General features: G+C 42.3%; 50 protein-coding genes and 1 other RNA gene (1 of these 51 only partly in view). 23 read left to right on the top strand and 28 right to left on the bottom strand.

Translation table 11 applies throughout. The features are described from left to right. Positions 1-173 precede the first annotated feature (173 nt). Complete coding sequence (ybbA, locus tag Xedl_RS05980; protein WP_074022908.1) at positions 174-860, bottom strand: putative ABC transporter ATP-binding protein YbbA; 687 nt, start codon at positions 858-860, stop codon at positions 174-176. Here ybbA and tesA point away from each other — a divergent pair. From tesA to Xedl_RS05955, 5 genes are all read left to right on the top strand, one after another. Next, positions 831-1,463, top strand: a complete 633-nt coding sequence (gene tesA / locus Xedl_RS05975) for a multifunctional acyl-CoA thioesterase I/protease I/lysophospholipase L1 (protein WP_208605030.1) — start codon at positions 831-833, stop codon at positions 1,461-1,463. The two genes, ybbA and tesA, sit on opposite strands and share 30 nt — an antisense overlap. 66 nt (positions 1,464-1,529) lie before the next feature. Continuing rightward, a complete protein-coding gene (locus Xedl_RS05970; RefSeq protein ID WP_074022907.1) occupies positions 1,530-2,309 on the top strand; it encodes an SDR family oxidoreductase in 780 nt (259 codons plus the stop codon). A 71-nt stretch (positions 2,310-2,380) separates the two neighbouring features. Continuing rightward, positions 2,381-3,259 (top strand): co-chaperone YbbN, encoded by an 879-nt coding sequence (locus Xedl_RS05965; RefSeq protein ID WP_074022906.1) that lies wholly within the window; start codon positions 2,381-2,383, stop codon positions 3,257-3,259. Positions 3,260-3,308: 49 nt separating this feature from the next. Then, complete coding sequence (locus tag Xedl_RS05960; RefSeq protein ID WP_074022905.1) at positions 3,309-4,238, top strand: SPFH domain-containing protein; 930 nt, start codon at positions 3,309-3,311, stop codon at positions 4,236-4,238. 19 nt (positions 4,239-4,257) lie between these two features. Next, a complete protein-coding gene (locus tag Xedl_RS05955) occupies positions 4,258-4,719 on the top strand; it encodes an NfeD family protein (protein WP_074022904.1) in 462 nt (153 codons plus the stop codon). Here Xedl_RS05955 and cueR read toward each other — a convergent pair. After that, positions 4,710-5,114, bottom strand: coding sequence for a Cu(I)-responsive transcriptional regulator (gene cueR / locus Xedl_RS05950; protein ID WP_074022903.1), 405 nt, complete (start codon positions 5,112-5,114; stop codon positions 4,710-4,712). The two genes, Xedl_RS05955 and cueR, sit on opposite strands and share 10 nt — an antisense overlap. Positions 5,115-5,192: 78 nt before the next feature. On the opposite strand from cueR, the gene copA reads away from it, so the two are divergent. From copA to Xedl_RS05930, 5 genes are all read left to right on the top strand, one after another. After that, complete coding sequence (copA, locus tag Xedl_RS05945; protein ID WP_074022902.1) at positions 5,193-7,973, top strand: copper-exporting P-type ATPase CopA; 2,781 nt, start codon at positions 5,193-5,195, stop codon at positions 7,971-7,973. Between the two features lie 145 nt (positions 7,974-8,118). After that, positions 8,119-8,931, top strand: a complete 813-nt coding sequence (locus tag Xedl_RS05940; protein WP_074022901.1) for a TraB/GumN family protein — start codon at positions 8,119-8,121, stop codon at positions 8,929-8,931. A gap of 84 nt (positions 8,932-9,015) precedes the next feature. Then, a complete protein-coding gene (gene ybaK, locus Xedl_RS05935; RefSeq protein WP_074022900.1) occupies positions 9,016-9,492 on the top strand; it encodes a Cys-tRNA(Pro)/Cys-tRNA(Cys) deacylase YbaK in 477 nt (158 codons plus the stop codon). Between the two features lie 161 nt (positions 9,493-9,653). Next, a complete protein-coding gene (locus tag Xedl_RS29195) occupies positions 9,654-9,821 on the top strand; it encodes a hypothetical protein (protein WP_167366716.1) in 168 nt (55 codons plus the stop codon). Between the two features lie 140 nt (positions 9,822-9,961). Further along, positions 9,962-10,345, top strand: coding sequence for an acetyltransferase (locus Xedl_RS05930; protein WP_244149672.1), 384 nt, complete (start codon positions 9,962-9,964; stop codon positions 10,343-10,345). A 121-nt stretch (positions 10,346-10,466) separates the two neighbouring features. On the opposite strand, the gene ushA is transcribed toward Xedl_RS05930, so the two are convergent. Then, the gene (gene ushA, locus Xedl_RS05925; protein WP_074022898.1) at positions 10,467-12,134 is read right to left on the bottom strand and encodes a bifunctional UDP-sugar hydrolase/5'-nucleotidase UshA; all 1,668 of its coding nucleotides are present in this window, start codon (positions 12,132-12,134) and stop codon (positions 10,467-10,469) included. Between the two features lie 241 nt (positions 12,135-12,375). Here ushA and Xedl_RS05920 point away from each other — a divergent pair, with 241 nt between their 5' ends. After that, the gene (locus Xedl_RS05920; RefSeq protein WP_074022897.1) at positions 12,376-13,593 is read left to right on the top strand and encodes an MFS transporter; all 1,218 of its coding nucleotides are present in this window, start codon (positions 12,376-12,378) and stop codon (positions 13,591-13,593) included. Between the two features lie 232 nt (positions 13,594-13,825). Continuing rightward, positions 13,826-15,541: a YbaL family putative K(+) efflux transporter gene (ybaL, locus tag Xedl_RS05915; RefSeq protein WP_074022896.1), complete on the top strand. Its 1,716-nt coding sequence runs from the start codon at positions 13,826-13,828 to the stop codon at positions 15,539-15,541. Between the two features lie 78 nt (positions 15,542-15,619). Here the strand turns inward: ybaL and Xedl_RS05910 are convergent, their stop codons facing one another. From Xedl_RS05910 to apt, 9 genes are all read right to left on the bottom strand, one after another. Beyond that, entirely contained in the window at positions 15,620-16,930 is a 1,311-nt protein-coding gene (locus tag Xedl_RS05910; RefSeq protein WP_074022895.1) for an inosine/guanosine kinase, read from the bottom strand. A 183-nt stretch (positions 16,931-17,113) separates the two neighbouring features. Then, on the bottom strand, positions 17,114-18,226 hold the full coding sequence (wzz(fepE), locus tag Xedl_RS05905; RefSeq protein WP_074022894.1) for an LPS O-antigen length regulator Wzz(fepE): 1,113 nt from the start codon (positions 18,224-18,226) through the stop codon (positions 17,114-17,116). Positions 18,227-18,389: 163 nt separating this feature from the next. Further along, positions 18,390-19,355, bottom strand: a complete 966-nt coding sequence (hemH, locus tag Xedl_RS05900; protein WP_074022893.1) for a ferrochelatase — start codon at positions 19,353-19,355, stop codon at positions 18,390-18,392. Between the two features lie 160 nt (positions 19,356-19,515). After that, positions 19,516-20,163, bottom strand: coding sequence for an adenylate kinase (adk, locus tag Xedl_RS05895; RefSeq protein WP_074022892.1), 648 nt, complete (start codon positions 20,161-20,163; stop codon positions 19,516-19,518). A gap of 171 nt (positions 20,164-20,334) precedes the next feature. Continuing rightward, positions 20,335-22,224: a molecular chaperone HtpG gene (gene htpG / locus Xedl_RS05890; protein WP_074022891.1), complete on the bottom strand. Its 1,890-nt coding sequence runs from the start codon at positions 22,222-22,224 to the stop codon at positions 20,335-20,337. Between the two features lie 202 nt (positions 22,225-22,426). Continuing rightward, complete coding sequence (recR, locus tag Xedl_RS05885; protein WP_074022890.1) at positions 22,427-23,035, bottom strand: recombination mediator RecR; 609 nt, start codon at positions 23,033-23,035, stop codon at positions 22,427-22,429. Then, complete coding sequence (locus Xedl_RS05880) at positions 23,035-23,364, bottom strand: YbaB/EbfC family nucleoid-associated protein (RefSeq protein WP_074022889.1); 330 nt, start codon at positions 23,362-23,364, stop codon at positions 23,035-23,037. Before Xedl_RS05880 ends, recR begins: the two co-directional genes overlap by 1 nt. A gap of 48 nt (positions 23,365-23,412) precedes the next feature. Next, the gene (gene dnaX, locus Xedl_RS05875) at positions 23,413-25,353 is read right to left on the bottom strand and encodes a DNA polymerase III subunit gamma/tau (RefSeq protein WP_074022888.1); all 1,941 of its coding nucleotides are present in this window, start codon (positions 25,351-25,353) and stop codon (positions 23,413-23,415) included. Between the two features lie 107 nt (positions 25,354-25,460). Continuing rightward, on the bottom strand, positions 25,461-26,012 hold the full coding sequence (apt, locus tag Xedl_RS05870; protein ID WP_074022887.1) for an adenine phosphoribosyltransferase: 552 nt from the start codon (positions 26,010-26,012) through the stop codon (positions 25,461-25,463). 203 nt (positions 26,013-26,215) lie between these two features. Here apt and priC point away from each other — a divergent pair, with 203 nt between their 5' ends. Both priC and rsmS read left to right on the top strand, forming a co-directional pair. Continuing rightward, a complete protein-coding gene (priC, locus tag Xedl_RS05865; RefSeq protein WP_074022919.1) occupies positions 26,216-26,758 on the top strand; it encodes a primosomal replication protein PriC in 543 nt (180 codons plus the stop codon). A 20-nt stretch (positions 26,759-26,778) separates the two neighbouring features. Beyond that, a complete protein-coding gene (gene rsmS / locus Xedl_RS05860; RefSeq protein ID WP_074022886.1) occupies positions 26,779-26,943 on the top strand; it encodes a pleiotropic regulatory protein RsmS in 165 nt (54 codons plus the stop codon). Positions 26,944-26,975: 32 nt separating this feature from the next. Here the strand turns inward: rsmS and acrR are convergent, their stop codons facing one another. Next, the gene (acrR, locus tag Xedl_RS05855) at positions 26,976-27,626 is read right to left on the bottom strand and encodes a multidrug efflux transporter transcriptional repressor AcrR (protein WP_143187387.1); all 651 of its coding nucleotides are present in this window, start codon (positions 27,624-27,626) and stop codon (positions 26,976-26,978) included. 142 nt (positions 27,627-27,768) lie between these two features. Here acrR and Xedl_RS05850 point away from each other — a divergent pair, with 142 nt between their 5' ends. The 4 genes from Xedl_RS05850 to Xedl_RS05835 all read left to right on the top strand — a co-directional run bounded on the left by Xedl_RS05850 (position 27,769) and on the right by Xedl_RS05835 (position 33,392). After that, positions 27,769-28,968, top strand: a complete 1,200-nt coding sequence (locus tag Xedl_RS05850; protein ID WP_074022885.1) for an efflux RND transporter periplasmic adaptor subunit — start codon at positions 27,769-27,771, stop codon at positions 28,966-28,968. Positions 28,969-28,982: 14 nt separating this feature from the next. Then, positions 28,983-32,132, top strand: coding sequence for an efflux RND transporter permease subunit (locus tag Xedl_RS05845; protein WP_074022884.1), 3,150 nt, complete (start codon positions 28,983-28,985; stop codon positions 32,130-32,132). 640 nt (positions 32,133-32,772) lie between these two features. Further along, positions 32,773-33,141 carry an Hha toxicity modulator TomB gene (gene tomB / locus Xedl_RS05840; RefSeq protein ID WP_074022883.1) on the top strand — a complete coding sequence of 123 codons (369 nt, stop codon included), beginning with the start codon at positions 32,773-32,775 and terminating at the stop codon, positions 33,139-33,141. 47 nt (positions 33,142-33,188) lie between these two features. Further along, positions 33,189-33,392, top strand: coding sequence for an HHA domain-containing protein (locus Xedl_RS05835; RefSeq protein ID WP_047766794.1), 204 nt, complete (start codon positions 33,189-33,191; stop codon positions 33,390-33,392). A 94-nt stretch (positions 33,393-33,486) separates the two neighbouring features. On the opposite strand, the gene ffs is transcribed toward Xedl_RS05835, so the two are convergent. Next, positions 33,487-33,583, bottom strand: an RNA gene (ffs, locus tag Xedl_RS05830) — signal recognition particle sRNA small type. 539 nt (positions 33,584-34,122) lie between these two features. Here ffs and tesB point away from each other — a divergent pair. Beyond that, the gene (tesB, locus tag Xedl_RS05825; protein ID WP_074022882.1) at positions 34,123-34,980 is read left to right on the top strand and encodes an acyl-CoA thioesterase II; all 858 of its coding nucleotides are present in this window, start codon (positions 34,123-34,125) and stop codon (positions 34,978-34,980) included. Between the two features lie 75 nt (positions 34,981-35,055). Here the strand turns inward: tesB and amtB are convergent, their stop codons facing one another. From amtB to Xedl_RS05800, 5 genes are all read right to left on the bottom strand, one after another. Further along, positions 35,056-36,336, bottom strand: coding sequence for an ammonium transporter AmtB (gene amtB / locus Xedl_RS05820; RefSeq protein WP_074022881.1), 1,281 nt, complete (start codon positions 36,334-36,336; stop codon positions 35,056-35,058). Positions 36,337-36,349: 13 nt separating this feature from the next. Then, positions 36,350-36,688 carry a P-II family nitrogen regulator gene (gene glnK, locus Xedl_RS05815; RefSeq protein ID WP_074022880.1) on the bottom strand — a complete coding sequence of 113 codons (339 nt, stop codon included), beginning with the start codon at positions 36,686-36,688 and terminating at the stop codon, positions 36,350-36,352. A gap of 169 nt (positions 36,689-36,857) precedes the next feature. Continuing rightward, positions 36,858-38,627, bottom strand: a complete 1,770-nt coding sequence (locus Xedl_RS05810) for a SmdB family multidrug efflux ABC transporter permease/ATP-binding protein (protein WP_074022879.1) — start codon at positions 38,625-38,627, stop codon at positions 36,858-36,860. Continuing rightward, complete coding sequence (locus tag Xedl_RS05805; RefSeq protein WP_074022878.1) at positions 38,620-40,368, bottom strand: SmdA family multidrug ABC transporter permease/ATP-binding protein; 1,749 nt, start codon at positions 40,366-40,368, stop codon at positions 38,620-38,622. The genes Xedl_RS05810 and Xedl_RS05805 overlap by 8 nt, the downstream gene beginning before the upstream one ends. Before the next feature lie 56 nt (positions 40,369-40,424). Then, entirely contained in the window at positions 40,425-40,898 is a 474-nt protein-coding gene (locus Xedl_RS05800) for an Lrp/AsnC family transcriptional regulator (RefSeq protein WP_074022877.1), read from the bottom strand. Positions 40,899-41,020: 122 nt separating this feature from the next. Between Xedl_RS05800 and Xedl_RS05795 the strand changes: the two genes are divergently transcribed. Together Xedl_RS05795 and queC are read left to right on the top strand one after the other, a co-directional pair. Further along, positions 41,021-42,073 carry a PLP-dependent cysteine synthase family protein gene (locus Xedl_RS05795; protein WP_074022876.1) on the top strand — a complete coding sequence of 351 codons (1,053 nt, stop codon included), beginning with the start codon at positions 41,021-41,023 and terminating at the stop codon, positions 42,071-42,073. 32 nt (positions 42,074-42,105) lie between these two features. Continuing rightward, positions 42,106-42,804, top strand: a complete 699-nt coding sequence (queC, locus tag Xedl_RS05790; RefSeq protein ID WP_074022875.1) for a 7-cyano-7-deazaguanine synthase QueC — start codon at positions 42,106-42,108, stop codon at positions 42,802-42,804. 69 nt (positions 42,805-42,873) lie between these two features. On the opposite strand, the gene Xedl_RS05785 is transcribed toward queC, so the two are convergent. The 9 genes from Xedl_RS05785 to bolA all read right to left on the bottom strand — a co-directional run bounded on the left by Xedl_RS05785 (position 42,874) and on the right by bolA (position 53,437). Then, positions 42,874-43,287 (bottom strand): acyl-CoA thioesterase, encoded by a 414-nt coding sequence (locus tag Xedl_RS05785; protein ID WP_074022874.1) that lies wholly within the window; start codon positions 43,285-43,287, stop codon positions 42,874-42,876. Positions 43,288-43,436: 149 nt separating this feature from the next. Continuing rightward, the gene (locus Xedl_RS05780; protein WP_074022873.1) at positions 43,437-43,820 is read right to left on the bottom strand and encodes a ComEA family DNA-binding protein; all 384 of its coding nucleotides are present in this window, start codon (positions 43,818-43,820) and stop codon (positions 43,437-43,439) included. Between the two features lie 163 nt (positions 43,821-43,983). After that, positions 43,984-45,864: a peptidylprolyl isomerase gene (gene ppiD, locus Xedl_RS05775; protein WP_074022872.1), complete on the bottom strand. Its 1,881-nt coding sequence runs from the start codon at positions 45,862-45,864 to the stop codon at positions 43,984-43,986. Positions 45,865-46,038: 174 nt separating this feature from the next. Further along, positions 46,039-46,314 (bottom strand): nucleoid-associated protein HU-beta, encoded by a 276-nt coding sequence (gene hupB, locus Xedl_RS05770; RefSeq protein WP_167366715.1) that lies wholly within the window; start codon positions 46,312-46,314, stop codon positions 46,039-46,041. 232 nt (positions 46,315-46,546) lie between these two features. Continuing rightward, on the bottom strand, positions 46,547-48,901 hold the full coding sequence (gene lon / locus Xedl_RS05765) for an endopeptidase La (RefSeq protein WP_074022870.1): 2,355 nt from the start codon (positions 48,899-48,901) through the stop codon (positions 46,547-46,549). A 206-nt stretch (positions 48,902-49,107) separates the two neighbouring features. Then, complete coding sequence (gene clpX / locus Xedl_RS05760; RefSeq protein WP_074022869.1) at positions 49,108-50,379, bottom strand: ATP-dependent protease ATP-binding subunit ClpX; 1,272 nt, start codon at positions 50,377-50,379, stop codon at positions 49,108-49,110. A gap of 142 nt (positions 50,380-50,521) precedes the next feature. Then, positions 50,522-51,145 (bottom strand): ATP-dependent Clp endopeptidase proteolytic subunit ClpP, encoded by a 624-nt coding sequence (clpP, locus tag Xedl_RS05755; protein WP_074019295.1) that lies wholly within the window; start codon positions 51,143-51,145, stop codon positions 50,522-50,524. 272 nt (positions 51,146-51,417) lie between these two features. After that, the gene (gene tig / locus Xedl_RS05750) at positions 51,418-52,722 is read right to left on the bottom strand and encodes a trigger factor (RefSeq protein ID WP_074022868.1); all 1,305 of its coding nucleotides are present in this window, start codon (positions 52,720-52,722) and stop codon (positions 51,418-51,420) included. A gap of 391 nt (positions 52,723-53,113) precedes the next feature. After that, positions 53,114-53,437 carry a transcriptional regulator BolA gene (bolA, locus tag Xedl_RS05745; protein WP_074022867.1) on the bottom strand — a complete coding sequence of 108 codons (324 nt, stop codon included), beginning with the start codon at positions 53,435-53,437 and terminating at the stop codon, positions 53,114-53,116. Between the two features lie 249 nt (positions 53,438-53,686). On the opposite strand from bolA, the gene Xedl_RS05740 reads away from it, so the two are divergent. Both Xedl_RS05740 and ampG read left to right on the top strand, forming a co-directional pair. Then, positions 53,687-54,274: a lipoprotein gene (locus tag Xedl_RS05740; protein ID WP_074022866.1), complete on the top strand. Its 588-nt coding sequence runs from the start codon at positions 53,687-53,689 to the stop codon at positions 54,272-54,274. Between the two features lie 71 nt (positions 54,275-54,345). Next, on the top strand, positions 54,346-54,574 hold the start of the coding sequence (gene ampG / locus Xedl_RS05735; RefSeq protein ID WP_074022865.1) for a muropeptide MFS transporter AmpG. Its footprint extends 1,301 nt past the window's final position; the window shows 229 of its 1,530 coding nt (coding positions 1-229); it begins with the start codon at positions 54,346-54,348; the stop codon falls past the right edge of the window.

Below are 54,574 nucleotides of genomic sequence, written 5' to 3'. Positions count from 1 at the left end.
AGGTTTTTCTCATTCCAGCAGGTCACTTATATAGGCACTTATCTTATTTGGGCGGACAGAATACAGGAAAAACAATTACGTTCAAAAAAGATTCCGAATAGGCTCTAAGGTCAGGGATAACCAGACAATCAGGAGAGAGGGTGTACGCCATTCACGCCAAAACCAGCGCCAGATCATGCTTCCTCCCGCAATTTTCCATCCACCAGACGTAAACGGCGCTGGCAACGCGCCGCGAGTTGACTGTCGTGAGTGACCAAAATCAACGTGGTGGCGTAATCATGATTGAGGGAAAAGAGCAAATCAGCGATGCGCTCCCCTGTCTGACGATCAAGATTCCCCGTTGGTTCATCAGCAAACAGGATTTTGGGACGAGTACAGAACGCGCGAGCCAAAGCCACCCGCTGCTGTTCTCCGCCCGAAAGCTGGGCTGGCATATGTTTCAGGCGTTTTCCCAACCCCAATAATTCGAGCAGTTCAATAGCTTGTTCGCGGCTTTGGTTTTCCGATTCACCACGCAATAGTGCCGGAAGCTGGACATTCTCCAATGCATTCAAAGTGGGGATCAACATAAATGACTGAAAAACAAAACCTACATTTTCTGCTCTTAACTGCGCGCGCTGCTCTTCATTCATACGACTGATATTCTGCCCCAACAGATGAACCTCTCCTTCGCTACCATCATCCAAGCCGGCAATAATACCCAAAAGCGTTGATTTACCGGAGCCTGATTCACCAATTAAGGCAATTGTCTGTGCTGGCTCGACAACTAACTCAATACCTTGCAATATATTAATTACCTGTTCCCCTTGACCGACATGTTTAGTGAGATGATGAACTTCAAGAATACTTTCTACAGCCATGTATTTTTCCTTTTATTATTGGTGCTATGCAGTGCCAGAGCAACGGCGGCAGATACCCTGCTAATATTAGGTGATAGCCTCAGTGCCGGATACCGTTTACCCGTTGAGCAATCATGGCCTGCACTGATGGCAAAACAGTGGCAACAAACCGGCAAAAAAACAGTCATTGTTAACGGCAGTATTAGTGGTAATACCGCAGCACAAGGACTTGATCGTTTGCCTGATTTATTGAAACAGCACAGTCCAAAATGGGTTTTGATAGAGCTTGGTGCAAATGATGGACTGCGTGGTTTTCCCATTCAAAACATAGAACAAGATTTGCAACAGGGTATTACTTTGATTAAACAAGCCGGCGCACAACCGTTGTTAATGCAAATCCGAATTTCACCTAATTATGGAAAACGATATACCGAATCCTTTGCCAAAATGTATCCTGCGCTTGCTGAACGCAACCAAATTCCTCTGCTGCCATTTTTCATGGAGCACATTGCTATCAAGCCAGAATGGATGCAAGATGACGGGTTACACCCCAATCAAGCTGCACAACCCTTTATCGCTGATTGGATGTCCAACAAGTTGTCGGTATATATCAACTCTCCTTAAGTAAAAAGATTTCTTAATAGTAAATCATTTATTTCCATAAATTGATGCAAGTGAACAGGTAAAGTTATGCAAAAAGCCATTTTTATTACTGGGTGTTCTAGCGGGATTGGGTTAGCCGCGGCCAAAACTCTCCACCAACGTGGTTACCGCGTACTCGCCGCTTGCCGCAAACCCTCTGATTTGGCCTATATGCGTGAATTGGGGTTCGAACCCATCGAATTGGATTTAGATGATAAAGAAAGCGTAGAGTGCGCCGCCAGAAAAGTCATCGAATTAACCGACGGTCGTTTGTTCGGGCTATTCAATAATGGGGGATTTGGTGTCTACGGTTCATTGGAAAGTATCTCCCGCGAACAGATGGAAAAACAGTTCTCCACCAATTTCTTTGGCACCCATCAACTGACATGCCTGCTATTGCCTGCTATACGTGCTTATGGCGCGGGGCGGATTGTCCAGACCAGTTCCGTTATGGGATTGATCTCAACGCCAGGCCGTGGCGCGTATGCTGCCAGTAAATATGCTCTGGAAGCATGGTCAGACGCCTTACGTGGTGAATTGGCAAAAACAGACATTAAAGTCAGCCTGATAGAGCCTGGTCCAATCCATACCCGTTTTACGCACAATGTCAATCAAACACAGCATGATCATCCGGTGGAGAATCCAGGCCTTGCTCGTCGTTTCACGCTGATGCCTGAAGATGTCGTTTCTAAACTGATTCATGCGCTGGAAAGCCCCAACCCGAAATTACGCTATTCCGTTACCTTATTGACTCACACCGTAAAAGTGATGCGCCGTCTACTCCCTGAGAGGTGGCTCGACAAGATCTTGCGCTGGCAAAGTCAATAAACATTGAAAAACAGACAAACAAGTCTTATTTATTCATGTAATCACCTTACAACGACTCAGAGAAAAATCCCATGGAACCAACCGTGAACACAAACAACAATATTGACCATATCATTGATATTGATGAATTGAATATTGCCCAAGTTGTACAGCACTCACTTAACCAGCTTGTCGTATTCTACTTCTGGTCGCCACAGGATCTACATTGCCATGAATTAGAAACCACGCTTGATAAAATAGCCCATGAATATGCAGGGCAATTTGTTCTGGCTAAAGTCAATTGTGACCAATTTCCCCATCTTGCGGCACAATTTGGAGTGCACGGCTTGCCTACCGTGCTGTTTGTTCAAGAAGCTCGCCCTGTTCAGGGCTTTGAAGGTGTCCAGACAGATGGAGCCATCAGGAAAATTTTTGCTACTCTCCTTCCTCAAATGGAAAAATCACCATTAGAGCAAGTTAACGAGTTACTGGTAGAAGGTAAGGCTCAGGAGGCATTACCTTTATTGAAAGAAATCCATCAAGCAAACCCGCAAGATACCGAAATTACCCTATTGCTAGCCCAAGTGAACCTTTCACTCAATCATCTTGAAGAGGCGCAAAAAATAGTGGATACCATTCCATTAGAAGCACAAGATGAACGTTATCATGAGTTGCTTGAATATCTTAAATCCCAGAAAGAGGCGGCGGATTCACCTGAGATTCGACAATTGCAACAAGAGTTGGCTACTCAGCCAGAGAATGCAGAATTAGCCGTACAACTGGCGTCTAAATTACACGAAGTTGGCCGTAATGAAGAAGCGCTGGAATTGTTATTTAGTTTTCTGAAAAAGGATCTGTCTGCTGCCGATGGGGCAGTGAAAAAAACGATGATGGATATTCTCTCCGCACTGGGCACTGGGGATACTCTGGCATCTAAATACCGTCGTCATGTATACTCCTTACTCTATTAAGTAAATAAAATTTATATATTCTATAAGTAACTTTAATAAGGGAATTGTTATGGATTTACTCTCTTTTGGTGCTGTACCGATTTTAATCGTTATTGCGGTTGCTATCGTCTTTACCTGTGTTAAAACCGTGCCGCAAGGTTATCAATGGACTGTTGAACGTTTTGGGCGCTATACCCGTACATTAACGCCAGGCCTGCATATTATCATGCCATTTGTTGATCGTATCGGTCGTAAAATCAATATGATGGAACAGGTTCTGGATATTCCATCGCAGGAAATCATTTCTCGCGATAATGCCAATGTTACCATTGATGCCGTCTGCTTTATTCAGGTTGTCGATCCTGTACGTGCTGCCTATGAAGTCAGCAATCTGGAACTGTCCATTATCAACCTGACCATGACCAACTTCCGTACGGTGTTGGGTTCAATGGAACTAGATGAAATGCTGTCCCAACGCGATTCCATCAACAGCCGCTTGCTGGCAATCGTCGATGAGGCCACTAACCCGTGGGGTGTGAAGATCACGCGTATTGAGATCCGCGATGTGCGTCCACCTAAAGAGTTGATCTCCGCAATGAACGCCCAGATGAAAGCAGAGCGTACCAAACGTGCCGATATTCTTGAGGCAGAAGGTATTCGTCAGGCAGCCATTTTGAAAGCGGAAGGGGAAAAACAGTCGCAAATCCTGAAAGCAGAGGGTGAGCGCCAATCAGCCTTCCTCCAGGCAGAAGCCCGTGAACGTGCCGCAGAAGCGGAAGCGCGTGCAACCAAAATGGTTTCTGACGCGATTGCGAATGGGGATATGCAGGCAATTAACTATTTCGTTGCCCAAAAATATACCGATGCCCTCACCAATATTGGTGCCTCAAATAACAGCAAAGTTATTATGATGCCACTGGAAGCCAGCAATTTAATGGGCGCTATTGGGGGTATTGCTGAATTAATTTCCGAAAGCAAGAAGGGCAAACAGGATAAATAACCATAGAGGATAAATTGTTATGATTGAACAGATCGCCGCTCAGCCAGCCTGGTTCTGGCTCTGTTTTGGTGGACTGCTTCTGATTGCAGAATTGCTGGGAACGGGAGGATATCTGTTGTGGGCAGGAAGTGCAGCCATCGCTGTTGCCCTGGTCACATGGATTTTCCCTAATATGGGCTGGGAACTGCAAGGTACTCTGTTTGCTGTCTTGACCTTGCTTTCTGTTATTGCATGGCGTAGCTGGCTACGCCATCGCCCACGCCAGGCTAGTGATAAGACGCTCAATCAGAAAAACCACCAGCTAATTGGAATGCGTGCCCGTTTAATCACGGATACCGAAAACAGTTTTGGCCGAATCAAACTGGCTGATGGCAGTTGGCGCGTTTATTGTCACCAAGAGCTTCCTGCCAATACCGAAGTTGAGGTTATCGCCGTTGACGGGATCACATTAAAGGTGAAAGCTATTCCCCATCAACCGTGATGTTTACAGCAACCAGATAAATGCTCAATGATGGGACAATCCGCCCCATCATCTCCCGGACATTCAGCCACCAATGCCAGTAATTTTTCCTTTATTTTTTGCAATTCCAACATCGTTTTTTCTATTTCTGCCACCTTTTGCAAGGTCGCCATTTTTACATCTGCACTATGACGGCCAGGGTTGTGAAATAGTCGCAGCAATTCGCGACACTCCTCCAACGTAAACCCGACTTCTTTCGCTTGACGCAAAAGCATCAGTTCATCCATGTGCCTTTTCTGGTAGTAACGATAGCCATTCTCTCCCCGCTCCGGCGCAGTAATAAGCGCTTTTTCTTCATAGAACCGAATCGCTTTGCTGGTTAAGCCGGTCTTACGGGCAATTTCACTGATATTCATAATTTCCCCTTGACCTTCCCCTTGCAGGAAGGTTTAGCCTTAATGATAAGTATATCACTCTGTATCAGGAGATATTTTATGTCCACAACCACCATTCTCGCCCTTCAAGGCCTAACTTGTATGCATTGTGTCGGCAGGGTTAAAAAAGCGTTGGAAAAAATACCCGGCGTTGAACTGGCAGATGTGAGCCTCAATTATGCCAAAATTATCAGTCATGTTTCATCTGATGAATTGATTGCCGCCATTGTTGCCGAAGATTATCAAGCGACGGTTGCCACCCAACCTGATGTTGTATTACGGTTGTCAGGTTTAAATTGCATGAAATGTGCAAATAAGACACAAAAGGCATTAGAAACAGTAGAAGGGGTTTTCGCCACAGAAGTTGATACCCAAACAGCAAAAATCTATGGCACAGCAGAAAACAATGCCTTAATTCATGCTGTCGAACAAGCCGGATATCACGCTGAATTAGCAACGGCAGCCGATTACCCAAAAACTGAGCCGCTGGCAATACATGTTCCACAGACTCCGGAGTCTTTGGCAGCGGCAACCTCTCCGACTCCGGTAGAAATAGCTCCCATTGATCACAACAACATTGATCACAACAACATTGATCACAACAACAATGATGCGAGTGATAATCATAGTGACAGTATTCAGCTTTTGCTGGATGGCATGAGCTGTGCAAGCTGTGTCAGCAAGGTACAAAAAGCCCTGCAATCCGTTGATGGCGTGGAACATGCCAGAGTCAATCTCGCGGAAAGAAGCGCATTGGTCACCGGTCATGCATCATCAAACACTTTAGTTGAAGCTGTGCTCAAAGCGGGTTACGGCGCCGAGGTTATTCAGGATGAAACTGAGCGTCGTGAACGCCAACAACAAGTGGCACAAGCGAATATGCGCCGTTTTCGCTGGCAATCAACCCTTGCGTTAATGGTTGGAGTGCCTGTCATGGTGTGGGGAATGACAGGCGACAATATGATACTGACACCGGCAAACCACGCCATTTGGCTAACTATTGGTTTGATAACGCTCGGTGTCATGGTATTTGCCGGTGGGCATTTTTATCGCAACGCGTGGCAAAGCCTAAAAAATGGCAGTGCAACAATGGATACCCTTATCGCTCTGGGTACTGGCGTAGCGTGGCTCTATTCGATTAGCGTCAATTTATGGCCAGACATTTTTCCGCCCCAAGCCCGCCATCTTTATTATGAAGCCAGTGCCATGATCATTGGTTTGATCAATCTCGGCCATGCCTTGGAACAACGTGCCCGTCAGCGTTCTTCCAAGGCTCTTGAACGATTATTGGATCTCACCCCACCAACAGCGCGGGTAGTGACCAGTGAAGGTGAAAAAACAGTGCCACTGGCCGATGTGATGCCTAATATGGTACTGCGCCTGACAACAGGAGATCGTGTACCGGTTGATGGTGAAATTATTCAAGGCACAGTTTGGTTGGATGAGGCCATGCTGACAGGTGAACCCATTCCTCAGCAGAAAACAACTGGCGATACCGTCCATGCCGGCACGGTAGTTCAGGATGGTACGGTACTGTTTAACGCGAATGCGGTTGGCAGCCAAACAACCTTGGCACGCATCATCAAATTAGTTCGTCAGGCACAAAGCAGTAAACCTGAAATCGGCCAATTGGCAGATAAAATATCATCAATATTCGTACCTATTGTTGTTGCTATCGCCCTGATTGCTGGCGCGATTTGGTATTTTGTCGGCCCTGCCCCGCAAATTATGTACGCACTGGTCATCATAACAACAGTCTTGATTATCGCCTGTCCTTGCGCGCTTGGGCTGGCAACCCCTATGTCTATCATTTCAGGGGTAGGACGGGCAGCCGAATTAGGTGTATTGGTGCGTGATGCTGACGCCCTGCAACATGCCAGCCAACTGGATACAATTGTCTTTGACAAAACGGGCACCTTAACTGAAGGTATGCCGCAAGTGACAGAGATCCACACCTTTAATGGTTTCACCGAAGAGCAAGTATTGCGATGGGCGGGTGCATTGGAAAATGGTTCTAATCACCCTTTGGCAAAAGCTATTTTACTGAAGGTTGAGGGACAAAAATTACCCGAAGTACAAGCATTCCGTACCTTGGCGGGATTGGGTGTTAAAGGGGAAGTCGGCGATATTATTCTGTTATTGGGTAACCAAAAATTACTTGAGCAGTATCAGATTGAAACAACAGAATTAAAACCACTCGTTGCGGCACAGGCAGAAAAAGGCATTACTCCCGTTATCCTATCAGCCAATGGGAAAATCGCTGCCCTGTTTTCCATCCGTGATCCCTTGCGCCAGGATACCGTTTCTGCCCTGCAACGCTTACATCTTCAAGGCTACCGTTTGGTTATGTTAACGGGGGACAACCCGACCACAGCGAATGCTATCGCCCAGGAAGCAGGCATTGACCAAGTTATTGCTGGTGTTTTACCTGATGGTAAAGCAGCAGCCATTCAGGCACTTCAATCACAAGGCAGGAAAGTGGCAATGGTTGGTGATGGTATAAATGATGCTCCTGCATTGGCGCAAGCGGATGTCGGTATTGCAATGGGAGGTGGCAGTGATATCGCCATAGAAACCGCAACAATTACCCTGATGCGCCACAGCCTGCATGGGGTTGTTGATGCAGTTGAATTATCTCGTGGCACGTTACGTAATATGAAACAAAACCTATTTGGCGCCTTTATCTACAATACCTTGGGCATTCCAATTGCAGCCGGCATTTTATACCCTTTCACAGGTACTTTATTAAATCCTGTCGTTGCAGGTGCCGCCATGGCATTGTCCTCGATTACTGTTGTCAGTAATGCCAATCGCTTATTACGTTTCAAGCCTAAATCCTGACCTAACATCCCGAAAAGTTTATTTTCCCATGAAAAGAAAAGCTAAACATATTCCGTTTAGCTTTTCATCCCGCACTTTTCCCTCTTTCTTGTTGGCTATGAACAGGTTAGCATACCGCCCAATGCCAACTATTGGAGTATGCAATATGGGAAAATTAATGACATATTTCAGTAAAATATTGGGATTCAATTCCCAACGGCATTACCCCTATCCTGCTTTTGATATCAATTTAAATAAAAATAAACAATTACATATTGTTGGCAGCATTCATATGGGCACTAAAAACATGTACCCACTTTCTGAGGTATTGTTGGAACAATTGGAGCAGGCGGATGCGCTGATTGTCGAAGCCGATATCACTCAGGTCAATTCCCCCTTCAAGGAAACGTTTCCTGAACAGCCCGAACTATCACAACGTTTATCTCCCGAACATTTTGCCTGTTTACAACACTATTGCCGAGAAATTCAACATCCTGTCACGTTGCTGGATCCATTACCATCGTGGCAGATTGCATTGATATTACAGGCTGCTCAAGCCCAGTATTTAGGGTTACATTCGCAATATGGTATCGATTGCCAATTACTGAACAGCGCAAAAGCTATCAATAAACCCATTATTGAGTTAGAAGGCACTGATGCACAAGTTAACCTTCTCACCAATTTGCCAAACGGGGGGATCTCTCTATTAGAAGATACCATTATCCATTGGCATACCAATGCCCGCGCTTTACAAGCTATGATTAGTTGGTGGATGAATTACAAACCTGAGAAACAAAATCAGGTAATACCAATGACATTCTGCGAAGAGATTTATCAAACCCTAATGTCTGAACGCAACCGTCAATGGAGTGAGCAATTACATCGCTTGCCGGCAGGAAAATATTTGGTTGCAGTAGGCGCCTTACACCTCCACGGCGAAAACAACTTACGGCAGATGCTGGTAAAACCACAAACATAGTCGCTTCATTTACCTGTTTCATTCTGAAAACCAACCCTTCATTACGGATAAGCCGTTATAAATTGATCGTTATAGGAAAAAAATATGACTCCCGCTATTGTCTTGCTGGAAAAACAAAAAATTAATTTCAAACTTCACTCTTATGTCCACGATGCTAATGAGCATAATTTTGGTGATGAAGTGGTGAAAAAACTCGGTTTAGATGCCAATCAAGTTTTTAAGACATTGTTGGTTTCATTAAATGGCGATCCCAAAAATCTTGCTGTCGCTGTTACGCCCGTCTCTGGGCAACTCGATTTGAAAAAAGTGGCTAAAGTTTTCAAGGCCAAGAAAGCAGATATGGCCGATCCCCAACAGGCACAAAAGGTAACGGGTTATTTAGTGGGTGGCATTAGCCCGTTGGGGCAAAAAAAACGGCTACCTACCGTGATTGACAGTCAGGCACAAACCTTGCCAACCCTATTTATTTCTGGTGGTAAACGTGGTTTAGATATTGAACTATCCCCCACAGATTTATGCCAATTACTTAACTGTTCATTTGCTGATATTGCTAAAATTTGAAAATTAATTGCAATTCCCGCTTAATTTTTTCGAGCTGGCTCTGTTTTCTTCAAAACAGGGCCTTGTGATAAACCATAATGCCGATATACTTTCTTCACAGCGTAAAAATCACTAATTACCATTTCAATTAACTTAGTTTATTTAAATAGAAGAGGAATAAAATGGCCACCTCATCATTTTTTCGACAAATGGTTATCACTGATCCAAAAGCAATTAAAATGCTTAGAAGGGCTAATAGGAAGCCAAGAAAAAACAATTTTGAGGAAATCGATTTTGAAGCACAGCAAAAGGAGGCAATAGAGATATTAAAACGAAAATTCTCACTCTAAGTAAAATTCTTGCAGCCTTTGGTAATGACAGAACAAAAGAATATTTGCTCTCATTCTCCTGTCCATCTAACCATGACGTAGAATCATTTTTACATTTAAAATCAATTAGATTTGAACAAGCAGACGCAACAAGAACCTATTTGATTGTAGATAAAGAAGGATTTTTACTGGCTTATTTTTCTTTAACATTTAAGGAGATATCAACAAGCAATCTTGCCATTTCAAAGACAAAGATAAAAAAACTTAACGGTATTAGTAAGAGCGCAAACTCTCTAAAAGTTTATTTAATTGGTCAAATAGCCAAAAACTTTTTATTACGTGAAAACCCAATAAAACTTAAAGATATTTTATTTCATATCAATATCACCATTGAAAAAGCTCAAGAGTTAATAGGAGGAAGAGTTACTATTTTGGAATGCCAAAACAATTCAAAAATCATCACTTTATATGAAAAAAATGGACTTGAAAAACTACCAACCAAAGGAGAAAACAATTCATTAATTACCATGCTATTTAATAATTAGATTATTATTCAGTCTTAACCGTTCCTATTATAGATTATGCATAACACTCCTTATTGATAATAAAAGGCCATCTGTCTCACAGATGGCCTTTTTATGCAGATAACTAACAACAATTTATTGATTAGTTGTTATTATTTATACGAATTTCACCTTTCGGTTCATAATCAGAGTCTTTTAATGGAGAATGTTTTTCAATATATCCTTTTAATACTTCAGCATCGACAAACCCCGTGTCAACATAACCAGGCAAATTATCAATCCGTGGATAACCATCTCCTCCAATCGCGTTAAAATTCAACGTCGCCATGCGATAAGTTTTATTTGGATCTAATGGTTTACCACCAATTTTTACCTCACTGATATTCTTACCGTTCTTCACAAAGCTCACATTATAAAACTGCCCATAGGCGCCAGAATCCTTTTCCATATTTGCGACAGCCGTCAAATAGGTCAAGACTTCGCTACCTTTGAAGTCCACATAAACCACTTGGTTAGCAAATGGATGAACTTTCATAACATCCTTGTAAGTAATATCCCCTGCTTCAATCGAGTCACGAATTCCACCACCGCTCATCACTGCAAAATCAGCGTTTGTCCGTTCCATCTGAGCAGCCAATACAAGGTGTGCCATATTTGTTTGCACGAAACGTACCTTACTGCGATCACCTTCTAATTTTTTATCTACTGAACCTATTTTTACATTAAGTATCTGGCTGCCCTTATCCTGGTAAGGTGTCAGCAGCTTAAGCATTTCAGGATTTTGTTTAATTTCATGCGTATAGTAAACACGTTCCGTACTGCCATCCTCTTTTGTCACTTTTTTCTTTAAGTTAATCGGGATCAATTGATAATGAACCAGCTTGAATTCACCATTACGGAATTGAAAATCAGCCCGACCTACGTATTTCCCCCATTCATGAGCCTGAACAATCCATGTGCCATTTTGGCGATCGGGAGAACAAGGTGTACCTGGAACATAATCCACTTGTTTATAGTTTTTATTCTCCGCAGACATACACACCGGATCTTGTGAATGCCCACCTACGATCATATCCAAATAACCCGCAGGCAAACTGCGTGCCATTTCAACATCTCCCGGCGCATTCGTACCATGATGACCATCGTCATAGTGCCCCATATGGGTTGCCGCAATAATCACGTCTGGCTTTTCATTCTTTTTCAGCTCTTCAATAACTTTTTTGGCTTCTGCCGCAGGAACGTGGAATTCGACATCCGGAAAATTAATCGGATTACCTATTTTCACAGTATCATCGGTTGTCAGGCCAAGAACGGCTATTTTCACGCCTTGTTTATCAAAAATGACATACGGCTTAAACAAACGCTTACCTGTACTGGTTTGGTAAATATTGGCAGAAAGAAATGGGAAATTTGCCCATTTTTGTTGCTGGTACAGAACATTCAAAGGCTTATCAAATTCATGGTTTCCTAATGCCATTGCATCATATCCCACCAAATTCATGCCCTTAAAATCTGGCTCAGCATCTTGCATATCTGATTCCGGTACGCCAGTGTTAATGTCACCACCTGACAATAACAATACGCTCCCCCCTTTCTTGGCAACCTCCTGACGAATGGAATCTACCACCGTTTTTTGGGCTGCCAAACCATACTCATCATAATCGTTATGCCAGAAGTGACCATGATGATCGTTAGTATGCAAGATGGTAATGTCATAGGTTTTATCTTTTTCCCAGGCGTTTGCAATTAGCGGTGCCAATGATAGAGAAACAGCAAGGGCACATACTGACGCTTTAAATGATAATTTCATGGGATATCTCCATGTACTTTAAATTCTATTGGTTATATGTTAGTGATGATTCATTCCTTTCAAGCCGTTGCTTAAAAGAGTTCACCTTTTTGAAATTGCAGTCAAATTATATAGGTATGAATAAAAGTTTTGTTAATTATCTAACATGCATTATGGTGTAAAAATTAAACAATAACTCAACAAACCTAAAAAATTTACCCCTACACATTTTGTTGATAATGAGATTAATAAGCGAATAAATATGAGTGAAAAAAATAAAACAGCCTCTTTTCCAACATCACCAATAAAAACACATCAGACCGTTTTTTCAATTCTCGGTGCCATCAGCTTATCCCATATGCTGAATGATATGATTCAATCGTTGATTCTGGCTATTTACCCACTGCTGCAATCTGAATTTACCCTCAGTTTTATTCAGGTTGGCATGATAACGCTAACCTATCAGGTAACTGCCTCCCTATTGCAGCCTCTTATCGGTTTGTATACTGATAAACATCCGCAGCCCTATTCATTGCCTATCGGTATGGGATTTACCCTATCTGGTTTGCTTCTATTAGCTTATGCTGAAAGTTTTTCAATTATTTTAATAGCTGCCGCACTAGTCGGTGCAGGATCATCCGTTTTTCATCCAGAATCGTCACGAGTCGCACGCATGGCTTCAGGTGGACGTCATGGTCTGGCACAATCTTTATTTCAAGTAGGGGGTAATTTAGGAAGTTCATTGGGTCCACTGTTAGCCGCTATTTTCATTGCGCCTTACGGCAAAGGAAACGTCGGTTGGTTTTCCCTGGCAGCATTGTTAGCTATCGTCATCCTCTTGCAAGTCAGCCAGTGGTATAAGATGCAGCATCGGGTTATAACCCCACCGTCTTCTCATACCAATTCCCTGCCAAAGCTGCCTAGAAAAACTATCATAAACGCTTTTGCCATTCTGCTGTTGCTGGTTTTCTCCAAGTATTTTTACCTAACCAGTATCAGTAGTTACTATACTTTTTACCTGATACAGAAATTTGGCTTATCAGTGCAAAATGCCCAGATCCACCTATTTATCTTTTTATTTGCCGTAGCGACAGGTACTTTGATTGGAGGACCCGTTGGAGATAAGATAGGTCGGAAATATGTCATTTGGGGTTCAATCCTTGGTGTTGCACCTTTTACCCTGCTGTTACCTTATGCTTCTTTATTCTGGACAAGCATATTGACGGTTATTATTGGTATAATATTGGCCTCTGCATTCTCTGCTATTTTAGTCTATGCTCAAGAGCTTATTCCCGGCAAAACAGGCATGATTGCAGGTTTGTTCTTTGGTCTGGCCTTTGGTATGGGTGGTATTGGGGCTGCCGTACTTGGTTATGTCGCAGATAAAACCAGTATAGAATTGGTTTACAAAATTTGTGCTTTTTTACCACTTCTTGGTATTTTTACGCTTTTCTTGCCAAATATAGAAAAAAACCCTTAAAAAAGACAAGAAAAACCTTGGATAAGCACCATAATTATCACGCTATTTTTCTTTGTAAACTAGCGTAAATAATGACAATATCTACATAAAATTACATTAAGATAGTATTTATGTAGATTATTATCATTTTTACCACTCAATATATTTTTTGTAACCTTTAACTATTCATAAAATATATTATTACCTCACCTAATTACAAAATTTATATACTCGCTACCCAGAAGGAGCCTTGATGGAGCACTCGACACCTCTTATCACGACCATTGTTGGCGGTTTTGTTCTTGCCTATCTGCTTGGCATGCTGGCGCAGCGCCTGAGAATCTCACCTCTGGTAGGATACCTCGTAGCAGGTGTACTAGCGGGTCCCTTTACTCCTGGTTTTGTTGCCGATACATCTTTAGCTCCAGAACTGTCAGAAATTGGTGTGATCTTACTGATGTTTGGTGTCGGTCTACATTTTTCACTTAAAGATTTGTTAGCCGTTAAATCAATTGCCATTCCTGGTGCTATCGCCCAAATTGCAGTTGCAACCTTGTTAGGTACTGGATTATCAATGTTACTCGGTTGGGGATTGCTCAACGGCATTGTATTTGGTCTTTGCCTGTCTACCGCCAGCACAGTAGTATTACTCAGGGCATTAGAAGAACGACAGCTCGTTGATAGTCAGAGAGGGCAAATTGCCATTGGTTGGTTAATTGTTGAAGATCTGGCTATGGTACTGACGTTAGTATTACTTCCTGCAGCAGCCGGAATTATGGACAGCCAAAACGCAAATATAGGTCAATTGCTGTTAAAGATATCTCTCACCGTTGGAAAAGTTGTTGCCTTTATTTTGTTGATGATTTTCGTTGGACGGCGTGTCATTCCCTGGTTACTGGCGAAAACCGCTGGGACAGGCTCCCGTGAACTATTCACACTGGCTGTACTTGCCATTGCGTTAGGTGTTGCTTATGGCGCGGTGACACTATTTGATGCTTCATTTGCCCTCGGTGCCTTCTTCGCGGGGATGGTACTGAATGAGTCAGAATTAAGTCATCGGGCAGCGCAAGATACTTTACCGTTAAGGGATGCTTTCGCGGTCCTTTTCTTTGTTTCCGTTGGCATGCTGTTTGACCCTATGGTCTTACTCCAACAGCCTCTGGCGATTTTAGGAACCCTTGCCATTATTATCATTGGCAAGTCATTAGCTGCCATGCTACTGGTCAGAATGTTTGGGCATTCACGTCGTACAGCCCTAACCATTTCAGCCAGTCTCGCCCAAATTGGTGAATTTGCCTTTATTCTCGCTGGGCTTAGTGTCACGCTGGGATTCCTGGATGGGGAAGCCCGTAACCTCGTACTGGCTGCCGCCATCATTTCAATCATGCTAAATCCTGTTCTATTCAGCTTACTGGATCGCTATTTGGAAAAAACCGAAACCATTGAAGAACAATTACTCGAAGAAACACTGGAAGAAGAAACCCAGATCCCTGTCGATATTTGTGGTCATGCTATTGTGGTGGGTTATGGCCGAGTGGGAAATCAGCTTTGTCAGCGTTTACAAGCAAAAAATTTTCCAGTCGTGGTGATTGAAGATACACGTGCCCGATTTGAAGAGTTAGGCGAAATGGGTATCAGTGCCATAATGGGTAACGCCGCTAATAAAGAGATCATGGCTCTGGCAAGGCTCGATTGTGCGTGTATTTTATTCCTGACAATCCCCAATGGTTATGAAGCGGGTGAGATTGTTGCGAATGCCAGAGAGATCAGGCCAGATATCAATATCATTGTTCGGGCACATTATGATGATGAAGTCACTTACATTGCGGAGCGCGGCACTAACCACATTATCATTGGTGAACATGAAATAGCGCGGGCAATGGCTGATGCATTACCTGAAGAATATGAAGAAGGTTGTCCAATAGAGCCACCATCATTACATTCACCAGCGACCCCATCATCAACATAACTTACAAGCCAAAGGGATATCCCCATAACATGGGGATATCCAATAAAAACAGTTAAAAAATATCTCAGGCTAGCAGAATCAACGTTCCCAGTAAGATTCTTCCAGACTATCTTCTTTCTCCGGCAACCCTCTAGTCAGACGCGGAGAATGCTGGCTCAATACCTGATAACTCACTCTATTAGCATACTTGCATACCTGAGCCAAAGAAGAATAGGTTAAACAAGAGCGCGCATGTTTGCTGGAATTCGGTACATTCATGCGATGATAGCTGTTGGCAGTAATATCATGCAGTAATGCAGATAACGCGCCATCTCCAGCACCATTGGTATTCATGATTTTTTCAGGTCCCCCCATATAAGGTTCAATATGGGAATAGACCCGCATCGGGTTTTGGCAATCCACCTTACGCATCGCCCGACTGAATTCATAGCGATTAAATTCTGCAATCGCACCAGGTAACAAAGGATGCAATGTTTGGCGTTTATGCTCCTCTTCAGTGTAACCTGCCATATATAATCCAGCAGGCCCAGCGGTACATAACACCAGATCCACCCAATTTAGTGCCATATCAGCCGCTAATAAAGGATCGCTGAAACCTGTCAATTCACAAGCTTCATCTTCATTCATTGCAACAACAGAAACATTGTCAGCCAGAAAATCGCGCCACCATTGCGGATCATCTGTAATGACATATTTTGTACCTAACGTTAATACAACAGGTACGTTATGCTTCTTCGCATACTCAATGGCTTTCATCGTCGCTTCCGGCATTGGCTCACCCGATTTACAACGCACCAAATAAGCGGTGATCACCAAAGCTGACGCTTCCGCAATAATATGTTCAGGAATGTTTTCTGGGCGAAGCTGATTCATTAATCCCGGACTAATGGCAAATGTTCTTTCACCATTTTCCGTCACTAAGGTAAAACAGCGGCCAATTGGACCATCAACCCCCTGAAGGTGATTTAAATCCATACGGCTGGATGTATTGCAGAGATAACAATACGCATAACTTCCTATTTGAATGTTATTACACATCGCGCCAAGCAGGACGGATTTATCATCAGCCAGCACAGAATAGTTGTGCAAAGTATTACCAATAGTGCCACCCGCAAATTCATGGCTGATAAGATTTTTTTCTGTCAGCTCCCTGTAAAGCGCCTCGGCTACATCATCTTCAATAACTAACGAATGTCCCTGGCTTAGGTTATAACGTTGGATAAAATCTTCATCAACTTTGGCTTCAATATCAACCAATGTCTGGTCAATACCAACAATGTAAGCTTGATTATTTTCGGTATCCATCATCTCTTTGATGGGTTGGAGCAGAGGATCTCTTAAACTGACAGGAAAATAGTGTTTAGATTTGCGTTTACCAGGGAATTTCATGATTAATTACTGCTGTAAAGCTAAAATATGCAGCATGTTAGCATAATATAGTGTGTCACAATACCGGGGAGAAATAAAAAATACAGCGCCCAAAATAAAGACAGCCAATGCTATTACAACATTGGCTGCCGAAGCGCTAGCTATCAGAATATTATTGATAACATATACGAGTTATAAATAATATTAAGCCTCTTGTTTCTGGCGGCTACGGATCATGTGACGTAACAGAACATACATGATAGATAAAATCAATCCGATAAAGCCTGCTCCAATCAAAATCAGCAAACGCTTGGGTGAGTCTTTTGACGTCGGTTTATAAGGTTCCTGCATGTATTTGAATGGTACAAAATCAACTGTATTAACATTCACTTTTTCCAGATTTTTAATATACAACTGGCGATTACGCAGGTCTGCATCGATTTTAGTTGGATCAGTAATTTCTTCAGTAATCTGTAATTTACGTTGCAGTGCATCAGAACCCAGCGCAATCGAATAATCTGGGTCATCCTTGATCATAGTCCCGCCATTGGATACTGGTTTTTTAATGCCGGCAGAATCTGCAAGAGAAATCGCATACTTCAACCGCTCAATATCTACACTGCGCATATTAGCGATACGTTCCAAATCGAGGGCATACAGCTTTTGTGAGTATTCCAGTTTCTCATGAACCATATCACTCAGCTCTTCTTTCACTTGATCACGAACCACTGAAGAGACGAATTTGATATAGCCACTTAATAGATTATAAGCATCTTCTGCATTGTCAGCACTGAAAGAGAGTTTGACTTCATCGATAATTTCATCATCTTTCTCTTTCTTAGGTAAAACTATCTCAATATTTTTATTGACAATTTTTTCGATTAGTGTTCTTTTTTCCTGCTCAGAACTGTCTTGATTCTTAGCAAGCAAGGTCTTGAAGTAATTGGTATTAACCAAATATTCTTCACGCAATACACGTGAGTTATAGTTTTCAATAAACCGTTTATACAGTGATCCTTCTGTCATTTTAGGATCTATGTTCAGAACATGTAAATCCGTTAACGCATTTTTCAATGGCTGAAACTCCTCCAGCCCTGGTTTCACTACAGCCGCTGTACTGGTCCATTTTTGCGGTAAAAATGATGCCGTACCGAAACCAATAATTGCAAAAACGAAAGATACGGCAATGATCAAATATTTTGATTGGAAGAGTACAGAGAATAGTTCAAACAAATCAATTTCATCCTCCTGTGCTGGAGGATAATAGTTGGCATGTTCTTGGTAAAAATCGGGGTGTTTAATAGGTTTATTACTCATTATCTATATGTCCAATCCAAATAATTTTGCTTTTCATTGATATACAAGATCTTTTTCTTGCTTATCCTACTTATCGGTTAAAAGCCATATCTTTAAAATCATACGACGATCAATGTCTGCTATTCATCATGTGTGATAATGTCCCATAATCAGCAATGGCTGGTTATTTCATGACACTATCTACCAACTGTTCAAGCAAAGAAATGTGGGCTTTATTATCATTAAGTGCAGAGATATATTCAAACTTTTTCCCGCCAGCTTCTAAAAAGATAACTTTATTCTGTTGCTTAATCTCTTCCAACGTTTCCAAACAATCTGCCGCAAACCCCGGACACACCACTTGAACATGTTCCACCCCCTGGCTGGGTAATGATGCTATGGTTTTATCGGTATAAGGAGATAACCACGGTAAGTGACCAAAACGCGACTGGTATGTCATCACCATTTTATCTGCCGGATAATCCAGTACCTGACTCAACAGTTTAGTTGTCGCCTGACAATCTTGTGGATAAATATCACCCATTTTTGCCAGACGTTCTGGAATACCATGATAGGAAATAATTAACCGATCAGGTTGACCATGCTTTTCAAAGCTCTGTTCAATGGTTTCCTTTAGTGCTGCAATATAGGCAGGGTGTGTGGCATAACTACGGACAAAATACAGGGTAGGAATTGTCCGGTATTCTCGCAATATTTTACTGATCCTGTCAAAAACCGCTGCCGAAGTTGTACTGGAATATTGCGGATAAAGTGGCAGTATAATGAGCGCTTCAATACCTTGTTGTAACAAACTCTCGACGGACTGGGATAAAGAAGGAGAACCGTAAGTCATTCCCAAAGCAACAGGGATATCTACCAATTTTTCACTCAGCAATTTCTGCTGACGGCGACTATAAACCAATAAAGGAGAACCTTCTTCCATCCAAATTTCTTGATAAAGTTTAGCAATTCGAGAAGAACGAAAAGGAAGAATAAAACCATTCAGGATAGGTTTCCAAATAAATGGCGGGATATCAACTACCCTTCTGTCACTCAGAAAATTTGCCAGATAACATCTTATTGCTGCTGGTGTTGGCGCATCAGGTGTACCGAGGTTCACTAATAGGACACCATACTTCTTGCTACTCATTCCTCAGAGCTCCATTAAAATGACTGACAATCTAGTATAAAACAGGAATGATAGTTACATGTAACATTTCATGGAGTAAATTTCTCTAGGGGAGCGTGAACGATAAAAAAGTCAGGCGGTATGAAGGCCGCCTGTGATAACAACTCAAAAGAACACGAAATCATTCGCCCAGAATATCAGCCAGCTCTGCGCTAACTTCTGCTACCTGACGAGTACCATCAAGTTTGAAGTATTTTGTGTTACCCGCTTGTGCTTCTTGCTGATAGTAAGAAACCAGAGGTGCAGTTTGGGTGTGGTATTCAACCAGACGTTTACGAACCGTATCTTCCTGATCATCTTTACGGATAGTCAGTTCTTCGCCTGTGACATCATCTTTATTTTCTACTTTTGGTGGATTGAATTTGATGTGGTAAACACGGCCGGACGGCGCATGCACACGACGACCAATGATACGTTCAACGATGATTTCATCAGGAACATCAAATTCCAGCACATAATCAACCTTGATACCCACTTCTTTCATGGCATCTGCTTGAGGAATAGTGCGTGGGAACCCATCCAACAAGAAGCCATTATGACAATCATCTTGTTTGATGCGCTCTTTAACCAAAGCAATGACCAACTCATCAGTTACCAGCTTGCCATTATCCATCAGCGCTTTTGCTTGCAAACCCAATTCGGTGCCAGCTTTTACCGCAGCACGTAGCATGTCACCTGTAGAAATTTGGGGTATCCCATATTTCTCCATGATAAATTGTGCCTGAGTCCCCTTACCGGCGCCTGGCGCGCCCAGTAGAATAATACGCATCGCGTAAATCCCCTTGCTATTTGCTTTTCATATTTTAAAGAAAACGTACCACCATACCATTTGAATGGGGAATGGCTCAAGAAAACAGGTAAACGTTTCCGCATTAACTAAAAAAATAAACCACGCTTCATTTTTCTTTGAAGCGTGGTTTTTGTCATTATCTCAATAAATTTAAGCTTTTTCAGCTAATAATAATTGATTCATACGACGAATAAACTGGTTTGGATCATCCAAGGTGCCACGTTCAGCAAATAGTGCTTGATCCAACAGCAACTCTACCCAATCAGCAAATTGAGCATCATTATCAATATCAGCCGCTTTCTTAACCAGAAGATGTTCCGGATTCAGCTCAAAGTTATAGCTTACTTCGGGTGCAGTCTGACCCGCTGCTGCAAATAGCTTCGCCATTTGAGTGCTCATCGCATTGGCATCAGTGGTTACAATAGCTGGAGTATCTGTCAGACGATGAGTCAGTTTCACATCTTTCACGCGCTCACCCAGCAGAGTCTTCACGCGCTCAATGAATGGCTCCAGTTTTTTGTCTGCTTCTTCTTGCTCCGCTTTGTTTTCATCCGCCAGTTTGTCGAGAGACTCATCAGCCTTGCTGACAGATTGGAATGATTTACCATCGAATTCAGTCAGGTAGCTCATCATCCATTCATCAATACGGTCAGACAGCAACAGAACCTCAATGCCTTTCTTACGGAACAGTTCCAAGTGTGGGCTATTCTTCGCCGCAGCATAACTGTCTGCTGTAATGTAATAAATCTTCTCCTGCCCTTCTGCCATGCGGCCAACATAATCTTCCAGAGAAACAGTTTGGGCGGAGCTATCATTATGAGTTGTAGCAAAGCGCAGTAACTTAGCAATAGCTTCTTTGTTTGCGCCATCTTCGGCTGGACCTTCTTTCATTACCAGGCCGAATTGCTGCCAGAAAGTTTGATATTTTTCTGCGTCGTCTTTTGCCAGTTTATCCAACATTTGCAATACACGTTTCGTCAGCGCGCTGCGCAGATTACGTGTGATTGAACTATCTTGCAGAATTTCACGAGAAACGTTCAATGGCAGGTCGTTGGAATCGATCAGACCACGGACAAAGCGCAAGTAATTTGGCATGAACTGTTCAGCTTCATCCATGATGAATACACGCTGTACATATAATTTCAGGCCATGTTTATGTTCGCGGTTCCACATATCCCACGGTGCCTGGGAAGGAATATATAGCAAGCTAGTATATTCCTGCTTACCTTCCACGCGGTTATGGCTCCAAATCAGAGAGTCAGTAAAATCATGGGAGATATGCTTATAAAACTCTTGGTACTCTTCATCACTGATTTCAGCTTTACTACGAGTCCACAAGGCTTGAGCCTTGTTGATTTTTTCCCATGTAACGGTAACTGAATCGTCTTCTTCGTTTTTAGTTTGGGTTTCGATTTCAACTGGCAAAGCAATATGATCAGAATATTTGCCAATGATAGAACGCAGACGCCAGTCGTTAAGGAACTCACTTTCCTCATCTCGCAGATGCAGGGTGATTTCTGTACCACGATCCGCTTTTTCAATATCAGCAACGGTGTAGTCGCCTTCTCCCGTTGATTCCCAGAACACACCTTGTTCAGCGGGTGTTCCTGCTGCACGAGTACGTACGGTAACTTTGTCAGCAACAATAAATGCAGAGTAGAAACCGACACCGAACTGACCAATCAATTGGCTGTCTTTTGCCTGATCAGAACCAATGGATTCAAGAAATGCTTTAGTACCTGATTTTGCAATCGTTCCCAGATTATCGATCACTTCATCACGGGACATGCCGATACCATTATCGCTGATGGTGATCGTTTTCTGTTCTTTATCAAGAGCCAGACGAACACGCAATTCACCATCATTTTCATACAGTTCAGGAGCCGACAATGCACGGAAGCGCAATTTGTCAGCCGCATCAGATGCGTTTGAAATCAGTTCACGGAGAAAAATTTCTTTATTGGAATAGAGAGAGTGGATCATCAACTGCAACAATTGTTTGACTTCAGACTGAAATCCACGGGTTTCCTGACCTTTCATACTCATTTATTACCTCAATCTAAATCCAGTTCAGATATGTAAAATCGGACGATGATCATCAAATGGGGATAAATACGGAAAGTTTCAAGTTAAGACAACCAGAAGAATGTAAAATTAATTTGATACGTGGATAAATCGGCTATGGATGGCGGCATAATCAGCACCACCATCCATTAAAATTCCCCATTAGTTGGGAACAAAATCACAAATTCGTGATTTTTTGACGGCCAGCCAGCGAATGAGACAGTGTTGTACCATCCACCATTTCAAGCTCTCCACCCACAGGAACTCCGTGAGCAATTCGGCTGGCTGTCACACTATATTGAGAGCATATTTCTGCAATATAGTTTGCCGTTGCCTCTCCCTCGACAGTTGGATTAGTTGCCAGAATAATCTCTGACAAGGTTTCAGAAGATAAGCGTTCTTCTAAACGATCTAAACCAATATCCATTGGCCCGATACCATCCAGTGGCGATAAATGCCCCATCAAGACAAAATAACGTCCCGCAAACTGACCCGTTTGTTCGATAGCATGAATATCTGCGGGGCTTTCCACTACACAGATCTGACCATTCTGCTGACGACGGGGATTGGTGCAGATCGTGCACTGTTCCTGTTCCGTAAATGTCCGGCAATCCTGACAGTGACCAATTTCAGACATAGCTCGCGTCAATGCCTGCGCCAATCGCATCCCACCACTGCGATCTCTCTGCAATAGATGAAATGCCATCCGCTGTGCAGATTTTGGGCCTACGCCAGGCAAACAGCGCAGAGCGTCCATCAGGGATTCAAGAAGAGGACTGGTTTGCATTAGAATGGCATCTTAAACCCAGGTGGTAATTGCATTCCGCTGGAAACACTGGCCATTCTTTCTTTCTGGGTTTCTTCAATACGGCGAGCTGCATCATTGAATGCCGCTGCGATCAGATCTTCCAGCATATCTTTGTCGTCGTCCATCAAACTGGGATCGATTTCAACCCGACGGCAGTTATGTGCACCATTAATCGTGATTTTTACCAGACCTGCACCAGATTCGCCTGTAACTTCCAGATTTGCAATTTCTTCTTGCATTTTCTGCATTTTTTCTTGCATCTGTTGGGCCTGTTTCATCAAATTGCCCAAACCACCTTTACCAAACATAATTCTCTCTCTTCGCTATAGCCACAGCATAAAAATACACTACGGCAGTTAAACAGGCCGGATACTTTCTTCATCCAATTCTGCATCGAATAGTTGCTGAAGTGTTTGAATCGTTTTATCCGAAATAATGGATTGGCGTGCTTGTGCCAATTTTTCTTCATAAATGGCTTGCCGCCACTCCAGAGGCGTTTTTACCGCAGGATTATCATCTTCAATGATAATGAGTTCAATAGGTTTTCCATGCAATTCACTTAATGCTTCGGTCAACGCTTTCTGAGCCGATGCTGAATTAAGATGATGCTGCTTTGAACGTAAATGCAGACAAAGACGATTTTCATCAACCTGTTCTTTAAATGCATTCAGTGCTACCTGTTGAACCAATTTGGGAATATGCAGTTTATCAATTTCTGCAGCCCATGGATCTCTTTGTTTCGATTCAATCGCCAGCTTTTCTACTAATTCTGCTGTTTTCTCGTGCTCCAAAGCCGCTTTGATCGCTTTTGGCGTCGCAGTCGGGCGCTGTTTCTCTTCTCCAGTATTCGTTGCCCGCCAGCGATAAGCTTCTTTTTTTACCGGATTAACCGGCTTAGGCTGCCGTGTTGTAGGAATATGTGATTGAGAGCGCTGTTCTGCCACCATCACCAGCCGCTCCAGTGCCGAACTTGCCGGCTTCGCCTTCGCAGACTCTGCCGGCTCAGGCTTTTTTGGTGGTGTATTTCCTTGATGAGCCAGCGAATTTCTTGCTTGCAAGAGTTTCGCTGTTGGGCTGTTTGCAATGGAAGATTCATTTCCCATCGATTGTGATATTTCATGCCCAGCGCGTTCATTTGCTTGATTATTTGCAGAAAATTGGGGCGCTACAGGGTGTTCCACAGCAGGTGGTAATGTTTCCTCAATAACTGTTTTGGGATGAAAAGCCAAGGCACGCAATAATGCCATCTCAACTCCCATCCGTCGCTCTGGCGCATAAGGAAGCTCCTTGCGCCCTACCAGTAACGCCTGGTAATAAAGCTGCAAATCAGTCGGGGAAATTGATCTTGCCAACAAACGCAACCGCCCTTCCGTTGAAGAAGGCTCGTTTTCAGGTTGCTGAGGCAATAGCTGAAGCATGGCAATCCGATGCAACAGCGACAGGGTTTCAACCAGCAGATTTTCCCAATCTACGCCACGAGTTGCCACTTGTTCCACCAGAGCCATCATTTGTTGACCATCTGCACGCACCAGCGATTCAATCATCGCCAATGGTTGGTCATCGTCCAGCGTTCCCAGCATCTGGCTGACGATATCCGATGTCAGCTTCCCGCCACCAAGAGCAATAGCTTGATCCGTTAAGCTCAAAGCATCACGCATACTACCATCTGCTGCACGGGCAAGTAGCTGGCGGGCACGAGCATCGCTTTCTATTTGCTCTGCATTAAGGACATGTTCCAATTGGCTACTAATTTGATCCACATCGAGTGTTTTCAAATGGAATTGCAAACAGCGTGAAAGAATCGTCACTGGCAGTTTCTGTGGGTCGGTTGTTGCCAGAAGAAATTTCACATGTTCCGGTGGCTCTTCCAATGTCTTCAACAACGCATTGAAACTATGGCGGGAAAGCATGTGAACTTCATCAATAAGGTAAACTTTGAAACGACCTCTGGCAGGCGCATACTGAACATTGTCCAGCAACTCGCGGGTATCTTCTACTTTTGTTCGGGAAGCGGCGTCGATCTCAATCAGATCCACAAACCGCCCCTGCTCAATTTCGAGACAATTAGTACACTGACCACACGGCGTCTTGGTTATACCCGTTTCGCAATTCAGTCCTTTTGCCAACAGACGTGCAATAGTGGTTTTTCCCACGCCACGAGTGCCGGAAAAAAGATAAGCGTGATGAAGGCGTTGATGTTCGAGACCATTCGCCAATGCAGTCAGCACATGTTGCTGACCAATCACGTCAGAAAATATTTGTGGGCGCCACTTACGGGCAAGTACCTGATAGCTCATGAATACCGAGGAAATTGAACATGACTGTCTATCATGCTAGCACAGCCTCACCACTAACGGCGAGGCTGATATATCAATATGTGTCAATAATGCAAAAAACAGAATAATTAATGGCCGGGAAATTCAACGATGGTGTAGCTGTCAATGCCTTGTTTTTTCAAACGTTCAACACCACCTAAATCCGGCAAGCCAATAATAAATGCCGCTTCGGAAACTTGACCACCCAGACGACGGATCAGGCGAACGGTCGCATCAATGGTGCCTCCCGTTGCCAGCAGATCATCAATAACCAGAACTTTATCCCCGTCCTTAATGCTGCTTTTATGGATTTCTAATGTATCTGTACCATATTCCAGATCGTAAGTTTCACTCAGTGTTTCACGCGGTAATTTCCCTTTTTTACGAACGGGAACAAAACCAACTCCCAGACGCAGTGCCACAGGCGCTCCGAATAAGAAACCACGTGCTTCAGTACCCACAATTTTCGTGATGCCTTTATTCTGATAACGAGCCACCAATAAATCTATCGTAGTTTGGTAAGCTGCTGGATTATCGAGCAATGTGGTAATATCACGAAAAAGTATCCCTGCCTTTGGATAATCAGGGATTGTTTCGATACTATCTTTAATTAATTGCAGTTGTTGCGCGTTAGCGGTCATAATCAATGCCAGCCAAGTTTAAAAAGAAAACGGTAAAATCTATTCAAACTACCGAAAAAAAGCAACTGCCAAGCAAGTCGCTGCTTATATTTTGTTGACGTAAGTCAATCACCATGCCTGGCAAGTTCGGTGTTATGGCAACCGGATCTGCGAAGCCAATTAAAGTCTTTAACAGACAGATTATTAATGATAATGAGATGCTAATGGGCATACAAAATTTATTAAGTGTACTTGAAAAACAGGTTGATATTCTGGAAAAAGAACTCGCTTTACTGCCTGATATCCCTTTTTCCATCGCCCGTTTTGATCAAGCATTATTCCACCATCGCAGCAATAAACTTGGTGGATACCTGCGAGAAATCAGACAAAATATGGAACAATTGAAAGCCTGTGTCAGCGATTATCGGATTGAACAAGTGAAGTTCCTTGCCGAGCGTTTAGCAACACAAATCGAGGCACTTAAGCGTGAAATATCAACCCAAGCGCTACGAAAACAGGAAGATAAATTTGAGCGCCGATCACCAGAACAAGATCTTTATCAACGTCTGGCAGAACATCAAGATTATGAACGTCGCTTAATGGCAATGATTGATGACAGAGAGTTACAGTTAAACAAACAAACTACACTGACTAATAAGCATAAACTGCAAAAAGAAATTGCTGCCTTGGCTGGTAGGCTCGCTCGCTGTCGTCAAGCATTAATGCGGATCGAGAAATCGATAGAAAAGCGAGAACATTCAAATTAATCACAAAGGAAGACGCCGCTATGGCTCTGGAACAAGCACCCCCCGAAGTACAATTGGCAGTAGATCTTATTTATCTGCTTGAATGTAACGAAGTTTCTCCAGCTATCGCACTGGCAGCACTAGAAATCGTCCAACATGATCTTCAAAGCAAATTGAAAAAACAGGTACAGAAATCTGCGGAATAAGCCTAATTAATGCTTATTCCTCAGCTGCATGTTCAAAATTTGTTTTCTTCGCGGTTCCGCAAATGGTGGCTGTATTTAAGTGTATCAATGAAACTATCCACCAAGTGGGCTGATTGCTCTTGAATATTAAAACTGTCCGGTGAGAACGACCAGTTCTCAAATATCCCTGTCATCAATGCTCTCAACATAATGGCAGAGCGCCTACAATCAAGATCATAGGGTAGTTCTCCGGATTGAATACAAGCAAATAACATTTTTTCAATTTTCTCGTAATCAGAAATACACATTTCCCGAATATCCTCTACTAGTAGAGACATTTCTCCAACGAATTCACATTTATGGAAAAAAATTTCCATAAATTGACGTATCTGAGAATCATCAATCATCATTCTTAACATGGAAATTAATAAATATCTCAACGCAATAAGTGGATTATCAGGATATTTTGATTGATACTCTTTCTCTAGTTCGTCTATTTTATGCTCTGACATTCTACAAACAACAGAAAGTAGATCTGTTTTATTTTTAAAGTGCCAGTAAATTGCTCCGCGCGTTACACCAGCGGCAGTTGCGATATCGGATAGCGAGGTGGCAGAAACACCACGCTCAGAAAAAGTCTTTATCGCAGCATCTATGATTTGCTGACGAGTTTTATTTGCTTGCTGTTTAGTTTTTCGTGCCATTTTAGTGCCATAAACTTTGTTTTTGACCGAGGCGGATTTACATACATTCATGTATGTTTGTACTATAGCACTCATTAACCAACGAAGTAATGATTTCACTTGTTAGATTAGCGAATCAACATTGAAAAATTGAGGTTTACTTATGCGAAAAAACAGGGGAGTTTTGCCTCTGGCCACATTCCTGGTAATTTCAGGCAGTTTCATTCTTTCAGGATGCAATGACAATAAAAATACACAGCAAGGGGCGGCAGGCCAGCATGTTCCTGAAGTTGGTATTGTAACGCTGAAAGCAGAACCTCTAACGGTCATCACAGAATTACCAGGCCGAACCTCGTCTTATCGTGTTGCCGAGGTTCGCCCCCAAGTCGGCGGCATCGTACTGAAACGTAACTATAAAGAAGGAAGTGATGTGGTTGCTGGTGAGTCGTTATACCAAATAGATCCAGCAACTTATCAGGCAGAATACAGTAAAGCAAAAGCAAGCTTAGCCAGAGCGCAAGCCAATGAGAATGTTTCCCGCTTAACCGTTGAACGTTATCAATCTTTGCTAGGCACACAATACGTGAGTAAACAGGAATTTGATAAAGCAAATTCAGAATATGCTCAGGCAAAAGCAGATGTTCAGTCCTCTCAGGCTGCATTGGAAAATGCCAGAATCAACCTGGCATACACCAAGGTGACCTCCCCTATTTCTGGGCGTGCGGGTAAGTCTACCGTCACAGAAGGAGCACTGGTTTCTGCGGGTCAGCCAACAGCCCTGACGATTGTTCAACAGTTAGATCCTATCTATGTTGATATCACTCAATCAAGTGACGATTATCTGCGATTCAAAAATGAAATTGCAAAAGGAACCGTTCAAAAAGAGAGCAAAAAAACCAAAATCCGCCTAATTACTGACACAGGGCAAGTATACAGTCAAGAAGGTTACCTTGAGTTTTCTGACGTGACGGTTGACGAAACAACAAGCGCTATCACTATGCGGGCTGTGTTTCCAAACCCAAATGAAGAATTACTACCAGGTATGTTTGTTCGCACCAAGTTAGAAGAAGGTGTGCGCAAAAATGCGATTTTGGTTCCTCAGCAAGCGGTTACCAGAACACCTCGTGGTCAAGCAACCGCTCTGATTGTAGATAAAGATAACAAAGTAGAATTGCGCAATATCAACGCTACTCAGGCAATTGGTAACAAGTGGTTGGTGACAGAAGGTCTGAAAGCTGGAGATAAAGTAATCGTCACAGGATTGCAGAAAATAGCACCAGGAATAACGGTCAAGCCAACGGAGACAGATTTGAATGCTAATCCTGCGGCTAATCAAGCTGAGTCTGCAAAAAAGCCTCAATAAGGAGTCGGTGATTCATGCCTAAGTTTTTTATCGAACGGCCAATTTTTGCATGGGTAATAGCGATTATCACTATGCTATCTGGCCTGCTGGCAATCATGAAATTACCCGTGGAGCAATATCCTGCCATTGCCCCACCTACTATTTCCATTTCAGCAAGTTACCCAGGAGCTGACGCGACAACAGTACAAAATACTGTAACACAGGTTATTGAACAGAATATGAATGGTATCGATAACCTAGTGTACATGTCTTCCAGCGGTGATTCTGCGGGGCACATGAATATCATGTTGACCTTTGAAGCAGACACAGATCCCGATATCGCGCAAGTTCAGGTTCAAAATAAACTGCAATTGGTAATGCCACTATTGCCTCAAGAAGTTCAGCAACAAGGTGTTAGTGTTGATAAAAGCACCAGTTCATTTTTGATGGTGGCTGGTTTCATCTCTCAAGATGGTTCCATGACTCAAGATGACATCGCTGACTATATCGGAGGCAACGTCAAAGATACCTTGAGCCGTGTTGCTGGCGTGGGTGAAACACAGCTCTTTGGCACGCAGTATGCCATGCGCATCTGGCTCAATCCTGACAAACTGCTCAACTATAAAATCACCACTCAGGATGTTATTAGTGCAATCAAGGCGCAGAATAATCAGGTTGCTGCCGGACAATTAGGAGGGACACCACCGGTTCCAGGTCAGCGTTTGAATGCTTCGATCATCGCACAAACTCGCCTGAATTCGGCAGAAGAATTTGGCGATATTTTGCTGCGCATGAATCCCGATGGTTCACAAATTCGCTTGCGTGATGTCGCTACCGTTCAATTAGGCGCTGAAAATTACAGTATCATTGGTCGCTTCAATGGCAAACCAGCATCAGGGATTGGTATCAAACTAGCAACGGGAGCCAACGCCTTGAATACCTCCAAGGCGGTTCAAGAAGCTCTGGCTGAGATGCAACCTTTCTTCCCGCATGGGTTGACTGTTGTCTATCCATATGACACTACCCCATTCGTCAAAATTTCTATTTTCGAAGTGGTGAAAACATTGGCAGAAGCCATTCTGTTAGTGTTTATCGTCATGTACCTGTTTTTGCAAAACTTTCGAGCTACCTTCATCCCAACAATTGCGGTTCCGGTTGTACTGCTTGGTACATTTGCCATTCTTGCTGCGTTTGGCTATTCCATCAATACCTTGACTATGTTCGCTATGGTACTTGCCATAGGCTTGCTCGTGGATGATGCCATTGTTGTCGTGGAAAATGTTGAACGAATTATGCAGGAAGAGGGGTTATCACCGAAAGAAGCTACCAAAAAATCGATGGGACAGATCCAAGGCGCTTTGGTCGGTATCGCACTGGTACTTTCCGCTGTATTTGTACCAATGGCATTCTTCGGAGGTTCAACAGGAGCGATTTACCGCCAATTCTCAATTACGATCGTCTCAGCAATGGTATTGTCTGTGCTGGTGGCATTAATCCTGACTCCGGCACTGTGTGCGACGATGCTCAAACCTGTTGCTAAAGGCAGCCATAGCACTCACACTGGATTCTTTGGTTGGTTTAACCGTCTGTTTGAACAGAGCACACATCATTATACTGATAGTATTGGCCGAATGTTACGTGGTACGGGACGTTACCTGGTGATCTATATCATGTTGATCGCCGGCATGGCCTGGATATTTAAGAATCTGCCCTCCTCCTTCTTACCAGAAGAAGATCAGGGGGTTTTACTGGCATTGGTTCAATTACCACCTGGCTCCACTCAGGAACAGACACAAAAGGTATTAGATGAGATCAATGATTACTTCTATACCAAAGAGAAAGATGTTGTTAAATCTGCATTTACAGTTAACGGCGTGGGTTTTAGTGGTCAAGGGCAGAATACTGGTCTGGCATTTATCAGCTTAAAAGATTGGGCACTGCGTAAGGATGAGAAAGATAAGGTTCCAGCCATTGTTGCTCGAGCCAATGCGAATTTTGCTCAAATCAAGGAAGGTCTTGTCTTTGCGTTCAATATTCCTTCAATTGTCGAGTTGGGTTCTGCCAGTGGATTTGACTTCCAGTTGATTGATAAAGGAAATTTGGGGCATGCTGCACTGACAGAAGCACGTAACCAATTGCTGGGTATGGTTGCACAACACCCAAATATGCTGACGAGTGTCCGTCCTAATGGGCAAGATGACACACAACAATATCGCATCTATATCGATAAGGAAAAAGCAGAAGCCCTAGCTGTATCCACGACAAATATCAACACAACCCTGAGCACGATGTTTGGCGGTGTTTACGTCAATGATTTTATCGACCGTGGTCGAGTCAAAAAAGTCTATATTCAAGCTGATTCGCCTTACCGTATGTTACCAAGCGATATCAGCAAATTATATGTCCGTAACTATTATGGAAAAATGGTGCCGTTTTCTGCATTCATAGATGCATCAAAAGATCCCTGGATTTATGGTTCACCACGTCTGGAACGCTACAATGGTCTTCCCTCTATGGAAATTGTGGGCGAAGCAGCACCTGGTCAAAGTACTGGTGACGCAATGGCTCTTATGGAGCAACTGGCATCACAATTACCTTCAGGAATTGGCTATGACTGGACTGGAATGTCTTATCAAGAACGTCTATCTGGCAATCAGGCTCCTGCCCTATATGCGCTGTCATTAATTGTTGTATTCCTTTGTCTGGCAGCATTATATGAAAGCTGGTCTGTGCCGTTCTCGGTCATGCTAGTCGTCCCTCTGGGGGTTATCGGCGCATTGCTGGCAACATCAATACGTGGACTGGATAATGACGTTTACTTTAAAGTTGGCTTATTAACGACCATCGGGCTGTCTGCGAAAAACGCCATCCTTATCGTAGAGTTCGCCAAGGATTTGATAGAAAAAGAAGGCAAGGGATTAATAGAAGCAACGCTTGAAGCAGCCAGAATGCGTTTGCGTCCAATCCTAATGACTTCTCTAGCCTTTATGCTTGGCGTTATGCCTCTGGTATTGAGCAATGGCGCAGGTTCAGGTGCACAAAATGCCGTAGGCACAGGAGTATTGGGTGGTATGATTGCAGCTACATCGCTGGCAATCTATTTTGTTCCTGTATTTTTCGTTGTCATTAAGCGGCGGTTTACGAAAAAAAATGAGGAGCTTGAACACACTTCAACCACTCACTAAAAATTCAACTATGTTAAAAAGGCCACTGATGTGGTCTTTTTAATAGCTAAAAAACCCTCGAACAACAAATTACAAGATGACAATATCTGCGTTAAAATTCATTCATAGTCTAATTAAAATAAATACTTATGAATGACCTGGTCAGTTTAAAAGACAACATTTTTTGCTTTTTATAAATAAACAGAAGATAACTTGGTAACTTTCCTTGTTTTTATCTTGATTACACCTTTAATGGTAAAAAGTGTTCCATCTCGATGGTGACATATGTAATAATGACGCTATATTGATTTTGAAAGTCGCAATACAATCGCCTATAATGATTGCTGTGCTATTGCTACAGTATCTACTGTATTAGTATAATTTAATATATTTCACAGTATATGTGGATATGACTATCCTTCGTAGTAGAATGCTAGCGCTTGCCAGAAATGGGGCTTTGCCAGAATTTAGTATTTTTGTCGTAACTAAACGTAAATGAGTCATTGTTAAAAGATCTAGTTGGTAGATACGTATAATAGAGCACTAACATTAATAAATAATAATCATGTTTTGATAGGCTCTATTCTAAAAGAATGACTATAATAATTAGCATGTATAAGCCTTAGTTCAAATAAGCTGTGCATCGTTTACGGAGGTGATTATGGATGAATATTCACCAAGAAGGCATGATATTGCTGAATTAAAATACTTATGTGAAAATTTAATTCATGAGGCTTTTTCCGTCCTGAATCGCACTGATAATCATTGGATTCACGACCTGACCTCCGAGAAAAGTTTAAAACTTAACGAATTGATTGAACACATAGCAGCTTTTGTTTGGGGCTTTAAAATTAAATACTCAGACAACTACACTCTGAGCACCTTAATTGATGACTATCTAGATGAAACATATAATTTATTTGGAAGTGATAAGATAAGCTTTCTTGAACTTACAAAATGGCAAAAAACAAACGAACACTTAACTAACGTTCTGTTACATGATTTGAACGCTTCTCTAAGCAAAATCTGATAAATATATTTCTAACTATTTTTTATACCAAATAAGATAAGGCGATTATGACTAAAACTGACTATCTGATGCGTTTAAGAAAATGCACTTCTATTGAAACACTGGAACGTGTAATTGAAAAAAATAAATACGAGCTTTCGGAAGATGAACTGGAATTGTTCTACTCCGCGGCGGATCACCGTTTGGCTGAACTTACCATGAATAAACTCTATGATAAAATCCCATCGTCTGTTTGGAAATTTGTCCGCTAAACTGTAATGTTCAGATAGAAAGTGACTTGAGCCGGTAGCTATTATCGGCTGACAGGACAGCATAAGCTCATGATGAGTTTGAAATTGGTGAGGGCTCTGCCAGCTACATCCCGGCACACGCATCCCTTGCTATGGCTGCTTCTTTCCAGACCTGACCAAGTTAACAAGTTAGCATTGCGAGAGAACCAACAAAGCCCCCATTGATATTAGCTTCAACTTTCGAAGCGGTGGTCATTATCTTTCAAACATTATGAAATAGCAAGGCAACTTCATTTGAATGCTGCTTTATTGCCCATATTGTTGCAAAAAACATCAAAATTTAATGATTTTACTTAACAGAACACCTATAGCATTTTTTCAAGCCATAACTCACAGTAGACAAACAATAAACAGATGCAACAACAGATATATTTAATAACGCTAATGAATCATTACTACGTCATATAAAAACCACGTAATTTCACAACGTTAACCTAAGTTAAATACCCCCCCAGCCCTTAGCATTTAAAATAAAAACAATCATACAAATCAAAAGATAAAACCACAAAACAATACATTCGCATTATTTGATAAGCATTGATAAAATTAACAGTGATAATTCTCATCTAAAATAAAAACTCAAGGATAATTTTATACAGCTTAATCCATTTATTTTCAAATAAATAAAAACTTATTATCGATAACCTTTCATTTATACATTTTCAATGTTCTTAAAAAATAAAGGCATGTTATGAGTCAAGCATTACAAAACTTAATTAACTTGATACATTTAGAAAAAATAGAAGAAGGAATTTACCGAGGACAAAGTGAAGACTTAGGATTTCCTCAAGTTTTCGGCGGACAAGTAATAGGCCAAGCGCTATATGCAGCAAAACAAACCGTCGCGGATGATAGAATGATCCACTCCTTTCATAGCTATTTTCTACGTCCAGGTGATAGCCATAAGCCCATTGTTTATGATGTTGAGATATTGCGTGATGGAAAAAGTTTCAGTGCCCGCCGCGTCAGCGCAATACAAAATGGCCATCCTATCTTCTACATGACAGCATCCTTTCAAGGACATGAAGAAAGTTTTGAACATCAAAATACTATGCCTCTAGTCCCTCATCCCGAAGAGTTAGATTCCCAAGAAGAAATTGTAAAAAAAATGACTAACTCACTCCCGACAAGATTAAAAAAAGTGGTTTCCACTCCACCTTTGGAGATGAAGCTCGTTCCTCTGCAAAATCTACCCCATCATTCATCCCAACTCCCAGTGCGTTATGTTTGGTTCCGTAGCAACGGAAAAATGCCAGAAGACCCATTTATTCACCATTGTTTACTGGGCTATGCATCAGATTTCAATTTCTTGCCCACGGCACTACAACCCCATGACGTCAAATTCATGGCGGAAAATATGCAAATAGCCACGATTGATCACTCAATGTGGTATCACCGCCCTTTCAATATGGATGACTGGCTACTCTATTCAATTGAAAGCCCATCAGCATCAGGAGCGCGTGGTTTTGTCCGTGGGCATATCTATAACCGTGCAGGCGTGCTTATCGCATCTGCGGTTCAGGAGGGAGTCATCCGTAAACTACAATGAATTGGATCAATAGCTGTATGCCGTAATTCACTTTTCCGTTACTACGGCATACCTATTTGCAAACAAATAACCGTCTCAGTTATAAGCACTTTCACCATGTGAAGTAATATCAAGTCCTTCTCTTTCTGACTCAAGACTAATACGTAACCCAACCAACTTATCAGCGATCTTAAATGAAATATAAGCGGCTATTGATGACCAAACTATACAGACCAATATACTAATAGCCTGAATAGTGAACTGCCTTAGCATTGTCATTCCTTCAGCAAACCCTGTTCCACCTAAAGAGGATGCAGTAAAAACACCAGTCAATAAACAACCGACAATGCCACATACTCCATGTACCCCGAACACATCACAAACATCATCAACACGTAACCATTTTTTCAGTATGACTACCCCCCATAAGCCAGCAATCCCTGCGATCAATCCCATCACCAACGCACCACTGATGCCAACTGTTGCAGCAGCAGGCGTAATGACCACTAAACCAGAAATGCACCCAGAACATGCTCCTAAAAGCGAAGGTTTCTGGCGAAATAACCACTCGCAGAAAACCCATGACAACACCGCTCCCGCCGTTGCTGCCACCGTATTAACCAGAGCCAACGCCGAGATAGCATTTACTTCACCAGCAGAACCCACATTAAAACCAAACCATCCAATGTAAAGGATCGCTGTTCCAACAAAGGTCATTGGTAGGTTATGAGGTTTAAATGCTTCCCGCCCAAAACCTGAGCGCTTCCCAAGTAAATAAGCACCAACCAATCCTGCCGCTGCTGCATTAATGTGAACGACAGTTCCGCCAGCAAAATCCAAAGCACCATCCTGAGCAAGCCAGCCGCCTCCCCATACCATATGCGCCATAGGGATATAAGATACTGTCAGCCATAACACACTAAAAATCAGCAATGCAGAAAAACGCACCCTTTCACATAATGCTCCCACCACCAAAGCAACCGTAATACACGCAAATGCCCCCTGGAAAACAACATGAATTAACTGATAAAAATTACCAGTTAGATCAGTTATGGATATATTTTTCAACATAACCTGACCAAAACCACCCCAAAAAGAGTTGCCTACCTCAAAGGTCATACTGTATCCATAAATAATCCAAAGCACACAAATCAATGAAAAACTAACAATCACCTGTGACATCAGTGACAAAACATTTTTGCTGCGTAATAATCCCCCATAAAATAGGGCAATGCCGGGTATTGTCATAAAAAGTACAAGTATCGTATTTATCAACATAAATACAGTGTCTGCTTTGTTGAAATTATTTTCCGCAGCAAGAGCAAACGAAGGAAAACTGGCTGCAATACACACTACGGATAAAAATTTATTCTTCATTTTTCACCCTCATTTACAGTGCTTCATCATTCGTTTCACCTGTCCTAATCCGGACGGCATGCTGTAATTCAAAAAGAAATATTTTTCCATCCCCCATTTTTCCGGTAAAAGCAGTCTGCTGGACAACATGGATAATTTCTTCAACTCGTTCATCATTGGTAGCAATATCAATCTTAACTTTGGGTAAGAAATTAACGTTATATTCAGCACCCCGATAAAGTTCGGAATGGCCTTTTTGACGCCCAAAACCCTTTACTTCAGTTATAGTCATACCTTGTATACCTATATCAGCAAGTGCTTCCCGCACTTCCTCCAGCTTAAATGGCTTTATGATGATGGTGATAAGTTTCATATTTCCCCCGTTTTTTCGCTACATTTGTACAAGGGAATATGTGCAAGGGATATGCCAAAAATTAAAAATGAGGTGTAATTAGGTTGTTATAGAAAAATATTTCTAAAGAAGGGATAAAAAAGGGAGCAGAAAATACATCTGCTCCCTATACGCATCTTAAATATGCACACTAAACGTGCACTGATTCATTTAACGTCTCACTAACTTGCTGGAGCTGGTACATTTGATAATAGCGTCCACGCTTTTCCAGTAGTTGTTGGTGCTGGCCTTGTTCAGCAATTGCACCACGATGTAGCACTAATATGGCATCAGCCTCAGTAATGGTTGAAAGACGATGAGCAATCACCACCAATGTCGTCTGTTGGCGGATCATTTTCAAAGCTTTCTGTATGGATTGCTCTGTCCCAGAATCAATATTCGCGGTTGCTTCATCCAAAATCAGGATCTGTGGCGTTTGCACTAAAACCCTGGCCATTGCTAAAAGCTGTTTTTGGCCTGCTGAAAGTGTATTCCCTTGTTCTCCTAAAACGGAGTTCAAACCATCTGGTAAATTACGAACAAAATCAGCCAATTGAACCAATTCTAATACTTCCCATATTTTCTCTTCGCTGATATCCCGCCCTAGCGAGATATTGTTGAGAAATGAAGTTGCCAGAACAACCGGGTCTTGCTGCACCATTGCCACCCCATTACGCAGCACTGCGTGAGAAAGCGAAGAGATGGGGTGCCCATCAAGATAAATTTCACCATCTTGCCACGGATAGTACCCCATAATTAAATTAGCCAAGGTGCTTTTTCCACTCCCTGTATGCCCGACCAGAGCCACAAACCCATGTGGTGGAACATGCAGGTTAATATCATTCAAGACCAGTTTGTCACTGTGATAGGAAAAATTTAAGTTTTCAATATCAATTCTGCCACTCTCTAACGCTCGCAAATCATTGCCATATTGCTGCTGTGGACTATCCATCAGTTCGAAAACACGTTCGCCTGAAACCACGGCTTGCTGCAACACAGATTGTTGTGAGGTCAACTCAATCAATGGTTCATTCAATCGACCAAGATAGTTAATAAAGGCGTACAGTACACCCACGCCGATAGCCTCAGTGCCTTTGATGCCAAACAATAACAGCAAACCACACAATGTTGCTGCAGAGAAGAAACTCAATAATGGCCTTAATAAGATGCCATCTAACCGTAACGCCTGCATACGAGCCTGATAATGTGCTCGGTTGGCAGCCAACATTTTCTCACCAAAACGAGCTTGCTGACGAAACTGTTGAATCACACTCATTCCATTAATGACTTCATTGAAGCCATCGTTAATGTCAGCCAGATAACCGCGAACCCGCCTAACGATGGGGGTACTAAGGCGCTGATAGATAACCATTACAAGCAAAACTGCTGGAAATATTAAGATCGCAACACATGCCATACGCCAATTTAAAACAAACATGGCTATCAACATGGAACCAATTAATGCCGCACAGTGAAATACCATTGGAATCACATTCACAAACAGATCTTTAATGACCTCAGTATCATTTGTTACGCGGGATATCAGTTGTCCAACTGGTTGATTATCAAACGAACTTAATGGCTGACGTAATGCTGAATCCATCACATCAGTACGAAGCTTTTGCACCACTCCCACAGATGCCTGATTAAAAAATAATGTTTGATAATAGTGTAAAACGGCAACAATAATCTGCAAAATCAAGAATACTGCCGCAAGTCCACTGACAATATCGAGCGGCAAATTCCCCGTTGCAACCATATTGTCAATAAAATAGCTTACAAGCAGAGGCCCGCTGACTTCTGCCAATGCAGCAACCCATAACATTAATACAGCAATTAGCATCGGTTTGCGGTAATTTTTACCGTAAGAAAGCAAACGCTTTAATGATGGCCATAGCTTACCTATATGAGTTTTAGTCATTTTCTCCACCCAATTCAGCTTCTAGTTGTTGGTAATAGTACATATCGGAATACCAGCCTGATTGGGCGATAAGTTGCTTATGCTGGCCTTGTTGTACAATCGTGCCATGCTGCATAACCAAAATATTATCTGCTTCTGTTAATGCCGACAGTCGGTGCGCACTGATAATAACAGTACGCTGTTGCCGCCATTGGCTAAGGTTTTTCATAATCTGGTGTTCCGTGTGCCCATCAACGGCTGACAGAGCATCATCAAGGATTAAAATCTCCGTATCTAACAGCAGGGCTCTGGCAATGGATATACGCTGTTTTTGCCCTCCTGAAAGCATCACACCGCGTTCTCCAACTTCCGTTTGATAACCTTGAGGCAGTTGCAAAATATCATCATGTACACTTGCTAAACGAGCGACTTCCTCTATTTGCTTTTGGGTAGCATCAGGCCGTCCCAACGCAATATTACCTGCAACCGTATCCGAAAACAGAAAAGGAGTTTGGTTGACAATAGCCAATCGTGAACGCCAACCTTCCATTCGAAGAGCTGAGATATTTTTTGACTGGAAAAGAATAGCTCCATCGGTTACATCAAACTGCCGTTGCAATAAAGCCAATAAAGTACTCTTCCCTGCCCCTGTTGATCCGCAAAGCCCCAATAACTGACCAGGTTCTAGTTGAAAATGGACATTTTCCAAAACAAGTTTATCACTTTGAGGATAAATAAATTTGTTGATACTTACCTGCAAGCTCCCCCGCTCTGAAGATAAAGACAACACGCCATCTTCGGTTACCAGTGGTTCCTGCAACAAACTGTGGATACGTGCGTAAGCGGCACTTCCTCTCTCAACAATGTTGAACATCCATGCCAATGCCAACATAGGCCATATCATCAATCCCAGATACATTACAAAACTGGTTAGTTCGCCAAGGGTCATGGAGCCATTCACCACCATCCAACTCCCTCCACCAACAGCCAGGAGATTTGAAATAGTGATAGAAATGAAAATAGTAGGATTAAAACGCGCATCTATACGTGCAACACGCATATTCTTACGCCCGGCATCAATAGCAACTTCTTCAAACTGATTGGATTGCAGATCCTCCAGCCCAAACGCTTTTATCATGCGGATACTAGTCAAACTTTCATGTGCATGGTTATTCAGGGCAGAGAATGCGCCTTGCGCAGATTTAAAACGATGATGAAGCTGATTGCCATAATGCTGAATCACCAAAGCCATAATGGGCATCGGCACTAGTGATAACAATGTTAATTGCCAGCTAATATTCACGCTCATTACAATTAGGACAGAACATCCCATGACTAAAGCATCAACCAAAGTAAGAACGCCCTCACCTGCGGCAAAAACAACTCTGTTAACATCATTTGTTGCGCGAGCCATGAGATCGCCAGTTCTATGACGCAAATAAAATTCAGGATTTTGGCTACTCAGACGCCAATAGAAGTCACTACGCAATTTAACAGCTAGCCGATAAGAAGCACCGAACAACCATACACGCCAAACATATCGCAGGCCATAGATAGCCAAAGCAATGAATAGCATTAGCCCCAGCCATATCAATAGCTGACGAAAGGTCATTGTTTTTGTGCTAATACCGTCAACAATCAACCCAACTAAGCGGGGAGGAATAAGTTGCAGTACTGCAACCAAAACGAGAAAAATGACAGCCCCTACATAGCGCCGCCACTCACTGATAAAATACCAGCTTAATTGTGAAAATAATCTCACACATCTATTCCCAAGGTAAAAATGAAAGAGTTAGCACCTACCGACCAAAGGGATCTTTATGAAGTGACTGAATCTGGTATTGGCAGCGCCGTTGTATATTTGATCTTTTCCATAGCAAAGTTAGAAGTAACGTCAATCAAACCAGATACCCCATTTACCATGCGTTTATAGAAACGATCATAACTTTTCATATCAACAACTTCTATGTGCATCAGGTAATCATACTCACCAGCCATTCGATAAAATGTTAAGACTTCTGGCATCTCTTTTACAAAGGAGACAAACTGTTCATACCATTCACTGCTGTGTTGTTGAGTTTTAATCATCACTATCACTGTCAAACCCAAGCCGAGTTTTTCTCCATTTAACAAGGCAACCTTACCAACAATATAACCTTCATCTTCAAGTCGTTTAAGGCGTTTCCAACAAGGTGTCGAAGTCAAATTAACGGCTTCAGCCAGTGCGTTTAAGGATAGACTACAATCCTGTTGAAGCAGTTCCAGTAGCTTACGATCTATTTTATCTAACATATCTAAATCCTATAGAAATATTTCCCAAATATAACGGATTATTTCAGAAAAATAACAATCTATTTCTCCGAATGTAAGGGTAATCTATATACCACCACGGTATTGTTATTTAGGGTCAATTTATGTCGTCTTTATGGGCTACAAATGCCATAAAAGCTATCCAAGCTGATTATCAACGCAGCGCTGATACACATCTCATTCGTCTTAACCTCCCCATATTTCCGGGTATTCACCTCTACCTCAAAGATGAGAGCACTCATCCCACTGGTAGCCTCAAACATCGGCTTGCTCGTTCCCTATTCCTTTATGCTCTCACTAATGGTTGGATTCAGGAAGGAACGCCTATTATTGAAGCTTCATCTGGAAGTACTGCTGTTTCGGAAGCTTATTTTGCCCGCTTACTGGGTTTACCATTTATTGCAGTTATGCCTTCCTGTACTGCTAAGCGTAAAATTCAAGAGATCGAATTCTATGGCGGTAAATGCCATTTTGTAGAGCATTCCGCCTTGATTTATCAAGAATCAGAGCGCCTGGCGAAAGAGCTTAATGGCCATTACATGGATCAGTTTACCTATGCCGAACGAGCAACTGACTGGCGAGGAAACAATAATATTGCAGAAAGTATTTTCCGCCAGATGCAACTAGAGCCTTTTCCTGAACCAACTTACATCGTTATGAGTGCAGGAACGGGTGGCACATCTGCGACACTTGGTCGTTATATCCGTTATCAGGGATATAACACTAAACTCATTGTTGTCGATCCAGAGAACTCCGTCTTCTACGATTGCTACCATCAGAACCGCCGTGATATTTGCGGAAGTATTGGCAGCAAAATAGAAGGGATTGGCCGCCCACGCGCAGAGCCTTCTTTTATTCCTACGGTTATCGATGACATGATCCAAGTTCCCGATCCTGCCACAATTGCTACCATTTATTGGCTTGAAAAATTGATTGGCAGAAAAACTGGGGCATCAACAGGAACTAACGTCTGGGGAGCTTTACAACTCGCCAGGCAAATGTACGATAACAACCAACAAGGGGCAATTGTGACATTACTCTGTGATAGTGGAGAACGCTACCTTGATACTTATTACAACCCAGAGTGGGTTCACAATAATATTGGTGATGTCACACAGTATCTAACACAACTACCCAAGTTAAACGGTTATGAGTAACATATCTCCTTCAATTTACAGAGGTAGGTATCATGAAACGAGCCGTTGTTGTATTCAGTGGTGGACAGGATTCTAGCACTTGTTTAATTCAGGCATTACACCAATATGACGAAGTTCACTGCGTCACCTTTGATTATGGACAGCGTCATCGTGCTGAAATTGATGTAGCTTGTCGTATAAGCAAAGAATTGGGAGCTGCTGCCCACAAAGTACTTGATGTTACTTTATTGAATGAGCTCGCAATCAGTAGCCTGACTAGAGACAATATTCCTGTACCCGATTTCAGTGAAAGTGAAAAAAGCGGCCTCCCAAGTACTTTTGTGCCTGGCCGTAATATATTATTTCTAACTCTGGCGGCCATTTATGCTTATCAGGTTGAAGCTGAAGTCGTTATTACTGGCGTTTGTGAAACAGATTTTTCGGGTTACCCAGATTGTCGCGATGAATTTGTCAAGGCTCTCAATAAAGCAGTCAGCCTTGGTATCGCTCGTGATATTCGTTTCGAAACTCCTCTAATGTGGTTAAACAAGGCGGAAACCTGGGCATTGGCAGATTATTATCAAAAATTGGACTTTGTTCGCAATGAAACCCTTACGTGCTATAACGGGATTCAGGGCGATGGATGCGGTGAATGCGCTGCCTGCCACCTCCGAGCTAAAGGACTAAATCATTATTTAAGCAATGCCCAAGCCACGATGCTAGATATGAAGTCCAAAACACATCTCAGTTAGTCAAAACGTTTTATTTCAGTCATGTTATCTGTGAGAGGTTCCACGAACCTCTCATTCAACATGTTTATCTTATAGCGATTCGGCATTATTTTTATATGATTCCATTCTTTCTCGTAATTCACCGTCTAAAACCAATGCTTTTTGCGTTTTCAAATCAATACAAGCAAATGTAGTTAAAGCATCTGCAATAATTTGATTATCACTCCGGCGTATAATCTCCTGAAAAAATGTACCACTTTTGTTACGTAACTCTTGCATCGAAGATTTCACTTCCAGCTCATCTGTAATCACTGCTGGATGGCGATAATTAATATTGATATTCACCACAACAAAACCAATATTTTTACGATTTAACCATTCCAACGTGTCATCTTCAGTGAGTAGATCCCAGCGAGCGGCTTCCATAAATTCCAAATAACGCGCATTGTTCACATGCTGGAAAAGATCAATATGGTAACCCCTGACTTTGATAATCGTGCTCATTGCTATTTTTTTCCTTACACTCATCCGACCAGACAAAACATAACAATAGCAAAACAATTTAATTACAATAGTGTTTAATCAATGATTCTTGATCGATATCACAGCCCTCTTGATTAAATTACTGCCAATTCACAAGAGGGCCTGACCACTTAATAAGTCAATTTATCCCGATTTTTCTCTATAAAAATCGGACCAATACCTTGTACTTCCTGTAATTGTTCCATTGCTGTAAAAGGACCATATTTTTCACGATACTCAATAATCGCCTGTGCTTTTTTGGTGCCAATCCCATTGAGTTCTTTTGCTAATTCTTCAGCATTTGCAGTATTAATATTAACAACACCCTTTCCCTGTATCTGTTGGCCTGAAACTTGCTCTCCTCCCTTTTTCACCTGATTGTCTTCAACGGTGGTTTTAACCGATTGTTTCACCATTTTATCAGTAGATTCATCAACGGTAGCTGCATGAGTTAACGATATGCTGATACACAATGCCATCATAAGTGAATTGAATAATATCCTTAAATATTTCATGTAAATCTCTCCATGTTTTATTGGTGCATGTTTTGTTGGTGAAAGAAAGATTGCCACAACAATATTTTTGGGCAACAAGCAAGATTTGGATATGCGAAAGGCCACGAGAGTGGCCTTTTTCAATTACTATTTTGCAAAAACAGATGCGAGTAGCTTCGCAATTTTAATCCAGTTGACCGAATTTAATATCCGCATTGTCACGTAAATTCATTATCAGTGACTCCAGCATGATATTACCTGTCTGATATTGATAACCCGCCATATATTGTTTGAGCAGATCATCGGTAACAGATCCCGGAACCACTTTATCTAATTGGATAAGTACAGCGTTACCCAGTTCATCTTGGGCTAATCCATATACAGGTTTACCCTCTTTAGGATGAGGTAACGTGAATGCCACATCGGTAGCCTGATTGGTTTGTGATAGATGTTTTATCACGGTAGGTTGCTCAAACTGAATTCCCGCAGCTTTCAATGCTGGCTCACCTTTGCCCTCTTTCAGAGTAGCCAGTAATTTTTCACTTTCAATTTGAAGTTGCTTTTCTGCTTTCTGACGTTTCACCAATTCAGTAACTTCAGGTTTAGCCTGTTCAAATGATTGGACTGTCTCAGGCTTCACGTCGTCAACACGCAGAATAAAAGCTCTGTCACCTTCAACCGAAATGACATCAGAGTTAATTCCTGTCGCCCCTTTGTCATCAATCAAATTGCCAGAGAAAATAGCCTGAACAACTTGGTTGAAATTAATGTCAGTCGGAACATGATCGCGATCAAACCAGTCAGTGATCACAGCTTGATAACCTGCTGCTTTTTCTGCTGCTGTTAAAGATTCATTATCATTCGCTGCCGCATCACTCACTTTTCTCTGTAATGCATAGAACGCATCAATCGCTTTTTCCTGCTTAACAATTTTTCCTATTTCCGGGCTTACATCAGTCAATGGTTTGACTTCCTGGGGCTTAATATCATCTAAACGGAAAATTGCATATCCATGAGATAATTTGACCACATCAGAAAGTTGCCCCTTCTGTGTCAAATTCACCGATTTGAGTTCATTAGGCAAAGAACTTTCTTCCATCCACCCCAAATCGCCCCCCTTTTGAGCAGAAAATTTGTCAGTCGATTTTTCTGACGCTAATTGACTAAAATCAGCCCCTTTCTTTAATTCATCCAAAACCGATTTAGCGGCAGAGTCTGAATCCAGTTGAATAAAACTGTACTTCTTCTGTTCAGGCTTAGTGTATTTTGCCAGGTTGTTTTTATAATATTTTTCAATATCAACATCAGATACAGTGACATTTTTCAGTTCATTAGCTGCATCCATTTTGATGTAACTAACTTTTACTTTTTCCGGCACAGTGAAATTCTTACTATGTGCGTCATAGTATTTTTTCAGCTCTTCATCGGTAACTGTCTGCTTCTCTTCAATTGACTTCAATTCAAGAGTCGCAAAACGCACTGTCCTTTCTTGCAGAAGTAATGCCGCTTCCTGTCTTATTTCTGGCGGCAATGCAATTTCCGCACCTATAACAATTTGATTTAACTGACGATTAATCAGTTCCTGACGAACCTGTTCCGCAAAACTATCGGGACTAATGTTTGAATGGGCAAGCCAGCTTAAATACTCCTGATATTTGTTGTTATCAAATTGGCCGTCAGTCTGGAGAAACGGTAGATTACGTATCTCCTGGGCAACCTGATTATCGCTTGCTGATAAACCCAGCTTACGGGCATATTGTTCAATCAAAGTAGCATTGTTCAATCTCTCCAATGATTGGCGCCGAAGCTGCTGTAGCATCTGTTCATCGCTTAACAAAGTTGAGAATTCATCTCCCAGCTTTTCCTGCTGAGCATTTTTTTCTTGTAAAAATGCCTGCTCTAGCTGAGCACGACTAATGGTTTGGCCATTCACTTTGGCAGCATAACTACCACTTTCGCTTGACAGGTAACCAGTTACCCCCGTCACCAAGAAAGTCAGGATAATTAGAGCCAACACAATTTTGAGCACAGGACCGTTCGCCGCCGTGCGTAGGTTGTCCATCATAAAGACGTAAAACTCCGCTTTAGTGAAAAAGAAACTGTCATATTACGACAATTCAAACGCTAAGAGAAAAAAAGCGCACCAACCAATTGATGCGCTTATATTCTAGCCTATCAACACACCCTAGTCAGTTGAAGTTTATTGCAATAACAAAAACCAGGGGCTGTTTCCTGCTCATTAGCCATTAACAGCGTCTTTTAAACCCTTTCCAGCTCGGAAAGCAGGTACTTTTGCTGCTGCGATCTTGATTTCCTTGCCTGTCTGAGGGTTGCGTCCTGTACGTGCAGCACGCTCACGTACAGTAAACGTACCGAACCCCACTAAAGCGACATCATCACCATTTTTCAATGCACCAGATACGGAAGAAATGAATGCATCTACTACACGTCCGGCTGCTGCCTTAGAAATATTGGCATCAGCAGCAATTTTGTCGATCAGTTGTGACTTATTCACTCTTGTCATCCCCATTTTAATATTACTATCGTTACAGAAACCGATTTACAACAGATAACACGGCAGTTGTACCGTTATATCAATCCTTTTCCAGTATTAGCAAGAAATCATAGAACAGCAAAATTTTTAATCAGATAATTAGACTAATCTAACTTAATAACATAAAAAAAGGCTGGCAAGCCTGAATTTACTCACCAACCTCAATTTTATACACAGTCCTTGAGTTAGCTCACTATTTTAGTGATACTACTTCTGCGCCAAATGCGGGTTCCTGCAAAGCGATAGATAAAACATCTTCTATACGCTTAACGGGATGGATCTCCAAATCTTGGATCACATTCTGTGGGATCTCTTCCAGATCTCGTTTATTGTCATCTGGGATCAAAACCGTTTTAATTCCCCCACGATGCGCTGCCAGCAGTTTCTCTTTTAGGCCACCTATTGGCAGAACTAAACCACGCAGAGTAATTTCCCCTGTCATGGCTACGTCAGCACGCACTGGATTTCCCGTCAGGCAAGAAACTAATGCTGTGCACATTGCAATACCTGCACTTGGACCATCTTTTGGCGTCGCTCCTTCCGGTACATGAACATGAATATCACGTTTCTCATGGAAATCAGAGCTGATACCCAGTTTATCAGCACGAGCACGAACCACTGTCAATGCCGCCTGGATGGATTCCTGCATTACTTCACCCAATGAACCGGTATAAGTCAACTTACCTTTACCTGGTACACTGGCTGTTTCAATCGTCAGCAAATCACCACCTACTTCTGTCCACGCCAGACCAGTTACCTGACCAACTCGATTTTCTGTATCAGCACGGCCATAATCCACTTTCTGCACACCCAGATAATTTTTCAAGTTATCTGCATTAATTTCGATGTGCTTAAGTTTCTTATCCATCAGTAATGCTTTGACTGCTTTACGACACAATTTAGAGATTTCACGCTCCAAACTACGAACGCCAGCCTCACGAGTGTAGTAACGGATAATGCCAATAATTGCCCCATCATCGATAGTTAATTCGTCTTTCTTCAGAGCGTTACGCTCGATCTGTTTTGGTAGCAGATGACGTTTGGCAATATTCAGTTTTTCATCTTCGGTATAGCCCGATAGACGAATGACTTCCATACGATCCAGCAGTGGAGCAGGAATATTCATGGAGTTAGATGTTGCCACGAACATGACATCGGAGAGATCGTAATCAACTTCGAGATAATGATCGTTAAATGCTACGTTTTGTTCAGGATCAAGCACCTCTAACAATGCTGAAGCTGGGTCGCCACGCATATCGGATGACATTTTGTCGATTTCATCCAACAGAAACAACGGATTTTTAACCCCTACCTTGGACATTTTCTGAATTAATTTGCCCGGCATGGAACCAATATAGGTACGGCGATGACCTCGGATCTCTGCTTCATCACGTACGCCACCCAATGCCATACGCACATACTTACGTCCAGTTGCACGGGCGATAGAACGGCCCAATGAGGTTTTACCCACACCAGGAGGCCCTACCAAACAAAGTATTGGCCCCTTAAGCTTGCTAACGCGGCTCTGTACCGCAAGATATTCCAGAATACGCTCTTTGACACGCTCCAAACCATAATGGTCTATATCCAGCACTTCCTGAGCTTTTACTAAATCTTTTTTTACCTTGCTACGTGAAACCCAAGGAACTTGCACCATCCAGTCAATGTAACTACGAACAACCGTTGCTTCAGCCGACATCGGAGACATCATCTTTAATTTCTGCAATTCAGCTTCGGCTTTTTCGCGTGCCTCTTTCGGCATGTTCGCGTCTTCGATCTTGCGTTTCAGCGTCTCATATTCATCAGGTGCATCATCCATCTCACCTAACTCTTTCTGGATCGCTTTCATTTGCTCATTCAGGTAGTACTCGCGCTGGCTTTTTTCCATCTGTTTTTTAACGCGATTACGGATACGTTTTTCTACCTGTAACAGATCGATTTCTGATTCCATCATGGCTATCAGATATTCAATGCGCTCAACAACATTAGACATTTCTAGAACTGTCTGCTTGTCGTTGATTTTCAAAGGCATATGTGCAGCGATGGTATCTGCCAGTTTTGCCGCATCTTCAATACTGTGTAACGATGTCAGTACTTCTGGTGGGATCTTTTTATTCAGTTTGACATAACCTTCAAACTGGTTAATTACTGTTCTTACCAGAACTTCTTGCTCACGTTCATCAACGTCAGGGGATTCAAGGTGTTCAACTTGTGCATAAAAATATTCGCCATTATCCGTCAAGGTGGTAATGCGAGCACGCTGCAAGCCTTCAACCAGAACTTTTACTGTACCATCTGGCAACTTTAACATCTGTAAAACAGAAGCCACTGTGCCTACGGAGAAAAGATCATTAACTCCCGGCTCATCAGTAGATGCTTCTTTTTGCGCGACCAACATGACTTGTTTGTCATGCTCCATTGCTGCTTCCAGGCAATGAATCGACTTCTCACGCCCAACAAACAGAGGGATCACCATATGTGGGTAAACCACTACATCGCGCAAAGGCAATACAGGGATTTCTATGCGTTCGGAACGCTCAGGATTCATAGAGCTCTCTCTTCGTTTAGCTTTCGCCAGTTTTAGGAATCTCGTGAAACACGGTTTTCACGAGTTTCACTTCAAAGAATATAAAATATATGGGGACAGGAATCTGACATTCAATAGCCTATATCTGCAAAAAACAAAATGAGGGAGAATCCCTCATTTGTTTTTTTCAATGCGTATTGATAATCGGCGCTTCCTACTCCATTTCGTCACTCACCAGAAACTTGGGCATCCGGCTTGCTATATATCAATAATGGTGCGGAATTATCTTCAACAACCGTTTCATCAACGACAACTTTCTCTACATGTTCCATCGATGGTAGATCGTACATTGTATCCAGTAAAACCCCCTCAACAATTGAACGAAGACCACGAGCACCCGTTTTACGCGCCATTGCTTTTTTCGCTATGGCAGTCAATGCTTCTTTTCTGAACTCCAGTTCAACACCCTCAAGGTTAAACAGGGCCTGATACTGTTTGGTCAGCGCATTTTTGGGTTCCTGTAGGATCTGAATCAATGCTTCTTCACTAAGTTCAGTCAGTGTTGCCACCACTGGCAGACGACCAATAAATTCAGGAATTAACCCAAATTTAATTAAATCTTCCGGTTCAACCTCAGACAGCAACTCACCTTCTGTGGCTTTCTCTGATTCACCCCTAACTGTAGCACTGAAACCAATACCTGAGCTGACATTCAAACGCTGGCTGACAACTTTATCCAAGCCGGCAAACGCACCGCCACAGATAAACAGAATTTTGGAAGTATCAACTTGCAAGAATTCCTGCTGTGGGTGCTTACGGCCACCTTGAGGAGGAACCGCAGCCACAGTGCCTTCAATCAGTTTTAACAGAGCCTGCTGAACCCCTTCTCCTGATACATCGCGAGTAATTGATGGGTTATCAGATTTACGGGAAATTTTATCTATTTCATCAATATACACGATACCACGTTGTGCTTTCTGCACATCGTAGTCACATTTTTGCAGAAGTTTCTGGATAATATTTTCTACATCTTCCCCAACATAACCCGCTTCGGTTAATGTCGTGGCGTCAGCCATCGTAAACGGAACGTCTAAATAACGAGCCAATGTCTCTGCCAGCAACGTTTTACCGCTACCTGTCGGGCCAATCAACAGAATATTACTTTTGCCGAGTTCCACACCGTTCGTGGAATCACCATTACGCAATCTCTTGTAATGGTTATAAACCGCAACTGCTAACACTTTTTTCGCTGTTTCCTGGCCGATAACATAATCATCCAGATGTTGGCGAATTTCATGAGGGGTAGGCAATGTGCTACGCTCACGATGTGGTATCAGCTCTTTAATTTCTTCGCGAATGATATCGTTACATAAATCGACACATTCATCGCAGATATACACTGACGGGCCGGCTATTAATTTCCGTACTTCATGTTGGCTTTTCCCGCAGAAAGAGCAATACAGCAGCTTTCCTGAACCGTCTTTGCGCTTATCTGTCATCAGTCAACCTCACTTTATGAACTGTTATCCCAGTTTGTCCGGCATAACAGAAAAAACGCTATTACTCCGCCTAGTTTGGCGCCAACATCAAAAAACGCTCAGAGCAAAGGTAGCACCGGAGTAATAAAGTAATTATTAATAATTAGCTGCGCTGGGTGAATATACTATCAACCAACCCGTATTCTACGGACTCTTCGGCTGACAAGAAACGATCGCGTTCTGTATCCTTAACGATCTTCTCAAGGGGCTGTCCGGTATGTTGCGCCATCAATTCGTTCATACGCGCTTTAACCTTGAGTATTTCCTGCGCATGGATCTCAATGTCAGTCGCCTGTCCCTGGAAACCACCTAGTGGCTGGTGAATCATAACCCTAGAGTTTGGCAGACAGAAACGCTTCCCTTTTGCTCCAGCGGTCAGCAGGAATGCCCCCATTGAACAGGCCTGCCCCATACAAATTGTGCTCACATCTGGTTTGATAAACTGCATCGTGTCATAAATAGACATGCCTGCCGTGATAACCCCACCAGGTGAGTTGATATATAAATGAATATCTTTTTCTGGGTTTTCTGCTTCCAAGAATAGCATTTGGGCAACGATCAAGTTCGCCATATGATCTTCAACAGGCCCAGTCAGAAAAATAATACGATCCTTTAATAGGCGGGAGAATATATCAAATGCACGCTCACCACGTGCTGTTTGTTCAACCACCATCGGCACCAAAGACATGTTAGGTGCATATTGATCTTGCTTGCCACTGTATGACATTTCCGTCTCCTAATAGAACTCACGCTGGTGCCATTCATAACTGATTCTACTTGAGATAAGCGATGATGACCATGATCCAAGGTTAACCAACAAGGGGCTTTTCCCCCTCTAAAAAGTAGTAAGCCCTTACATAATAGTAAGAAAGGATATGAGGTTAAATCTGTTTTTTTCAAGAACAATAAAAAAAACCCGCAAGCATAGCCTGCGGGTTTACTTAGGTTCACTTCATTGAGAGTGAGGTTTCATCATCTCAGGCAATCAATAAATGAAACTTATGCCAATTGATTTTGATTCATCAGTTCATTGAAGCCAGTTTCTTTTTCAGAAACTTTCGCTTTGCCCAGAACAAGTTCAACAGCCTGCTCTTCCAGAGCAATGTTGCGAATATTGTTCATCATTTCTTTATTTTTGCTGTAGTATTCAACAACTTCTTTTGGATCTTCATAAGCTGTAGCCATCTCTTCGATCAACGCAGTAACGCGATCTTCTTCGACTTTCAGCTCATGGCTGCTGATAACTTCGCCTAACAGCAAGCCAACAACAACGCGGTGTTTAGCCTGCTCTTCGAACAATTCACGTGGCAGTTCCAGTGCTTGTTTTTCGCTACCACCAAAACGCTGGGCAGCCTGACGACGCAGTACATCGATTTCACTATCAATAACAGCCGCAGGAACTTCAATTTCGTTAGCCTCAACCAGACCGTTCAGCACCTGAGTTTTGATGTTGTTACGAATAGCATTTTTCAGTTCACGTTCCATGTTCTTGCGAACTTCAGCACGTAAACCTTCAACAGTGCTATCAGCAATACCAAAACGCTTGATGAACTCTTCAGTCAGTTCTGGCAGTTCACGCTGTTCAACTTTTTTCAAGTTGATCTCGAATTTCGCCGCTTTACCTTTCAGATTTTCTGCATGGTAATCTTCTGGGAAAGTCACCTCGATAGTAAATTCTTCACCTGCTTTATGACCAACGATACCCTCTTCAAAACCTGGGATCATACGGCCCTGGCCCATTGCCAGAACGAAATCAGTTGATTTACCGCCTTCGAATTCTTCACCATCAATGGAACCCGTGAAATCAACAGTTACACGATCTTCTGTAGCCGCTACTTCATCGATTTCTTTCCAATCTGCCTGCTGTTTACGCAGCGTATCCAGCATGTTGTCAACGTCTGCATCTTTTACTTCAACAACAGGTTTTTCAACTTCAATGTCTTCCAGACCTTTCAGCTCAATTTCTGGGTAAACTTCAAATTCAACTGCGTAAGTGAAGTTTTCACCTTCTTTAAACTGTTCAGGTTTGTAGCTTGGTGCGCCTGCTGGATTAATTTTCTGCTCAATGATCGCATTGATGAAATTACGCTGCATCAGATCACCCAGAACATCCTGAAGAACAGAAGCGCCATAACGCTGCTTAACGATCTTCATTGGCACTTTGCCTTTACGAAAACCGTCGATACGGACTTTCTTTGCTACATTAACCAGCTCACTGTTAACTGCTTTTTCGATATCGGCAGCAGGAACGGTGATTGACACACGACGCCCAAGGCCTTGAGTGGTTTCAACAGAAACTTGCATCTTGTTACCTCAAAAAAATCATAGTGCTCGGTCAACTTCAGAATGACTGCAATGCTTAAACAAGCTAATTACAGTATTCTTTAAGAACCGGGGCGGTCGCATTTAAAAACCGAGAATCCCTGTGATCAGAAGCGTCCCGAAACCATTCTAAAAATTTAGACGCAGCATTATAGCGACGCAGACAGGATGAGTCGAGAATTGCAGACAAAAGCATGCATGATTCGTTGACTTATGTGATAAACGTTGCTCAATGACTACGTCACAATATTGTTTATAGATACTGTTTATGCCATATGTATATAAGCAAAAATACAGCCCGAAGGCTGTTAGCAAAAATTAAATCTAGATTAATAAAGTAGAGGCAAACAAACTATGAGATTAGCTAAAAAAATCACAAGTTTGATGTTGTCGTACTTCCACCGCGACACGCCGGAGAAACCAAAACAGTGTCTGCTAGTTCTGCCCACTCCTTCTCCGTATAAGTATGTAGTGCCAAAGCATGTACACCTTCCTCTAATTCTTTAGCCAAGACGCTATATACTGAGCGGTGGCGATTAAGTATTCTTTGTTCAACAAATTCATTGCTTATAATAATAATTTTAAAATGGCTTTCAGAACCTGCTGGCACATTGTGACGATAACTTTCATCGATCACTTCCAGATGAGAAGGCTTAAATGCCGCCTGTAACTTTGTTTCTATTTCTTGACGAACCATCCCATTCTCCTAAATTACCAAAGGTTATTTATCAACCATATCTTTGATTCTAGATTATTTCCCGTGATTTATAACATCAAGGTAACCAAATCTCTTTAACAGAATTTACATCAGGTATTTCTCACAATATTTCAAACCGTGTTTCAATCATCAGGGATATGCCGCTACTAATGGCGATGCTATGATTACGGCAGTTTAAACTATCCGTATTAATATCGAGTATCCGAATCTTAAATTGAGAAAACCTAAATGCTAAAGAAAATATTTATTCCATTGATTACGCTTTTCTTTTTATCTGGGTTATCTGGCTGTGCAGACTCAGGCAACACATTAGCCATTCAACCCCAAATTACCCTGCCCCCCGCCGATCCAACCATGAAAGCGATCACCGTCGCTATTAGTGGGGTCGACCATCGTCAATCTCAAGCTCTGGCTCAAATTAATCGTAATGCACGATTAGTTACGTTGGTTCCTTCCCGCGATTTACGTTTCTTACTACAAGAAGCACTGGAAAAGCAAATGGTAGCGCGTGGCTATATGATTGGTTCTCCCGCTAATGCCAATTTGCAGGTCATTGTTAATCAACTCTATGCCAATGTGAAAGAAGGCAGTCTTCGTCATGATATTTCAGCCAAAGCTGAAATCTCTATCATTGCTTATGCCCAAGATGGCAGTAAACAAATCAAAAATTATCGCACCAGCTACAATGCTCAGGGACCATTGACAGCAACAAACGCCAAAATTGCTGATGCAGTCAATACTGTCTTATCTGATGTGATCGCAGACATGGCTCAGGATGCATCAATCAGTACATTTATCAAACAAAACGTCCACTAACAGGACAACGAATAAATTTTCTGCCTAATTCTGACAATATTAGATAATATGCAGAAAGTTTTGGGAGGCCCATGACTAACCACCGTTATTTAAACCTATCTGCATTACGCAACTATCGAACCCTTCTATTACTGGGCTTTGCCTCAGGCCTGCCTCTTGCCCTCACGGCTGGAACGTTACAAGCATGGATGACTGTCGAAAACGTTGATATCCGAACCATCGGTTTTTTCACGTTGGTTGGTCAAGCCTATGTTTTTAAGTTTCTCTGGGCACCCGCAATGGATCGATATACCCCCTCCT

The organism is Xenorhabdus eapokensis (assembly GCF_001908105.1).
The sequence above is the reverse complement of the archived record's forward strand: the minus strand, read 5'-3'. Positions and strand labels throughout refer to the sequence as shown.

What these genes read in the sequence shown, in the direction of transcription:
- tesA (WP_208605030.1), top strand. Translation starts at nt 831, where the DNA reads ATGAACTTCAAGAATACTTTCTACAGCCATGTATTTTTCCTTTTATTA.
- ybbA (WP_074022908.1), bottom strand. Translation starts at nt 860, where the DNA reads ATGGCTGTAGAAAGTATTCTTGAAGTTCATCATCTCACTAAACATGTC.
- Xedl_RS05970 (WP_074022907.1), top strand. Translation starts at nt 1,530, where the DNA reads ATGCAAAAAGCCATTTTTATTACTGGGTGTTCTAGCGGGATTGGGTTA.
- Xedl_RS05965 (WP_074022906.1), top strand. Translation starts at nt 2,381, where the DNA reads ATGGAACCAACCGTGAACACAAACAACAATATTGACCATATCATTGAT.
- Xedl_RS05960 (WP_074022905.1), top strand. Translation starts at nt 3,309, where the DNA reads ATGGATTTACTCTCTTTTGGTGCTGTACCGATTTTAATCGTTATTGCG.
- Xedl_RS05955 (WP_074022904.1), top strand. Translation starts at nt 4,258, where the DNA reads ATGATTGAACAGATCGCCGCTCAGCCAGCCTGGTTCTGGCTCTGTTTT.
- cueR (WP_074022903.1), bottom strand. Translation starts at nt 5,114, where the DNA reads ATGAATATCAGTGAAATTGCCCGTAAGACCGGCTTAACCAGCAAAGCG.
- copA (WP_074022902.1), top strand. Translation starts at nt 5,193, where the DNA reads ATGTCCACAACCACCATTCTCGCCCTTCAAGGCCTAACTTGTATGCAT.
- Xedl_RS05940 (WP_074022901.1), top strand. Translation starts at nt 8,119, where the DNA reads ATGGGAAAATTAATGACATATTTCAGTAAAATATTGGGATTCAATTCC.
- ybaK (WP_074022900.1), top strand. Translation starts at nt 9,016, where the DNA reads ATGACTCCCGCTATTGTCTTGCTGGAAAAACAAAAAATTAATTTCAAA.
- Xedl_RS29195 (WP_167366716.1), top strand. Translation starts at nt 9,654, where the DNA reads ATGGCCACCTCATCATTTTTTCGACAAATGGTTATCACTGATCCAAAA.
- ushA (WP_074022898.1), bottom strand. Translation starts at nt 12,134, where the DNA reads ATGAAATTATCATTTAAAGCGTCAGTATGTGCCCTTGCTGTTTCTCTA.
- Xedl_RS05920 (WP_074022897.1), top strand. Translation starts at nt 12,376, where the DNA reads ATGAGTGAAAAAAATAAAACAGCCTCTTTTCCAACATCACCAATAAAA.
- ybaL (WP_074022896.1), top strand. Translation starts at nt 13,826, where the DNA reads ATGGAGCACTCGACACCTCTTATCACGACCATTGTTGGCGGTTTTGTT.
- Xedl_RS05910 (WP_074022895.1), bottom strand. Translation starts at nt 16,930, where the DNA reads ATGAAATTCCCTGGTAAACGCAAATCTAAACACTATTTTCCTGTCAGT.
- hemH (WP_074022893.1), bottom strand. Translation starts at nt 19,355, where the DNA reads ATGAGTAGCAAGAAGTATGGTGTCCTATTAGTGAACCTCGGTACACCT.
- adk (WP_074022892.1), bottom strand. Translation starts at nt 20,163, where the DNA reads ATGCGTATTATTCTACTGGGCGCGCCAGGCGCCGGTAAGGGGACTCAG.
- htpG (WP_074022891.1), bottom strand. Translation starts at nt 22,224, where the DNA reads ATGAAAGGTCAGGAAACCCGTGGATTTCAGTCTGAAGTCAAACAATTG.
- recR (WP_074022890.1), bottom strand. Translation starts at nt 23,035, where the DNA reads ATGCAAACCAGTCCTCTTCTTGAATCCCTGATGGACGCTCTGCGCTGT.
- Xedl_RS05880 (WP_074022889.1), bottom strand. Translation starts at nt 23,364, where the DNA reads ATGTTTGGTAAAGGTGGTTTGGGCAATTTGATGAAACAGGCCCAACAG.
- dnaX (WP_074022888.1), bottom strand. Translation starts at nt 25,353, where the DNA reads ATGAGCTATCAGGTACTTGCCCGTAAGTGGCGCCCACAAATATTTTCT.
- apt (WP_074022887.1), bottom strand. Translation starts at nt 26,012, where the DNA reads ATGACCGCTAACGCGCAACAACTGCAATTAATTAAAGATAGTATCGAA.
- priC (WP_074022919.1), top strand. Translation starts at nt 26,216, where the DNA reads ATGGGCATACAAAATTTATTAAGTGTACTTGAAAAACAGGTTGATATT.
- rsmS (WP_074022886.1), top strand. Translation starts at nt 26,779, where the DNA reads ATGGCTCTGGAACAAGCACCCCCCGAAGTACAATTGGCAGTAGATCTT.
- acrR (WP_143187387.1), bottom strand. Translation starts at nt 27,626, where the DNA reads ATGGCACGAAAAACTAAACAGCAAGCAAATAAAACTCGTCAGCAAATC.
- Xedl_RS05850 (WP_074022885.1), top strand. Translation starts at nt 27,769, where the DNA reads ATGCGAAAAAACAGGGGAGTTTTGCCTCTGGCCACATTCCTGGTAATT.
- Xedl_RS05845 (WP_074022884.1), top strand. Translation starts at nt 28,983, where the DNA reads ATGCCTAAGTTTTTTATCGAACGGCCAATTTTTGCATGGGTAATAGCG.
- tomB (WP_074022883.1), top strand. Translation starts at nt 32,773, where the DNA reads ATGGATGAATATTCACCAAGAAGGCATGATATTGCTGAATTAAAATAC.
- Xedl_RS05835 (WP_047766794.1), top strand. Translation starts at nt 33,189, where the DNA reads ATGACTAAAACTGACTATCTGATGCGTTTAAGAAAATGCACTTCTATT.
- tesB (WP_074022882.1), top strand. Translation starts at nt 34,123, where the DNA reads ATGAGTCAAGCATTACAAAACTTAATTAACTTGATACATTTAGAAAAA.
- amtB (WP_074022881.1), bottom strand. Translation starts at nt 36,336, where the DNA reads ATGAAGAATAAATTTTTATCCGTAGTGTGTATTGCAGCCAGTTTTCCT.
- glnK (WP_074022880.1), bottom strand. Translation starts at nt 36,688, where the DNA reads ATGAAACTTATCACCATCATCATAAAGCCATTTAAGCTGGAGGAAGTG.
- Xedl_RS05810 (WP_074022879.1), bottom strand. Translation starts at nt 38,627, where the DNA reads ATGACTAAAACTCATATAGGTAAGCTATGGCCATCATTAAAGCGTTTG.
- Xedl_RS05800 (WP_074022877.1), bottom strand. Translation starts at nt 40,898, where the DNA reads ATGTTAGATAAAATAGATCGTAAGCTACTGGAACTGCTTCAACAGGAT.
- Xedl_RS05795 (WP_074022876.1), top strand. Translation starts at nt 41,021, where the DNA reads ATGTCGTCTTTATGGGCTACAAATGCCATAAAAGCTATCCAAGCTGAT.
- queC (WP_074022875.1), top strand. Translation starts at nt 42,106, where the DNA reads ATGAAACGAGCCGTTGTTGTATTCAGTGGTGGACAGGATTCTAGCACT.
- Xedl_RS05785 (WP_074022874.1), bottom strand. Translation starts at nt 43,287, where the DNA reads ATGAGCACGATTATCAAAGTCAGGGGTTACCATATTGATCTTTTCCAG.
- Xedl_RS05780 (WP_074022873.1), bottom strand. Translation starts at nt 43,820, where the DNA reads ATGAAATATTTAAGGATATTATTCAATTCACTTATGATGGCATTGTGT.
- ppiD (WP_074022872.1), bottom strand. Translation starts at nt 45,864, where the DNA reads ATGATGGACAACCTACGCACGGCGGCGAACGGTCCTGTGCTCAAAATT.
- lon (WP_074022870.1), bottom strand. Translation starts at nt 48,901, where the DNA reads ATGAATCCTGAGCGTTCCGAACGCATAGAAATCCCTGTATTGCCTTTG.
- clpX (WP_074022869.1), bottom strand. Translation starts at nt 50,379, where the DNA reads ATGACAGATAAGCGCAAAGACGGTTCAGGAAAGCTGCTGTATTGCTCT.
- clpP (WP_074019295.1), bottom strand. Translation starts at nt 51,145, where the DNA reads ATGTCATACAGTGGCAAGCAAGATCAATATGCACCTAACATGTCTTTG.
- tig (WP_074022868.1), bottom strand. Translation starts at nt 52,722, where the DNA reads ATGCAAGTTTCTGTTGAAACCACTCAAGGCCTTGGGCGTCGTGTGTCA.
- bolA (WP_074022867.1), bottom strand. Translation starts at nt 53,437, where the DNA reads ATGGTTCGTCAAGAAATAGAAACAAAGTTACAGGCGGCATTTAAGCCT.
- Xedl_RS05740 (WP_074022866.1), top strand. Translation starts at nt 53,687, where the DNA reads ATGCTAAAGAAAATATTTATTCCATTGATTACGCTTTTCTTTTTATCT.